Origin of the sequence: Aquimarina agarilytica ZC1 (assembly GCF_000255455.1) — a bacterium.
Classification (GTDB): Bacteria; Bacteroidota; Bacteroidia; order Flavobacteriales; family Flavobacteriaceae; genus Aquimarina; species Aquimarina agarilytica.
The window spans coordinates 1-54,422 of sequence record NZ_JH621273.1 but is presented as its reverse complement, the minus strand read 5'-3'; the positions used below and the strand labels follow the sequence as shown (position 1 = coordinate 54,422).

The window sequence follows — 54,422 nt, the reverse complement described above, 5'->3', positions numbered from 1 at the left end:
CAAAATAGTAATAATTAACGAGGCAAGCCTCGAGGTATTAAACCTGATAGCGAATAAAAAAGGCTACCAATAAAATGATAGCCTTTTAAAGGGTGAAATCTTACACGCGAAAGTTGAACTAACGCTCTTTACCGCCATCTAAATAATCTTGAAGGTCTTTAAGTTCTTGCCATTTTCCTTCAAAAGCTAAACCGGCTTGTTGTGGCCATGTGGTAGGTTTATGTATTTCAAAACGTTTCCCGCCAATATTTAAAATTTCTTGACAACGATCAACGCTAGCTTTGCTTAATTGATACCAAGTTTTAATTCCATTTTCATTAAATAAATCCGAAATTTTTGGACCAATTCCTTCTACAACTTTTAAATCGTCGGCAACTATTTTCTTACCAAAAATTGATTTAGCCAAATCACCATCAAAATTAAGACTAGGCTCAACTTCAATATCGCTAGTATCTATTGATCGAGCGGCAAAGGCACTTGTGGTAGTGTTTGCCAAAGGTTCATTGGATTGTAATGATATGGCTTTATCTTTTTCGGAGAGGCAGGCTTGTAAATCAGCTTCAAGTTTTCTATTTCTGTCTCTTAATTTTTCAATTTCTTTTAAATCGTCATCACAATTACAAGTAAGGTGACGTAAAAGCCATCCTAATAAAGCTCCGACTAATGCGGCTACTATCGGTATAATTATACATGGATTCATATGTTTGTATTTTTAAGTTTATTAATCGGTTTATTTGAGTGTTACTATTACGCGTCTGTTTTTAGCTCTACCTTCTGCAGTAGCGTTAGTGGTAATAGGCTCGTTTTGTCCTTTACTAAGGCTTTCTATTTTATTCGCTAAAATTTGATTACGAACTAAATAGTTTTTGATTGTATTGGCTCTATCAAGCCCCAGTTTCATATTAGCTGCAGCGTCACCGGTGTTATCGGTATGACCAACAACTAAGACTTTACCGTCGTTAACTTTATCGAGGTACTTGGCTATGTCGGCCATTTCTTGTCGTTGTTCTGGTGTAAGTCTAATGTTACTTGAATTTGTCGCAAAATGAAGTTCTAATGGATGCGCCATAATTTCTTTATGTAAAGCTTCTAGCTCTTCGGCAGCTTTTTTAGTTCCTTCATCACTTAAATCCATAGACTCGAAACCAAACTCAACTGGACCTTGGTAAATAGTTCCATTAGGAATCATAGAATCATCTAATTTTCCAAAAGTGTTAATTTGCTTGGATGAAATTCCCTTGGATACTAGGTAGTTTTTAACGGCATTAGCACGCGCCAGACCTAAATTCGGATAAGCTGAAGTGTTTTTTTCGGTACTTTTAAATAATCCAGTAATATCAATGACCTTACTTGGATTTGCCTCTAAGTAGTCTTTCAATTTAAGTACGCCTTCATCTACTTTGGCAGATACAGGCTTAAGGATTGAAAAATCAGCACCTTCAAAATTAAAATTATCATTAACAGCGTAATTAAATTTTGAATTGTCGTTAAAAGCCAAACCATATGAGGTTGGTGAGGGAGTGACAGGCTTTACTACTGGAGCAACTGCAGGTACTTTGGTTGTCGCTTTTCCTCCTGGAGGACAGCAAAACATCCAATTTAAATACGCACCTATAATTGCGGTTAGTAGTATGCCTAAAAGGTAAAGAAGTCTTTTTGACATGAGTTAGGTTATTAATTGATTAATTAGTATCAAGTTAACAATTAATCATTTATTTTTTTAACAACTTAGTCACTTTAAGGTTATTATTCGATAAAATGTTTATAAAAACATATGAAAGGCGTAAAAATCCGATGTAATTAAAAGGTTTTAATGGTCTAATATGGAATTTATAGGAATTTTTTTAATCAAAAAGTGTTAGTTTTCAATTGATTATGTTGAATTTTGCGCCTTTATTTGGTTAAATCCTCATGGAGTACTAAAAATCTATTCCGAATGGAAATTTCTGTAAAATCAAAGGCTTCGCTGTATTGCTGTATTTTATGATCTCAGCAAAACAGTGTGCTATGCTGAGATCAAGAAAATACTTTTTTTATTGAACTTTTAATACTCATTACGAAATTTTAGTACGTAATCAGGATTAAATGTTAAATTTAATCCCTTGGGCTAAAGGAAGTTCTGTGGAGTAGTTTATGGTGTTTGTCTGTCTGCGCATATAAGCCTTCCAGGCATCTGATCCCGATTCGCGACCGCCACCAGTTTCTTTTTCACCTCCAAAAGCACCGCCAATTTCGGCGCCCGATGTACCAATATTTACGTTAGCAATACCACAATCTGATCCTAGGGCAGAGAGAAATAATTCTGTTTCTCGTAAATTTTCGCTCATAATGCTTGATGATAAACCTTGGGGTACATTATTTTGAATGGCTATAGCATTATCAACATCTCCAGAATAAGGAATGATATACAGTAAAGGGGCAAAGGTTTCGGTTTGAACTATAGGGAATTCATTTTTTGCTACATAAATAGCAGGACTTACATAGCATCTGCTTTCGTAACCTTTACCAGTTAAAATCTTACCTTCGACTATTGGAGTGGCTCCTTGTTTTTTTGCTTCGGTTAATGTGCTTATGTAGTGATTGGCAGCTTCAGTATCAATTAAAGGTCCCATGTGGTTTTTTTCATTTAATGGAGAACCTATTTTTAGTTGTTGGTAAGCCAATGTTAGTTTATGTACAACATCATCTAAAATGCTTTCGTGAACAATAATTCTTCGGGTAGTTGTACAGCGTTGACCGGCAGTTCCTACAGCTCCAAAAACTAAGCCAGTAAGTGCTAATTGTAAGTTAGCATGGGGAGTTATAATCATAGCGTTATTACCGCCAAGTTCCAGTAATGATTTTCCTAAACGCGCTGCTACCGATGTAGCTACACTTTTTCCCATTCTAGTGGAACCTGTTGCCGAAACTAGTGCCACTCGAGTATCATTAGCTAATAATTTACCTAATTCGGCTCCTCCAGTTAGTAAGCATGAAATGGCCTTGGGTAAATTATTGTTGTCTAAAACTTGAGCAATAATTTTTTGGCAAGCTAAGGCACATAATGGTGTTTTTTCCGAAGGTTTCCAAATAGTAACATTTCCGCAAATCCAAGCCAATGCTGTATTCCATGCCCAAACAGCCACAGGAAAATTAAAGGCAGAAATAATACCGACTATCCCCAAAGGATGGTATTGTTCATACATGCGATGTTGTGGTCTTTCGGAATGCATGGTAAATCCATGTAGCTGACGCGAAAGTCCTACGGCAAAATCACAGATATCAATCATTTCTTGAACTTCACCCAATCCTTCTTGCAATGACTTTCCCATTTCATAAGCTACAAGTATGCCTAGGTCTTGCTTTTTTTCGCGCAAAGCCATGCCAAATTCACGTACTATATCGCCACGTTTGGGTGCAGGAATAGTGCGCCATTGTATGTGGGCTTCTTGAGCTTTTTGGATAATTTGATCATAGCTTTCGCTAGAAGTGCAACTAATAGTTCCTATTTGATTTCCGTCAACAGGCGAAAAGGAAGAGAGTGTTGTTTTTTCAGAGATAAAAGAACTTCCAAATGCAGTTCCGTGTTCCGAATCACTAATCCCTAGGTTACTTAGGTGTTTTTGTATTTGAGTATAGGTCATTGTTATTTTACAAATCGTTCGTCAACAGGCATAATTTCATTACAGTTTTTACAAGTACGTAATGTTTCATTGCCATAAAAATGTTTGAAGTGTTTTAAAAAATCAACTTCAATGTCTTCTAATTTAAAATATACTTCGTGTAGCTTGGTGTTGCAATTATCGCAAAACCAAAGTAAACCATCGTCCATTGGGAGTTCTTTGCGTTTACGTTCAATTACTAAACCAATAGATCCTTTGTGGCGTACAGGTGAATGTGGAACTTTTGCAGGGTGTAAATACATGTCTCCAGGTCCTAATTCCATGGTTCTTTTTTGACCATTTTCCTGTATGTGTACTTCAATAGTACCTTCTAACTGATAAAAAAGTTCCTCAGTTTCGTTAAAGTGATAGTCCTTTCGAGCATTAGGTCCAGCAACAATCATTACTATGTAATCACCAGCATCCTTATATAAATTCTTATTGCCTACAGGTGGTTTTAATAAATCCCTGTTTTCTTCAATCCACTTGTTGAGGTTAAATGGTGCTTGTATTTTCATAAGTCACTGTTTTACGTAATACAAAGTTACGTATAGTTGGGTGAATTAGAAATGTGAATTTATAACCTATTGATAGGTAAAATAAGTGTTAATTAAAATGGGCCTTCTTTATATTATTTACTGTGTTTTCTTTGATAAACTAGAATTGATATATACGCTAACTGTGAAAATGTTGAATATGTTGTTGTTGTTTTAAATAGTACCGAAATAGGTATTATAAATTGTGTAAGATGGGCGTAAAATCACAAATTTTAAGACGATTATTCTTACATGTTTTTGGGTTTTTAGGAGCAAAACTAGTATTTAGTAGGAATATTCTGCGTTATGTGTTTTAATTGTTGAATAATGCTGTTTTTTAGTGTATTATGCTTTAGGTCAACTGTTTTTTTTTGATAATTTTAAGACCAACAAATATTATAATTTAGTGAATAATAGAACTATTTTTTCATTTTATTTTTGGTTGTTATCTACCATCTTAAGTTTTGCTCAATCAGCGGAACCATCTATTCAAATAACTGATCAATTGAATAATGAAGAAGTACTAGTAGACTGTAGTTATCCTTTGGATGCCGACCGATGTTTTGAGTTAAAGGCAACATTTACCGAAATTAAGGAGACAACCTCTTATGAAGTAACAGCAATTCCTTATGCAAATCCGATATTGGGTATTGCTGGAGGAACACAGATTTTAATTGAGACCGATGATCGTTGGCAGGATACTCCCCAGGTGTTGCCATTTACATTTTGCTTTTATAATACATCTTTTACCAAGTTTATTACTGGCGATAATGGTTTACTAAGTTTTAAAACAGATGTGGCAAGTGGTGCGCAAACTATGGCATCGTTTAAATTACCGGATTCTCGTTTTGGTGACAATATTATTTTTGGAGCGTTACACGATATGGTGGTTCAGCAAGGACAAAATGGTTGTGTAAATAAAGATGATCCACTTACGCCTCTGAATGAGTGTGGCGAAATTATGTATTATACAACTGGTGTTGCTCCAGGCAGGAAGGCCATTATTTCCTTTGAAAATATGAGTCATTTTGATTGTTTCGATTCTAAGTCTACATTTCAAATAGTGCTTTATGAAACTTCCAATATTATAGATATTTATATTGAAAAAAAGCCCGAAAACTGTGAGGTAATTAGAGCAGGAGAAGATAATACAAGCATTATCAATCGTAAAAATGCATTAGTTGGTATACAGAAAGATGGTACCGAGGCCGTAGCTGCTCCCAACCGAAATAATGAAATATGGGAAACGACTAATGAGGCTTGGCGATTTATACCTAATGGGGCTGCATTAACGGAATTGGTATGGAAGGATGCTAGTGATCGTATTATTCAAAGAGGTGGTAGTTTAAAAGTATGTCCCGAAATGACTACCGAATACAAAGCAGAAGTAACTTATAATTTGTGTTTGGGAGGAACTGAGCTATTGGATGACGTGATACCGATTGTTATAGATACAGAATTTCCTGTGGCCACAGCTATTGAAAAAATTATTTGTGATCCTCCAGTTTTTAATGAAGAAACCGTAGATATTACAATTTATGAAAATGAAGTATCGGTTGGACAAACTGGGTTAACATATAGTTACTACAGGAATGAAGTAGATGCAAAAGCCGCTTTTAATGCAATTGATACGCCAGAGAATTTAAAACTTGAAACTAAAGTAACGGAGGTTTATGTTCGCTTGCAACGTGGAATTTCTTGTTTTGATGTAGGGAAAATTAAACTTACATTGGAGTCTACAGGGAAGTCAGCCATTTCAAAAATATCACTTTGTGATGTAGCTAATGATGATGAGGAAGATATAGCGTTAACAGATTTTACTAATGCTATTAGAGGTGGACAATCATCATTATTAAATATATCATATCATAAATCATTTAATGATGCCGATAACAACTTGGATCCAATCTTACTTTTTACTGAAGCAAAAGATGGAGATCCTATATTTATTCGTTTTACTATAGGGCCAGATGAGATTTGTAAAACCATTGAAGAAATTTCTATTGAATTAAAACCAGAACCTGTGGTAATGGATATTCCTGTTGAGGTGTGTGATGATGTTAAAATATATGATTTAACAACGAAAGAAGCTGAAATCACTAGCTTGAACCCCTTATTGAATCTTAATTTCACTTACTTTGAAAGTACTCGAGGCAGACGACCAATTAAGGAGGAAGATATTAAACAATACGTACTAAATAGAAGAGCTACGGTATATGTCCGCACTATAGATCCGTCTCAAAATTGTTTAAAAGAATACGAATTAAATTTTACGTACAAAAAAGGAATTCCAGCAACTGATGATACGCAAGCGCAAATTAACGATCCGAGTTTTAATTTAACCGAATCTATAGCAAATATGATTGCCGATGATACCAATATTAATGTTCGGTATTTTGATTGTGATACGGATGTTGCTATTGTTGATCCTGTGAATTATACACTAACAGGTAATGAAGGTATGGTTTGTGTGGAATTCGAAAATACGATTTCGGGCTGTAAAAGTAATGCCGAAATCAACCTTGAAAATGCCAGAGGAGGAGCATCTGGCGGAGGCGGAGGCGGAGGAGGTTGTGATCAGGATAATGATGGGACAGAAACCATAATTTTAGATGAATATTCGGATCAGATCATTGAAGATACCGTATTCGATTTTAAAAAATATTTGCAAATTTCTTACTTCCGAACAGAAGCTGAAGCCAATTCGGATACTGCTGAAATTACTGAAATTACCATCATAGCGACAACCACTGTTTTTGTACGCCGAAGAGTGATTTTTAAAGGGAAAGAAATTGATTTTGATGTGTTTCCTTTTGAAATTGAATTTAAACCAACCACACAATATAAAGATCAAAAAATAGGTATTTGTGATGTCCGTAATGATGGTTTTGAGCGTTATGATTTAACACAATTAGAAACCGATATATTAAATGGTATTCCGGGTACAATTACACGCTATGAAGACGAAAGTGAAAATGAAATTACTTCTCCCGAAAGGTATTTTTTTAGAGGGCCTTCAAAAGAGGTATTTGCCATAGTGGTATCTCCTAATGGGTGTGAGAATAAAACAAAAATTGAAATTTCATTTGATGATCCTATACCTTCAAACAATATTATTTATAGCTTATGTGATTTTAATAATGATAGGGAAGAGGTTTTTGATTTAGATTCTCAACTTCCAGATATTAATTCAGATTATACTAGTTTTACAGTTACTTATTACAACACTCAAAATGGAGCCGATAATGAATTGGCTATAGACCAAATCACTTCACCATTTACATACAGAGGGAGTAGTCGTTTTGTATATGTTCGGTTGGAAGGAGCAGAGGATTGTTTTACCACAGCTCAAATTCGTTTAACTGTAGAGCGTACTCCGGTAATACAATCCACAGAAATTACTATTTGTGATTTTGATAATAATGCTATTGAATTAGAGCAAACGGTATCAGATTTTAATCCAGAAATAATAGGAACACAACGGGGTGTTGAGGTGGTGTATTATGCTTCCGAAAAAGATGCTGAAGATGAAATAAATCCTATTACTGAATTTGATATAACACCAACGACAGAGTTATATGTAAGTGTGAAATTTAATAGAAGTGAGTGTATACAACGTTTTCCTATAACCTTTAATTTTGAAGAAACACCTAATTATAAAGATGTTGAAATTACAGTTTGTGATAATTTGGAGGTAGGTACAGAGCCTTTTGATTTGACTAGTTTAACTACAGAAATAACAACAGAAACAAGTTCAATAATTACCTATCATACGTCAATCGATGATGCGAATGCTAATTTAAGAGCGATTACCAAGCCTTCGGATTACAGTATGGATACGAGTACTCCGTTTTCTTTGTATGCTAGAGTTAATAGCGCTACAAATAGTTGTTACTCGGTTGCCAAAATGAGTTTTGATTTTGTGCTGCCTGCTGTAATTTCGGAAACAACATTAAATGTATGTGGATCAAACAATGTAGGTGTTTTTGATTTAACAGAGGCAATTCCAAAAATGACTACATCGCCAGGGGATTTTGATATTTCTTTTTATTTTAAGGACATTCAAAATGCGATAAATGAGGATGCTGCTTTTTTGGTTTCCGAAGCCGAAAAATATGATTCTAATCTTTCCGATTTGGTGTTTGCGCGTTTTAATAGCAAAGCCTCAAGTTGTTTTATGGTAAAAAAGATAACACTTTTAGTACGTGATAAGCCTAAATTGGTTCGTAGTGATTTTGATTTGTGTGACAGTGATTTTGATGGAGATTTTACCCTGTCTTTAAATGATTTAAATGCATTTACCAGTGCGCAAAGCGATGAATTTACATACACTTATTTCACCTCATTTGATAATGCCGAAAATGATACTAATCCAATACTTGGCATTGCAAATTTTAAAGTAACAGAGCCAGTAACTACTATCTATTTAAAAGCGTTGAATAAAGCAGGTTGTACGGATATTTCTTTTGTTAATATTATTATTGATGAACAAGTACAAGTAAATACAGTTGCAGAGGTTTTAGAATCTTGTGATGAAGACAGGGATGGGGTGGCTATGTTTGATTTAACCACATTTGAAAATAGATTAACGGATGAAGTTAGCCCTACATTTGATTATTATTTAACAAAAGAGGAAGCTGATAACGAAGAAAATAAGATAACCAACACAACAAATTGGTTAAATATAAATGAAACAGGTCAAACCCTATTTGTTCGAGTTAGTGTTAGTGGAAAGTGTGATAATATTACCAGTTTTAATTTAAAGCCGATTAGTGTAAATGCAGCACCTAAAAATGTTACTTTTTGTGCAGGTGATAAAGCAATACTTGATGCAGGGTTAGGCTTTAAAAGTTATTTATGGAATACTGGGGAAACAACGGCAACTATTGAAATTACTACACCTGGAATGTATACAGTTGAAATTACTGATGCTAAAGATTGTGCAAATACCTTTGAAATAGAAGCGACCGAATTAGCGTTGCCAACGGTTATACCCAAAGAGGTCACCGCCTGTGATGAAGATGGTACACTTGACGGTTTTTTTGAATTTAATCTTTCTGACTACGTTAATGAATTAAAAGCAGATGCCTTAGAAAGTGAAGTCAGTTTTTATACCTCGGAAGCGGACGCCTTATCTAAAAGGGATAATTTAGCTTTGGAATTTATTAACACAGTAAATCCACAAACACTATATGTGAGAGTCGAAAATACCCTAACAAAGTGTTTTAATACGACCACCTTGAAATTAACGGTAAGTGTATTAGACAGTGCTGCGGCAGCATTAAAAGTATGTGATGAGCAAGGTTCAGAAGATGGTTTATCGGAATTTACATTGAGTAATGCCGATGCAACAGTTTTAAATGGACAATCTTTTTCGGTGAGTTATTACAAAACAGCAACAGATGCTGAAAGAGAAACAAATGTATTGGCTGATAAGTACCGCAATGAAACGGCATATAATCAAACTATTTATTCGCGAATTGAAAACGCAAACGAATGTGTATCGATAAAAGAAGTGGATTTAATAGTAGAAAAACTACCTAACATTAAAGATGAAGAAGAAGTGCTGTATTGTATACATAGTTTTCCCGATACTATTGAGCTAGTAAGTGATATCCCAGAAAGTGAACAGACGGATTATACTTATTTATGGAATACTGGCGAAACTTCAGCTTCAATTAATGTAAATACAGCAGGTATTTATACTGTGGAAGTTATAAATATGGCAGATTGTTCAAAAACAAAAACCATTACAGTTAAGGAAATTGAAATAGCCATTGATAAAAATGTAACGGATATGTTATGTGATGATACAGATAATTCATCTGATGGTTTTTTAAGTATTCAATTGTCAAATTATATTGATCAAATAACTTTAAATAATGATAATTTGAAGGTTGAGTTTTTTGAAAGTTTAGAGGCTTTAAATACTGGAAGAACACTTAATGTTGATCGCTATAAAAATACTAGTAACCCACAAACTATTATAACTAAAGTAACAGATAAGCTAACCAATTGTTCGGATCAAGGAAGAATCACTTTAACGATTAGCACACTCAATATTAATAATGCATTATTAGAGCTTTGTGATGAGGTAGATGCTGAAGATGGTTTACATACATTTGATCTAACTTTAGCCGATGAACAGGTGTTAAGCGGGAAGTCATATGCTGTAACTTATTATGAAAGTTTTGATAATGCAGAGAAAGACACCAATCCATTGAATACTATTTATGATAATATTCAAGCTTATGACCAAGCTTTAGTAGCAAAGGTGATTAATGAAAATGGATGTGTAGCCTACAGTGTAGTTTCGTTAAGTGTTAATGAGTTACCTGCTATTGAAACTAAAGCGACGCGTATTTACTGTTTAGATACATTTCCTAATACAATTTCTTTGAATAGTGATACCGATGGTAGGGAATCTGAATTTACTTATTTGTGGAATACCGGAGCTACTACTGCTACACTTGATATTAATCAAGTAGGGGAGTACAATGTTATAGTTAAAGATAGAAAGGCTTGTGAAAGGCAACGATTCATCACGGTAATTTCATCAGAAAAACCAACAATTGATAAAATTGATATCGAAGATGGTGAAACCGTAAATACAGTTAGCGTTTTTGCTTCGGGCTCGGGTACATATCAATATGCTATTGATGGAGGAGGTTTTCAAGAGAGTAATGTGTTTACTGAAATAGATGGAGGCTTACATGAAATTACGGTAAGTGATACTTCCATATGTGGATCGGTTAGTCAAACTATAGCAGTGGTTTCATTTCCAAAGTCATTTACACCAAATGGTGATGGAATTAATGAAACATGGTTTCCTCAAGGGTTCTCTAGTCAATATCAAGAAATGCAAGATGTGTCCATTTTTGATAGATACGGAAAGCTTTTGTCCAAACTCGATTTAAATTCTGGAGGCTGGGATGGAACTCATAACGGAGCTCATATGCCAACGGATGCCTACTGGTATTTAGTTACTTATAAAGAATTGTTTAGTGGTAAAACACGCCAAGCAAAAGGTTATTTTGAGTTAAAAAGATAATTGTATCATACGCTCTCCAGATAAGTGGTTTGTTTTTTAATGTTAAGTAGGATTTACATTTAGTTACCTATTTCTATAAGTGTCTTTTTTAGTGATTTTCACGATAAGTTTAATATAGTGGTATTTTATCGTTCTTTTTTGCACTTAACGTTTTTTGTATTAAAAATGTATTTTATTGTTTTATTATACTGATTTACAGTAAATTAAGTGTTTTTAAAGGTTTTGTGTGTTTTTTATAAAGATTGTCAGTATTGATTTTATGTTAATATTAGTAGGAATATTTTGACAATATGATAAAAAATGTTATGTTTGCATAGTAATTAATTTAAAAACAGACGACTATGCCCCAGTTAACGTTTTCGGTAAATGCCTCTAGGAAGCTATTTACCTTACCCCTAGTTCTTATTCTTTTTTTATTTACCTACAATATAGCCAAAGCCGAAATTTGGTATATCAATAAAAACCAAGGAAGAAATACACTCCAGGCTTTAATTACAAATGCCAATGATGGAGATTTAATTTATTTTATTAATGGTGGAGTAGGAAATGATTATGATATGAGTGGTCCTCCTATTTTAGTAGACAAAGCAATTACCTTTTTAGGCTATACTCCTGTTGGTTATAATCAAACTACTCGAGGAGCTTCAGGGATCCAAACCAATTTAGTGAATGTAGTTTCTTTTCTAATTCGCTCAAATGGAGTAAAGTTTAAAAACATAAAAATTACTGCTATCAATAATGATGTAGTACTTATGGACGGTCGTTCGGAACTTTATAATACAAATTTTACAAATCCTGGATATACAGTAAATGACCAGTACGAAGGTATTGAGTTTACTAATGTGGAATTAAGAGGTGGTTTTTATAGCTGTTTTGCTGGTAATGGAATGCAAGCAGATTTTAAAAATGTATCCTTTTTAAATTTTGGAAGAATTGGATACATTAATGATCGTAGGACTCGTGTAAACGGGATGAAAAAAGTAACATTTAATAGATGTAAATTTGAACCTTTACCTCCAAGTGGTGATTTTGGATTTGATTCCAGAGGAATTTCATTGGATGCAGGGAATACATCTTATCCTGTAGTATGGAGTGGTAACGGAACATATATTAACGAATGTGATTTTGTTAATACTGGTGTAGCATTTTCAAGAATTAAAAATATCGTAGTATCAAACAATAAATTCACAGATGATACCGCTTTAGTTGATATGATTCATGCCGAAGAGTTTTCAAATGATTTTTTAATCACAGGAAACGAGTTTGTTTGTAACGCATCTCCAGCAGCACCAAGGAACTTTGAAAGAAGTAGAATAATTACTTTGGATAGCGAATTACAAGCAGTAACAGATTTTACAATAAGTAATAATGTAGTCACTGGTGAGTATAACTTTTTTGTAAATGGTTATGCGCCAACTAACATAACTATTAAGAACAATAATTTATCAAATGCCTACCCATATAATGCGAGTTATATTGATTTCAGGTATTATGAGAATAGATTTAAAACAGGTGAGGGTATTGATGCCAATCAGGAATTTGTTTCAAGAGCGATTACCATTACGGGTAATACAGGATTTAAAAATTGGAATAAAGAATGTAGACTTAATGTACCGAACAATGGAGGAGCTATTACTATAGATAATTCACAGTTTGGAAGCGGTAAAGTAGTTTTAAATGCAATTAATGAACCTGTTGCTTTAAGAAATAATGGAATTTATGAAATAGTAAATGCAGGAAACATCAATAAAAATCTGGCTTCAAATGGAGCAGGCTCTTATGGTTTAATAACAAAAGAAGGTGTAGGAAATAATTCAGTTAAATGGGAATTTGAGTGGGTACCACCATATTACTACCATATTAAAAATGTGGACACTGGGATGTATTTAGAAACACATAAAGGTTATACAGAGACTGAAATAAAGACCAATGCACAAGAAAGCGTTTATCCTTTTTTAAACTATGCATGGAACGATAAGCCAAAATGGATTTTACGTAAAACGGATTACAATGGATTGTTTAAAATATTACCAGCAGGTAATGAAAAACAATCAGTGCTTGCGCTAGAAAATGGTGCTTATCCAAAATTAATTATGCACAAAAAGTTTAATAATGATGGTACAAGATCTATTAAGGAGCCAAACAATTTTGGAAAATGGTGGATTAACCCTAGTTTTAGTTCAGGTTCATCGGGAGCAAAACAATTCGCTATTGAAGAAACGAAAACGTTTGAGGGAATAAATGTGTTTCCTAATCCTGCTAATGATATAGTTTCTCTTTATTATGAAGATGATACTCAACCCGTATTAAGTATTGAGATTTATAATGCTATAGGAGGTTTAGTTCAAACAGAAAAAATTAATTCACATACAAATACAGCATTGGATATTTCTGGTCTTACTACAGGAGTTTATTTTGTGAAAGCGTCAAATGGTATGGTGAAAAAGTTATTGGTTCAGTAATAATTACTATAGTTTAAATAACGTTAACCAACCAAAATTGAAAGATCGTCTAAATTTATATTTAGGCGATTTTTTGTTTTATAAACCCTTTTTTGCCGTACTAATTATGTGCATTTAATCTGATTTTATTGCGTATTGTGGTTTTTTAAGTTGAATTCATTAAAGGATTAATGATGTTTTGTTTTTTAATTTGACTGATTATCAGTAATATGTAATTTTTTGTAAGTATTTTGCAAATATTAATTTATTAGTAAGAATTGTATTACGTTTGATTTAAATGGCGTATGTTTGCACGATCAAATTCAAAAACAAATAACTATGCCCCAGTTTACGTTTTCGAAAAATAACCCAATGGGTTTATTTTCGCAATTAGTATTAATTGCTTTTATATGTGTTTTTAACCTTGTTAATGCCAAAACTTGGTATATCAATAAAAAGCAAGGAAGGGATATTCTTCAGACGCTTGTTAACAATGCCGACGATGGTGATTTGATATATTTTGTAGATGGAGGAGAAGGCAATGATTACGATATGAGTGGTTTGCCTATTTTGGTTGATAAAGCAATTACTTTTGAAGGTGCTTATTCTGGTGCTTATGATCCGAGTGTTCGAGGAACTTCTGGTATAAGTACCAATTTGACAAATGTGGTTTCTTTTCTAATTCGCTCAAACGGAGTGAAGTTTAAAAACATAAAAATCACCGCAGTAAATAATGAAGTAGTACTTATCGATGCGCGTTCAGAACGCTACAATACTAATTTTACAAACCCTGGATATACTGCTAACGATCAATACGAAGGTATTGAGTTTACTAATGTGGAATTAAGAGGTGGTTTTTATAGCTGTTTTGCAGGTAATGGAATGCAAGCAGATTTTAAAAATGTATCTTTTTTAGATTTTGGGAGAATTGGATATATCAATGATCGTAGGACTCGTGTAAACGGGATGAAAAAAGTAACATTTAATAGGTGTAAATTTGAACCATTACCTCCAAGTGGTGATTTTGGATTTGATTCCAGAGGAATTTCATTGGATGCAGGAAATACATCTTATCCTGTAGTTTGGAGTGGTAACGGAACATATATTAACGAATGTGATTTTGTAAACACTGGTGTAGCATTTTCGAGAATCAAAAATATCGTAGTGTCAAATAATAAATTCACAGATGATACCGCTTTAGTTGATATGATTCATGCCGAAGAGTTTTCAAATGACTTTTTAATCATAGGAAACGAGTTTGTTTGTAACGCATCTCCAGCGCCACCTAAGAATTTTGAAAGAAGTAGAATAATCACTTTGGATAGTGAATTGCAAGCAGTAACGGATTTTACAATAAGTAATAATGTAGTAACCGGTGAATATAACTTTTTTGTAAATGGGTATGCGCCAACTAATATTACTATTGCGAACAATAATTTGTCAAATGCTTATCCATATAATGCGAGTTATATTGATTTCAGATATTATGAAAATAGATTAAAAACAGGAGAGGGTATTGATGCCAATCAGGAATTTGTTTCAAGATCGATTACTATTACGGGTAATACAGGATTTAAAAATTGGAATAAAGAGTGCAGAATCAATGTGCCAAACAATGGAGGAGCTATTGCTATTGACCATTCACAGTTTGGAAGTGGGAAAGTACTTTTAAATGCAATTGATGAGCCTGTTGCTTTAAGGAATAATGGAGTTTATAAAATTGTAAACGCTGGAGACATCAATAAAAATTTGGCTTCAAAAGGAGCAGGTACTTATAGTTTGGTAACAAAAGAAGGCGTTGGAAATAATTCAGTTAAATGGGAATTTGAGTGGGTGCCACCATATTATTATCATATTAAAAATGTGGATACCGGCATGTATTTAGAAACACATAAAGGCTATACGGAAACTGAATTAAAGACCAATGCACAAGAAAGCGTTTATCCTTTTTTAAATTATGCAGGTAATGATAAGCCCAAATGGATTTTACGTAAAACAGATTACAATGGATTGTTTAAAATACTTCCAGCAGGTAATGAAAAGCAATCAGTACTAGCCTTAGAAAATGGAGAGTATCCAAAACTAATCATGCACAAAAAATTTAATGATGATGGAACAAGATCTATTAAGGAGCCAAACAACTTTGGAAAGTGGTGGATTAATCCTAGTTTTAGTTCAAGTTCATCTGGGGCAAAGCAACTAGTTGTTGAAGAGGCTACTGCGTTTGAAGGAATCAATGTGCTTCCCAACCCAGCTAAGGATATAGTTTCTCTTTATTACGAAGACGATACTCAGCCGGTATTAAGTATTGAGATTTATAATGCTTTGGGAGGTTTAGTTCAAACCGAAAAAATTAATTCACATACAAATACAGCACTAGATATTTCTGGTCTTACTGTGGGAGTTTATTTTGTAAAAGCGTCAAATGGTATGGTGAAAAAGTTATTGGTTCAATACTAATCTAAATACAAGGGTGTATGTAAATAAGTATTCACCAACAAAAAGAGGCTATACCATTTGGTATAGCCTCTTTTTGTTTATTGCTATGTGGTGTTACGCGTCCAATGCTGGAATACGTAATACTTGACCTGGATAAATTTTATCTGGGTGAGTTAGCATAGGCTTGTTAGCTTCAAAAATAACCGGATACTTCATTGCATTCCCATATACTTTTTTAGCAATTTTACTTAAAGTGTCTCCACTAACAACAGTATGGAAAATAGCTTCAGGCTCCTGAATTTCAACTTCCATTTGGTCATCAACTTGAGCAATACCAGCTGTATTACCCACTACTAAAACTACTTTTTCTTTAGTTGCTTGGTCAGCAGCTAAACCACTTACAATTGCGGTGTCATCATTAATAATAACTTGCATATTTTGAACTTCTAAACCAAGATCAGAAGCAGTTTGTACCATTTTAGCAGCGGCAGCTTCGTTAGCTGCTGCAATTGCTTCCGCTTTTTCGGCAGCTTCTTCAGCTGTTGATTTTCCAATTCCGATAGCTGCTCCGGCATTTTTAATAAATGAAAATAATCCCATAGTTATGTGTTTTGTACATTAAAATTATAAGCTCAAGTTATAAAAATTTGTTGATATTTTATACAAGTGTTAATTTTTAAATTCCAAAAAAAACAAAAAAGTTGAATTTAATATAGGGGTATATATTTTTATTGAAAAACTAGAAAAATGCACAATATACATATTGGGAGTCAGTTGCCTAACTACCAACTACCAACTACCAACTACCAACTACCAACTACCAACTACCAACTACCAACTACCAACTACCAACTACCAACTACCAACTACCAACTACCAACTACCAACTACCAACTACCAACTACCAACTACCAACTACCAACTACCAACTACCAACTACCAACTACCAACTACCAACTACCAACTACCAACTACCAACTACCAACTACCAACTACCAACTACCAACTACCAACTACCAACTACCAACTACCAACTACCAACTACCAACTACCAACTACCAACTACCAACTACCAACTACCAACTACCAACTACCAACTACCAACTACCAACTACCAACTACCAACTACCAACTACCAACTACCAACTACCAACTACCAACTACCAACTACCAACTACCAACTACCAACTACCAACTACCAACTACCAACTACCAACTACCAACTACCAACTACCAACTACCAACTACCAACTACCAACTACCAACTACCAACTACCAACTACCAACTACCAACTACCAACTACCAACTACCAACTACCAACTACCAACTACCAACTACCAACTACCAACTACCAACTACCAACTACCAACTACCAACTACCAACTAGCCTAGTTCCTGCCGCGTTCATCCGGGTAAAGCAGGTGTGCGGGATCACTTTGAAAAATCTCTTTGCTATCAATATCAATAGCCGTTAGTGGGCCTTTAAAAGCAGCGCCAGTATCTACATTCCAAACGCAAGCTGCATTAACGGGCGTTGTTTTGTTTATGCGTGTAACTGGTGTGTGGCCAATGTATACTTCGTCAAAAAGACTTAGACGTTTGGGGTATAAAAGATCATTTTTAGATAGTTTTGGGTCAACAGAAAGCGCTAATTCCCATAGGGTACGATCCCAATAATAAAGCTCTTCAAAGTATTCCTTATGTGGCCCGTGTAAATTGGTAAAGCCGGCATGTAAAAAAAGTTTACTTTCGTTTAAAATGACATAGTTTTCTAAGCCTTCAAAAAATTGAAACTGAGCTTTTATTTCATCTTGCGAAAATTTAGCATAACTATCCTTAGTGGCTTGTCCTCCATGAATAATCCATTGATCTGTATGAATACCTGTTTTTAGCCAATTATAACAAAGTGCATCGTGATTTCCTCTAATAAATGTGCATTTATGTTTGGTGGCTAATTCCATTAAAAAGAAAATAGTTTCGGCGCTCTGGCTCCAGCCGTCTACATAATCCCCTAAAAAAATAAGATGATCTTCAGGTACAAGTTTAAGTTTAAAAAGTAATTGTTCAAGGGCTTTAAGTCCTCCGTGGATATCGCCAATAGCAAAGGTTCGGTGTGTTAACATAAATTAGTTATAGCGTATTTTTCTAATGACACGCATGGTGTCTTTGTATAATTTATAAATTTCAGCAGAATGCTTTTTAAGTATGGGTTTTGCCTCATTTAGTTTGTCTAGTGCAGATGTTACACCATTTAAATAACAAATTAGATAAGTTGTGGGTAGTTCTTTTAGCCAATTTTTTTCTTTGTGAGCTAAAGTAATATTGTTATTTAGTTTAGTGAGTAGGGCTTCATTTTTTTTGATTAAAAAGTCGGTAACCGAAGGAGCAAACGTGGGTGGTTCAAACAACAGTTCATAGCCCATTTCGTAGGAAACGTTGTTTTTAAATTGGATCCGCATTTTTTCAAAGGGATAATATTTATGTGTACCATCATAACCTAAGCTGATAAATTCGGTAATTATAAATTCATTTTCGGTCATTTCAATGCTTACTTCGTCAAATTCCGAATAAAATAATCGGACTTGTTCATTAATAAGTTCAATGTCAACCCTAGAATAATAGGTGTTATTTTTAACCCGTTTTTCTTTTCCAGCCCAGCATACCACAAAATACTCCTGAAACACCTTGTAATTTGGCTTGTATTTTTTTCTCGCTTTCATAAAATCAAACACGCCATCTAGGGTATATTCCATGTTGTTTTGCGAATGACTTTCAATAGCCGCAACTAATTTTGAATTGTAATCTTTTAATTCAATAGTTTCATTTTTGGGCATGCTCATGCTGCCATCTCTTAAAAAAACCGCACTTTTGGGGTATTTCCAAATGTTTTTTTTGAGCATACACACCTCGGTATTTGTTGGGTGTATGGTGACTAAACCGACAACCTTATCCGGAGGGAGGTGAGGAAAAGCAATGTTTTCATAGGAAACCACCGGAGGATTTTTCAAATAGGCATTAATTAAATTTTGAATTTTACTATCATCAAAAAAATCAACACCCGTAATTTGATTGTCTTCATCTTTAACACCAATAACAATAAATGAGTTGTTTTTGGGGTTAGAATTAGAAAGTGCACAAACGTGTTTTAAAAATTTAGCTTTTCCTTCTTTTTCCGATAACTGAATGCGTAGTTTTTTATCGTAAAAACTGTTTTCGTTATTGTGGGCTAGTAAGTTTTTGATTAAAAGCCTTTTATTAATCATAAGGGAAAGAAATCAAAATTGTTAAATAAATTTATTTTAAAAAAATGCAACACGCATTTTGCACATTCGTTTACTATTAGGTGTTTACCGAATAGCAAAATAGTTGTTTTAAAAACAAGCTATAAGGTAAACCGGTAATTTTTTCTGTAAGGAAAAAACTCAATTAGGTTAAATATAGTATAAAATATAAAATTGACCCTTGTTTTAAATAAGTAATGTTTGTTAGCTTGTCTGCTACTTGCAGGGTTAAAATAGGAATAGTAAATTCACGACATTAAAATTAATCAATAATGGAACAAACCGCTACAGTTGATATTAGAATGATAAATGAACAGATTGAAAAAGAATCAGCATTTATCGATTTGCTAACCATAGAGCTAAATAAAGTAATTGTCGGACAAAAATATATGATTGAGCGTTTGCTAATCGGACTTTTGGGCGAAGGACATATTTTATTAGAAGGGGTGCCAGGATTAGCAAAAACCCTTGCCATAAATACACTATCTAAAGCAGTACAAGGAAGCTTTAGTCGTGTGCAATTTACTCCAGATTTATTACCCGCGGACGTGGTAGGTACGCTTATATATAATATGAAGGAGAATGATTTCCTTATTAAAAAAGGACCTATTTTTGCCAATTTTGTATTGGCCGATGAGATCAACCGTGCTCCTGCCAAAGTGCAGAGTGCTTTGTTGGAAGCCATGCAGGAAAAGCAGGTAACCATTGGTGATGAAACTTTTAAATTGGATAAGCCGTTTTTAGTAATGGCAACTCAAAACCCAGTAGATCAAGAGGGAACATACCCATTACCCGAAGCACAAATGGACCGTTTTATGCTTAAAGTGGTTATCGATTATCCTAAGTTAGAAGAGGAGCAATTGATTATGCGTGCAAACTTATCTGGTAGTTTTGAAACCGTAAATCCAGTAGTTAGTACAGAGCAGATTTTGAAAGCTCAAAAAGCAGTTCGTACAGTATATATGGACGAAAAAATTGAAAAATATATATTGGATATCGTTTTTGCAACTCGTTATCCAGAAAAATATAATCTTCCAGATTTAAAGCCATTAATCAATTTTGGATCTTCGCCACGTGGTAGTATTAGTTTAGCCACAGCGGCAAAATGTTATGCGTTTATCAAGCGTCGTGGTTATGTGATTCCCGAAGATGTTCGTGCCGTGGTAACCGATGTATTACGTCATCGTATAGGGATTACCTATGAGGCCGAAGCTGAAAATATCACCACTGAGGATATTATTAGCCAAATTGTAAATGAAATTGAAGTACCTTAAAAATAGTTGTCAGTTGTCAGTTGTTCGTTGGTAGTAAAATACAACCCTCACAACTCACAACTTTTAACTCGCAACTAAAAGATGGATACAAAAGAATTATTAAAAAAAGTACGAAAAATTGAGATCAAAACACGTCGTGTGAGTGATCATGTTTTTGGAGGAGAATATCATTCTACCTTTAAAGGTCGTGGTATGACATTTAGCGAGGTGCGCCAATACCAATTTGGCGATGATGTTCGCGCTATTGATTGGAATGTAACTGCCCGTTATAATGAACCTTATATAAAGGTATTCGAAGAAGAACGCGAGCTTACACTAATGCTTATGGTGGATGTTTCGGGATCCCAATTGTTTGGAACCGAAAATCAATTTAAAAAAGAAACCATAACCGAAATTGCGGCGACATTAGCTTTTTCGGCAACGCAGAATAATGATAAAGTGGGACTCATTTTGTTTACCGATGATATTGAGTTATTTATTCCTCCAAAAAAAGGACGTTCACATGTGTTGCGAATCATTAGAGAGCTGATCGAATTTAAGCCAAAGAGTAATAAAACCAACGTTTCTCAGGCATTAAAATACTTGAGTAATGTGCAAAAAAAGAAAGCCATTGTATTTGTGCTTTCCGATTTTATAGCCGATGATTACCTGCAAACTTTAAAAATTGTTTCGGGTAGGCATGACCTTACTGGTATTCGCGTATTTGATAAATCCGAAATTGAAATTCCTAATTTAGGTGTAGTACAAATGCATGATCAGGAAACGGGTCAAGTACAATTAGTCAACACATCTTCGCGGGCTATGCGTAAAAATTATGCAACTTATTATGCAGAAAAGGTAGCTTATTTTGAACAAGGTTTTAGTAAAAGTGGGTCGGGAACAGTAAGCTGTGGTACTAACGAAAATTACGTTAAAAAGCTATTAGGCTATTTTAAACGAAGAAATTAAAGATGCAATATAATTTCAGAACATATATTCAAAAAAAAATAGTGCTAAAAGTGCTATACTGTGTATTGTTTTTTGGGTTTTCAGTAATGAATGCTCAAAATCAATTTCAGGTTAGGAATGCCATTGATTCCACTTCTATAAAAATAGGCTCAATAGTAAATTATGCCATTCAAGTAGAAGGGAATAAAGGGAAGAATGTCGTATTCCCCGAAGGAGATAGTTTTAATCCTTTAGAGGTGTTGGAATCTTTTAAAATTGATACGTTAGACGAAGGAGGAAAATACCGTTTATTAAAGCAATATGCCTTAACACAATTCGATTCGGGACACTATTATATTCCAAGGCAAAAAGTAATTATAGGCGATAAAACATTTTATACAGATTCGCTTGCGCTAGAAGTAAGAGATGTAGTGGTGGATACCTCCAAGACAAAGTTGTATGATGTAAAAGGAATTATGGCTGTTGAGGATCATTCCGAAACGGACTGGATGCAAATTGTCTATTGGATTATTGGAGGACTTTTAGTAATTGGTCTAGTAATGTTTTTAGTATGGCGATTTGGTCAAAAAAAGGTAGATCCCGAATCCTTATTACCCATTTATGATAAAACATTATTAGCTTTAGAAAGAGTGCCGGTAGAAAGTTTGTTGAGTGAAAATAAATACAAAGAATATTATTCTCAATTAACAGATATTGCAAAAAAATATTTAGAAGAAGAGCTTACGGAGCATGCATTGGAGAGTACTACCGATGAGCTAATTACAGCCTTGAATTTAAAGGTAAAAATGGGTGATGTTTCTTTAAATAAAGAAGCTATTGCTGAATTTAAAAATACACTTCAAAATGCGGATTACGCAAAATTTGCCGCCATGAATCCTTCATTGGAAACAGCGCAATTTGATAAGCAAATAATCACAAGTTTTATTCAAAAAGTAAATGAAGGGAAACCGGAGTTAACAGAAGAGCAATTATTACTAAATGAAACTTACCGATTAGAACAAGAAGCGAAGCGTAAAAGAAAGCGACAAAATAGCATGATCATTGCTGGGGTTGTTGCATTAATTGCAGCCATACTCACCTTTTTTGCAGTGCAAAATTTTAATAAAATTACAGGCTTAGTTTTAGGAAAGGCAGGTAATGCGTTATTGGATCAAGAATGGATAACCAGTACTTACGGTGTACCAGGAGTATCCATAAGCACCCCCGAAATTTTAACAAGAAATCCGGTTAAAATCGAGGGACAACAGCAACAAGTGTTAAGCGGAAATCAAGTATATCTGTATGGAGAGCTTAAAAATAAGTTTAACATTATAGTAAACACGCTTTCCTTCCGTCAGGATATTGGTTATACGGTGGAACAAGGGGTAGAAAGTGTGTTTAAACAAATTGAACAACAAGGTGGAACCAACATTTTGGTTAAGGATGAGGATTTTGAAACCTTAAGCGGTACTGCAGGGAAAAAAGTATTTGGAAGTTTTGAGTATCCAATTCCTGAAACAGAAAAAACAATCAATTTTGAATATACCATTTTGATTTTTGCTGAAGGGCAAGGGGCACAACAAGTCTTTGTTTTTTACGAAAAAGGAGATAAGGCTTCAGAAAAAGTAAAAGAGCGAATTATAAATTCAGTTGAAATAAATAAAAGCGATAACTAATGTTTTCAAAATATACATTTGAAAGTCCTGCATTTTTTTGGTTGTTGCTGTGTATTCCGGCAGCCATTGTATGGTATTTGTGGCGGAAAAATAATCAGCAGGCATCATTAAAAATAGGAACAACGGAGGGCTTTAAAGTTACCTCAGATATCATATCACGTTTAAAACCCTTGCTTTTTGGATTGCAAATGCTAGCATTGGCATCATTAATTGTAGCGTTGGCACGACCTCAAAATGTAGATGTTTCTACACAAACCAAAACAACCAAAGGAATTGATATTGCTATGGCAATTGATATTTCGGGGAGTATGTTGGCAAAAGATTTAAAACCCAACAGGCTCGAGGCACTAAAAAGAGTGGCGGCAGATTTTATAAAAGGGCGTAAAAGTGACCGTATAGGTTTAGTGGTCTATGCCGGGGAAAGTTTTACCAAAACACCAGTGACCAGTGATAAAACTATCGTGTTAAGTGCGTTGAATTCTTTAAAATTCACGCAACAGCTCGAAGGGGGAACAGCAATAGGAATGGGATTGGCAACGGCAGTAAATCGCTTAAAGGATAGTAAAGCAAAGAGCAAAGTGATCATTTTGTTAACCGATGGAACAAATAATGCAGGTTTTATTGATCCTTCAATTGCAGCCGAATTGGCATTGGAATACGGGATAAAAGTGTATACTATCGGCGTAGGAACAAATGGTACAGCATTGTCACCTGTAGCTATACGTAGTGACGGCTCGCTGCAATACGGAAATGTGCAAGTTGAAATTGACGAAAAATTACTGAAGCAAATTGCAAAAACAACCGAAGGGAGGTATTTTAGAGCGACTAACAACAAAAAATTGAAGCAAATTTATGCCGAAATTGATAAGCTTGAAAAAACAGATGTAGAAGAAATCAAGTTTACCAAATACGAAGAAAAATACCGATTTTTTGCACTGTTAGCCTTTGGTCTTACTGCATTGGTATTTTTGTTGAAACAAACATTATTCAAAAGTTTTATATAACTATGGGAATTTATTTTTTAGAACATAAAATATACTTTTGGCTATTGGTAATTATACCTGTTTTAGTAGTAATTGCCATATTAAATTTTTGGTGGCGTAAGCGTACTCAAAAAAAGTTTGCTGGTACTGGTTTGTTAGATCGTTTAGCACCTAATCGATCTGTTTTTAAGCCCATATTAAAATTGATTTTTATCAGTTTGGCTTTGGCGTGTTTGGCTATAGCTTTGGTCAACCCCAAAATGGGAAATAAAATGGAAACGGTAAAACGAGAGGGAGTAGATTTGGTTTTTGCACTAGACGTATCTAAAAGTATGTTGGCCGAGGATATTGCACCAAACCGATTGGCAAAATCACAACGTTTAGTGTCACAAATTATTGATAATTTGGTAGGTGATCGTATTGGTATTATCGCTTACGCGGGAAGTGCCTTTCCTCAACTGCCTATTACTACAGATTATGCTTCGGGTAAAACTTTTTTACAAGCCTTAAATACGGATATGGTTTCTTCTCAGGGAACTGCTATAACCGATGCTATTGACTTAGCAAAAACCTATTATAATGATGCCGAGCAAACCAATCGAGTTTTAGTATTGATTAGTGATGGTGAGGATCATGATAGTGGTGATGTGGGTGATGTAGCCGAAGAGGCAGCAAAAGAGGGAATAAAAATTATTACCATTGGTGTGGGAACACCAAAAGGGGGACCAATTCCTTTAAAACGTAATGGAATTGTACAGAGTTATAAAAAGGATAAAAGTGGCGAAACGGTAATTACACGTTTAAATCCCGAAACCTTAAAAGACATTGCCTCCGAAGCCAATGGAGAATATATTGATGGTACTAATACCCAACAAGCCGTAACTAAAATTATTGGCTTGTTACAGAATATGGATAAAAAAGAGTTTGAAGCCAAACAATATGCAGATTTTAAAGATCAATTTCAATGGTTTTTAGGGGCAGCATTGCTCTTTTTATTATTGGATATTTTTGTATTAGATCGAAGAACATTGTGGGTTAAAAAAATGGATTTATTTAAAGAAAAGAAGGGCTAATGAAAACTACAATAAAATACTTAATAGCTGCCTTATTTTTTTGTAATGGGTTAGTTTGCTTAGCGCAGAAGAAAAAAGAATTGCCAAAGCACGAAAAAGAAGCACTTCAGTTTGTTTTTGATGGAAACGATAAGTTGTTAAAAGGAAACGTACTCGAAGGGGAAAAGTCATACCGAAAAGCGATAGCAAAAGATCCAAACAGCGGAAAGGCAAAGTACAATTTAGGTTACTCTTACTATAAAACAAAAAGTTTTCAGGAAGCGGTGCAACGAAATAAACAGGCTGCAGCATTAGCAAAAAACAAAGCAGAAAAGCATATAGCCTATCATAATTTAGGAAACTCGTATTTGCAAATGCAAAAGCCAGATGAGGCGATTGAGGCTTATAAAAATGCGTTGCGTAACAATCCTATGGATGATGAAACGCGTTATAATTTAGCCGTAGCCAAACAAGCTAAAAAACAACAAGATCAGCAAAACAAAGATCAAAATAAGGATCAAAAAAACAGCAAGGATAATAAAGACGGGAAGGATAAGGAAGACAAGAAAGATCAAGATAAAAAAGACGAGAACGAGAATAAAGATAACAAGGATAAAAAAGAAGACGAAAATAAGAAAGACGAAGCCGATAAGGATAAAGATAAAAAAGACGAAGACAAGGACGCCGACGAAAAGGATAAGGAGGATAAAGATGCCAAGGATAAAAAGGATAAGGATGGTGATAAAGGAGATGAAAAAGAGGAGAAAGAAAAACAGCCTAGACCTGGTAAAGGGAAATTGTCTCCAGATCAGGTAAAAAGCTTGTTAGAGGCCATGGAAAACCAAGAAAAGAAAGTGCAAGACAAAATAAATGCACAAAAAGTACGAGGGCCTAAAGTGAAATCGGATAAGGACTGGTAGATTTGTTAGTGTTAGTATGTAGTACGAGTATGAAGTGAAAAGTAATTAGTTTTCGTACTATATATTACTTTTGTTAAATTCAGATTATACGTTAGTATTTGCAGTTGATTATAGGCAGAATGGATTTTTAATGTATAATTCGAGTTAAAATGGACCGATAACTGACAACGAACAATAAAAAGAAAATGATATTGAAAAAACTACTTACTGGAATATTGCTTTTACTGTCAAGTGTATTGATGGCACAGGTAAATTTTGTAGCTAAAGTAAATAAGAAAAAGTTAGGAATGAACGAGCGCCTTAAAGTGGTGTTTGAAATGAATGCTGATGGGGATAATTTTTTGCAGCCTAATTTTAATGGTTTCCGTGTAAGCTCTGGTCCAAGTCAATCGGTGAGTCGTTCATGGATTAACGGGAAAAGTTCCTATAAAAAAACCTTTACTTATTTTTTAACGCCAACTAAAGTGGGTACTTTTAAAATAGGTCAGGCAAGTATTCAGGTAAAAGGAGAACGATACAAGACCTTACCGATAGCTATCCAAGTAACATCGGCTGTAGAAAACCCTTCGGAGGGTGAAAATCCCGATTTTGTAGCCGATCGTAGTCTGCATTTAGTAGCAAAAGTTTCTAACCCAAACCCCTATTTAAACGAAGCCGTAACTTTAGAATATCGGTTGTATTGGGATCCAGAGGTAACTATTAATATGCCACAAGAAGTGGATAGTCCAAAATTTCGTGATTTTTGGAGTCAAAATATTGAAATTAAGCAATTACGCGCCGAAAATGGAACTTACAAAGGAAGGCAAAGTGCGTTTGTAGTGCTAAAAAAAGTGGTGTTGTATCCCCAAAAAACAGGAAAGTTAAAGTTAACACCATTAACACTTTCGGTGCCTGTACAAGTGCCAACTAATCGTAGGGATATTTTTGGACGACGTTTAACAAATACGGTAAATAAAAACGTTTCTGCCGGTAATACTATTGTTAATGTAAAGCCATTGCCAGCAAATCCTCCTGCAGGTTTTGATGGAGCAGTAGGGAGTTTTAATTTCAGAGTTTCGCAAACAAAAAATAATTTAAAAGCATCAGAGTCATTACAGGTAAAGGTAGAGGTTCAAGGTAAGGGGAATTTAAAGCTATTTCAGTTACCTAAATTAAAGGCCCCTACCTCAATTGAAATGTATGACCCAGAACATAAAGAAAATGTGCGTACACGTTTGTCTGGTATGTCGGGGAGTATTTCTGATACGTATACATTAGTGCCTCAGTACAAAGGAAATTACCCAATACCTACTATTAAGTTTTCTTATTTTGATCCTAAAGCAGGTGTTTATAAAACAAAAGCCTCATCAAGTTTATCTGTAAATGTACTTGAAGGACCCACACCACAAAATGCAGGGGGGGTGCCACAACAAGCTCCTGGAGCAAATGATAATACGGATGCAGTCGCTCAGCAAAAAGTAGTAGCACCCGCAGCTCAATTTAGTTTTATAAAAACAGCAGCTAATTTAAAACCAATTAAGCAGATTACATTTTTTAAAACTACAGCATATTGGTTGTCGCTTTTATTGCCTTTGTTGGTAGTGCCTGTAGTAATTTTAATTACGAAAACATCGGCAGCTTATGCGAGTGATACCGATGGTAATAAAGCTAGGCAAGCAACTAAATTGGCAAAAAAATACCTGTCTTCCGCTAAAAAGAATTTAGGTGATGCTACCAATTTTTATGTGGCCTTAGAAAAGGCATTGCATAATTATTTAAAGGCAAAATTACGCATTGAGACTAGTGAAATGAATAAGGAACATATTCATGAGCTATTAGCGAGTAAATCGGTAGATGAAGAAGCAATTGAGGGCTATGTCCAATTATTAGGTACCTGTGATATGGCACGTTATACGCCAAGTACACAGCAGACTATGGAGCAGGATTATAAAAAGGCATCGCAAGTAATTGCAAAAATTGATAAACAGTTGTAGGATGAAAAAGTTAGTTTTTATTTTTTTGAGCGTGTTTTTACCGTTGTTTGTGATTGCTCAACAAAACGAAGTGCTATTCTCGCAAGCCAATGAAGCTTACAATAAAGGGGATTATGCCAAATCAGCGGAGTTGTATGAAGCTATTGTAAAAACAGGAAATGTATCGGCTAATTTATATTTTAATTTAGCGAATAGTTATTATAAGCAGCAAAAAGTAGGGCCAAGCATTTATAATTATGAAAAAGCACTAGCCTTAGCGCCTAATAATAATGATATTTTAACCAACTATACGTTTGCAAAAAACATGCGTATCGATAAAATTGATGTATTACCTCAGGGCTTTTTAAGTGAAGTTTATACAAAACTTGTCAATCTTTGGAGTGTAGATACTTGGGCTTGGTTGTCTGTGGTATTGGTATTTATTTTTGCTATTTGCTTTGTGGTGTTTTACAGGGCGGTAAGCTCACAACAACGAAAAATGTTTTTTGCGGGTTGGACGTTTTCATTACTATTAAGTATTTTTAGTGTATTGTTTGCTTTTTTAACAGCTTCAAACAAAGTAAATAATCGTTTTGGTGTGGTATATGTCGGTGAGATAAAGGTACAAAGTGAACCTAATTTACGTAGCGAAAAACTATTCACACTCCACGAAGGAACTAAAGTGCAACTGCTTGAAGAGGTAGATAGCTGGAAAAAAATAAAACTTACCGATGGTAAAACGGGTTGGTTGCCAAAAAAACAGGTGAAGGAGTTGTGAAAATGTGAATACCTAGAGTAATTAGAAATAAGTCATAATTCTTATGTCTGAAAGCCGCCATGTGATCTTAGATCTTTGGGTGTTACACACTTTGATCTTCTTGCTTTTCATCGTCTTTTTTAAATTCTTTCATTATTTTAGGAAGAATTAAAGGTGCAAAAGCAGCTACTTTTTCATAGAGTAAGGAGCTTTCAATCGTTTCTTTTTTAATAAGTTCTAACTTGTTGTTCAAAGGACCTAAAAACATAATTATGGCACTAGCAATAAATCCCATTTTTAAAAAACCAAAAGCAGCACCTAGTAATTTGTTCACGATACCTAAGGCGGCAAAATCAGCAATTTTGGTCAATATTTTTCCTAGGGCCGAAACCGCTAATATGATGACTACAAAAGTAATAGCAAAAGCGGCTAGTTTGGTGTATTGAGGTTCCCAGGTTACCGATTTTTCTAAAAAATTCCCGGCATAATCCGAAAAATGTGTGGCACCATATATTCCTGCAATAAGGGCTATAAGTGATGATAATTCTACAAAAAGCCCCTTCATTACACCCTTTACAAGGCCATATAAAAGTAAAATTCCTAAAATTATGTCAAGGTAATTCATGTGTTATTTTTAATAAATGTAGGGAAAAAAATGAAAATGTTAATAAAAAGTTAGTTTAAGGCATCTAATTGTAGATGTTTTTTTTGTGAAATGGATTTATATATTTAATGGCTGGTATGGGCTAATCCTAAATTCCGTAATTTTGGACCACTATGAGTAGAGATATACAATTAAAAGAACGTTGGGAGACGGTATTGCAAAAACTTTCAAATCAATTTGCCGATGGTGATCTATTGGATTTGGATGCTATTATATATTTAGTGGGGGTACAAGAGTTAGGGCAGCCCCATAGGTCATTTAAAAAAGATGAAAAATTAGACTTAATGCATATTGCTATTTGTCGTTTGTTGGAGCCTTATGGTTACTATGAGTTTGATTATATTGATGAGCAAGGTTGGCCACATTATAAAGTAAAGGAGGAATTACCTAATTTAAAAGCCGGTGAACAATCAGTGTTAATGAAAGAGGCTATAGTAGAGTACTTTTACGCCAATGAATATATTGATTAGCTATTTTTTAGTAAAGTTTAAGTGCTTGTTAGCCTTCAGAAAAATAATGTTTAATAAAGTAGTTTAACTAAAACAAGCATTTTTCAACTTTTTTAAAGGTATTTAATTACTAGATTAAAACACAGTAATTAACGACCAAATGCATTTTTTTGCCCTTTTTTTCCAAAAAAAACTGAAAAACAGGCTTCTGCTATTGATTTTCTTCCTATTTTAGTACGTTCATAAAAAGTTATTAAACATTTACTAACATAGCCCAAACTAGTTAGTGACCTACAAATCAGTGTTATGCACATTAAAAGTATCAAAATAGTAGTTAGATTTTGCGTTTTAGTTGTGGCGTTATTTGTTAATGTTTCAATTTTTTCTCAAAGAATTGAAAGGCCTTCATTGAGTGGGGCTACTAGATGCATAGATTTTAATGAGCCAAATGATTTGTCATTTGCGGTTGAAGCACAAATAACTGGAGGGACATTTCCCGAAGGCACCACATTTACATTGCAATTATCAAATAAAGAAGGGAATTTTGGAGCCAATGTTTTGGATTTGGTAACTGGTACTGCATCTAGTGGCAGTAGCATTTCCTTTGAAAATGTATTGCTTCCTGAATTTGATGGTTCGGGAGAGGTACTAGGGAGTGATGAGTATGTTGTGAGAGTAGTGGCTAACGTAACACCAATTGTAAGGGGAAGGTCTTCTAGTAATCTTGTGGCTTATTCTTTTCGTTTGCCGGAAGGAGAAAATAGGTTGAAAATATTACCAAGTGCAGATATTTGTGGTTTAGATTCAGATCCGAACTCTGCTAAAAACATTTTAAGAGTTAAAGACGATATATACGGAAATTACCAATGGTTTAGACGAGATTTTGGATCCGCGACAGTTACTATGGTAGGCGAAGGTGCTGAATTTAGACTTACCCAAACGGGGATATATTATTACCAAGTAGCTCTTGGTGGTTGTGATGGCTTTGTAGAATCTGCAAGGTCTGTTAATATTAATGTTTTTGATGGAGAAGCTATTGATATTACTATTTCTAGCAATGGAACGCCGACTTCAATTTGTGACCAAGACTCTGTAACCTTAACATCAAGTATAACAGATCCTACCTTAACATATAGTTGGGTTAAAAACGGGGAGACTATTAGTGGAGAAAACAGCACAAGTTTAACAGTTACAGGTATTGACGCAAAAGGGAGTTACCAAATACAAGTAGTTGATACAAAGTTGGGTTTAAGTGAAAGATGTGTCTCTCAATCCAATGCAATTGATATTGACTTACTAAACCCATCCATAAAAATAACTTCACCGTTAATGCAGGTAGATATTCCTGGGCAAGATGAAATTTTAACCGTTGAGGTTTCGGACGGAAGTCCAGTAATAACATGGTTTAAAGATGGTGTTGAGATAGAAAATAGTAATACTACAAGTTTGGTGTCAATAGGTCTGGGTACCTATAATGCAAAGGTGGTCGATGCTACTTCGCCATGTGATATTAAAGAAGTGTTTACCGAGAATGAAATTCAGGTATTACCGATTTCGAACCTAACTTTTTCTATTGAAGCCTCAGATGATCAAGTGAATGATTGTGCTCTTGCGTCTGTGGATTTAAGTATTGCAAATATTAGAGTATTCGGTGCAACAGATGCTATTCCGCTCGAAAGTATTTCAGGTTTAGATTTTACCTGGTTTAGAGATAATGAAGCTATAGATGGTGAAACTAATGAAGTGATTAGATTAAGTGAACTTGCGGCTAATGGAAATTATAGAGCTGAAATTGATGTGAATGGAACAGTTTTTGCTTCAGAAAATAATATCGATGTAAAGTTGAATTTGGATTCGCTTCGAATTACTCAGGATCCTGATGAATTAGTTATTGGAGAATCAGTGGAGCTAAGTTTAGAATTGCCTTTGGGTATACCGGTAAGTGATTTTGCTATTCAATGGATTCGAGGAGTAAATTTTGAAATACCTGGTGAGACTGGACAAACGCTTACAGTAGTTAATCCTGGAACTTATACAGCAAGAGTAAGTTTATCAGGTTGTGGGAGTTCAACCATAACGCCAATCTCAATACAATCGGGATCAGCGGTAATACCCAATGTATTGTCAAGGGATATCGATGCGCTAAATAACGATTGGATTATACCAACAACATTAAGCTTAGATCCTGAAATAAAAGTGGAGATTTACACCAATAGCGGTCAATTGGATTATACCTCAGAAGGGGATACCGAGGGCTATAGTGACCAATGGCCATCGGAGTCTAAATCGCAATTAAAGGAATCTATTTACTATTATGTAATTAGTAAAAATAATAATCCTGTTGAAAAAGGATCAATAACAATCATTAGGTAAATGCATAGGATGCGGAAATTATTTTTTTTAGCAGTAGTATGTATAAGCATACAAAGCATCATAGGGCAACAGGACCAAATTATTGGACCGCCAGATGAGACTACTCATACGGCGATGAAATACAATCGCTTTTTATTTAATCCTGGTTTTTCTTTTGATAAGGAAGCTGCAGATTCAGGAGATAAAAATGGATATATTTCATTTTTTGGTCGTGTAGAAAAAACAGGCTTTGAAGATGCACCTTCTAATTACAGATTAGCTTACAATAAAACCATTAAGGATAATATGGGTATTGGAGCAGCTTTGTTCCAGCGTAATATAGGGATTATCACAAATTTTGGAGCAGTACTTAATTATGCCTATAATGTTGAATTTACGAGAGATGTAAATATGACATTTGGAGCAAATTTAAGGTACCAAAAATCAGGCTTAAAATCTGAGGTGCGTACACAATCGCCGATTGCTTCTGATCCAATTTTAACAGATTTTGATAGCACATCATTAGTAAGGCTTTCTCCAGGAGTCAATGTAAGTTATAACGAGTTTGATTTTGGAGTAGCTGCGCGTAATATTCTTAATTTACAACTAGGTGGCGATAACCAAGTATATGATTCCAGTGTAATTGTGGTGCATGGGATGTATTCAAAACCTTTCAGGCGTCGTTCTCCTAATACATTCAGAGGAATGTTATACGTGGAGCAAGAAACAGGTGGAGCAGATATAGGATATGGTTTTAATGGCATGGTTGAAAATAACAAATATGGATTTGCACAATTAGGTTATAATGCTACTTACGGAGCTTCATTAGGTTTAGGTTTTAATATTGCTCCTTATGCAACTATAGGCTACACGGTTGAACGTGGTTTTGGGAATGCTGATATTTTTGGTTTAACACACGAGGTGACTTTAGCGTATAATTTTATCGAGCCTCAACGAAGACCAAAAAAGAGAAAACCAACTCACAAGCCATCGCGTAAATTACCAGAAAGAGAAGAGTTGTCTAAGGCAGAAAAAATTGCTGCTTTAAAAGAAGCGCGTGAAGCTCAGAAAGACAAGCAAGATGCTTTAGCTGAAATTAGAGCAAAAGCAGGTTTGTTAAGAACAACAGAAGAGCAAAAAATAAAAGACGAAGCTGTGGCTAGTGAGTTAATTCGTATAATGAATACGCAAATAGCCAATAATGATCTGGAAGGTGCTAAAGCTACTTTGATTAAAATAGAAAGCAATCAGTATATCACAGAGGAGCAAAAAAATAGTGTAATTACTCGTTTTACAGAAAAGGAAGAGTTAGCTGAAGATATTGAAAAGGAGACTACACGTATAGCAGCTGAAACAGAGGCTAAAAATAAGGCAAGAGCACTATTGACCAGAACGTCTACATTAATTGCTAATAAGGATATTGAAAGTGCGACAGCAACATTAGAGCGTATTCAAACCAATAAATACATTACCGAGGAGGAAAAGCAAAAAATTAGCAGCGATTTACAACGTATTATAAGTGAAAAAGAGGCAGCTGATTTGGCTGTTGCCGAAGAAGAGAAAGCTAAAAAAGAAGCAGCAGAATTGGTTCGAGTAACCAATACCTTAATTGATGCCAATAATATTGAGGAAGCGCAAGCAAAAGCAACATTAATTCGTCAGAGTAAGTTCATTCCAAATGAGCAAAAGGAAGAGATTTTAGGAAAATTGGATCGAGTAATTCTAGCTCAAGAAAGAGAAGCTGCTGATTTAGCTTTGGTTGAGGAGGAAAAATCTAAAAAAGAAGCGGCGGAGCTGGTTCGAGTAACTAATACATTATTAGATGCTAATAATGTAGAAGAGGCGAAGGCGAAAGCGACGTTGATTCGTCAAAGTAAATTTATTCCTAATGATCAGAAAGAAGCTATATTAAGTAGGTTGGCCCAAGTGGTTAAGGAAAAAGAGGCGGCGGATTTAGCTGTTGCTGAAGAGGAAAAATCAAGAAAAGCTGGAGCTGAATTGTTAAGGGTGACCAATACCTTGTTGGATTCAGATAATGTAGAAGAAGCTCAGGCAAAAGCACAATTGATTAGGGATAATGCTTTTATTCCTGAAGAAGAAAAGCAAAAGGTATTGAGTAGGCTGGAGCGTATTTTGGTAGCAAAAGAAGCGGAAGCTACAGCTGAGGAGACTAGGAAGAAGAGTGTCCTAGAAAGAGTAGTTACTACAGATACTTCGGAGCAAGAGCGTTTAGCGGAAGAAGCGCGATTAGCAGCCGAAGCAGCAGCAAAAGCAGAGCAAGAGCGTTTAGCAGAAGAAGCACGTTTGGCAGACGAAGCAGCAGCAAAAGCAGAGCAAGAGCGTTTAGCAGAAGAAGCACGTTTGGCAGCCGAAGCAGCAGCAAAAGCAGAGCAAGAGCGTTTAGCAGAAGAAGCACGTTTGGCAGCCGAAGCAGCAGCAAAAGCAGAGCAAGAGCGTTTAGCAGAAGAAGCACGTTTGGCAGCTGAGGCAGCAGCAAAAGCGGAGCAAGAACGTTTAGCAGAAGAAGCGCGATTAGCAGCTGAGGCAGCAGCAAAAGCAGAGCAAGAGCGTTTAGCGGAAGAAGCACGTTTGGCAGCCGAAGCAGCAGCAAAAGCGGAGCAAGAACGTTTAGCAGAAGAAGCACGTTTGGCAGCTGAAAACAAGAAAAAGAAATCGGAGTTATTGCGTGTGACTAATTCAGTTATTGATAGTGGTAATGCTACCGATGCAAAAGCAAGAATGGCTTTAATAAGGAAAAGTACTTTAATTACAGATACAGAGAAGCAAACTATATTAAGTAGTTTGGAAAAAGTGGTTAAAGCGGAAGAAGCTCGTATTGCTGAAAATGAAAAAAAGAAATCAGAATTATTGCGTGTGACCAATTCGGTTGTTGATAGCGGTAATGCTACTGACGCAAAAGCAAGAATGGCTTTAATTAGAAAAAGCACATTGATTAGCGATGCAGAAAAAACGCAAATATTAAGTAGTTTGCAACGAGTAATAGATAATGATGAAGCTAAGAAAGCAGAAGAGGCTCGTAAGGCAGAAGAAGCAAGAAAAGCAGAGGAAGCACGTAAAGCAGAGGAAGCTCGTGTAGCTGAGGAGGCACGTATAGCAGAGGAAGCACGTATAGCTGAGGAAGCAAGAAAAGCAGAAGAAGCACGTATAGCCGAGGAGGCACGTAAAGCAGAAGAGGCTCGTATAGCTGAGGAAGCAAGAAAAGCAGAAGAAGCACGTATAGCCGAGGAGGCACGTAAAGCAGAAGAGGCTCGTAAGGCAGAAGAAGCACGTATAGCTGAGGAGGCTCGTATAGCTGAAGCGAAACGTAAAGCAGAAGAAGCACGTATAGCTGAGGAGGCTCGTATAGCTGAAGCGAAACGTAAAGCAGAAGAAGCGGCTAAAAAAGCAGAAGAAGCACGTATAGCAGAAGAAAAAAGATTAGCAGAAGAAGCACGATTAGCAGCAGAGGCGCTTAAAAGAAAAGCAACTTTAAAGCAGGTAACTAAAACAGTTGAAGAGGATAAGAAGAGAAATACAGCTGAATTAAAACGTGTAACCAAGGTGCTTAAGGATGAAGATAAGAAGGAAGAAAGAAGAAAAGCCGTACAAGCTGCATTAAAACGTACTACGACTACTGTTAAAAAAGAGGATAGTGGAATTATAAGAAAAACAACAAAACAAGAGGGTTCTGGAGGTAGTGATTCGAACTCAAATGGTATGGGTTTTAATGAACTTACACCAGAAAAATCACAGGGTGATTACTTTCTTAAAGAGTTGTTTATCAGCCCTAAACTGCAAATATCTGATGCAGATATTTTGGATGTAATTAACTCCTTAGTGGTGTCTGATAATAGTGCTAGTGATCGACAAACGGAAAAATTGATCGATCTAAATAAAAAGAACAAAGCCTTGCTAAAAACCAAGCTGAAAGTTGTTAAAACTTCAGATCGAGAATAAATTCGTAAGATTTTTTTTACCATATTACAATTTTGTGTTGTAAATTGAAGTCCCCAAACTTTAAAAGTGTTGACCTATGGAAAAACATTTACTCAAATTAAATAGTAAATTAGTAAGTTTATTATTATGTCTAGTAGTATATAATTTATCATATAGCCAGGAATTTGTTCCGTTGAGCGAAAGAGCAAATGAAGTTCTTCGAGGAGATATGGCCATTATAGGAAATGGTGTTTTAGGAATTCGAGGTCAATTTGATGGTGCTATTTATAATCCAAATGATGCCTATAATGGTAATGAGAATAATGGGGTTAGCTCTTTTAATTTAGAGCAAGTAAGGAATGAGTTTGGTCAATTATTATATGTTAATGCTTTTAATTTTCTTACTACAGATGAGTTTGATTTTTTTGGGAGGCCACATAGGTTATATGTTCGCAATTCGGGTAGTACTTACAAACGAGCATACATTGATATAGATAGTGATCCCGCTTTTGCAAGTAATTTTAGTGCAGCATTTAGGGCAAATCCAAATAATTCAGAATATTCAGATGGTAATGCAGGGACTACAGATGTAGACGCTAACGGTACTCCTTTAGTAGCTGCAAACAATGGAACTTTTAGTTCTAGTGCTTCTTTATTAGATTTTAACGATTCCTGCTCTACCGTAAGAAAAGCGTTTATTTATTGGTCTGGAGTATATACAAATGAAACCTTTGACAATGGAGCTCAATCCTATGATCCGTTTACAAATACTTTTAGCACAGTTACAAGTGCTGTTCCAAGAAATCGATTTTGTGGTACCGATTGTGAGGATTACACCGAAATAAAAATATTACCTCCGGGGGGAGATCAATATTATGATATTAGTATAAATCCAGGAGCAACATCTAACCCTAATGGAATTCAATTGCAAACGGAGGTTATAGTTGATGGAAAAAATGGAGCTCCATTTAATATAGCTACTTTAGGTTCAGCCCAAGGTTTGCAAGATGAACCTTATGTATGTGTAGCCGATGTTACTGATTTATTTACTAGCGTACAAAATAATGGAGGTGATATTAATGGGTTTTGGACAGTAGGAAACGTAAGAGCTACTACTGGATATAGACGTTTTTCAGGTTTAACTGGGGGATGGACATTGGCAGTTATTTATGAGGATAATAGACCAAGTACCACTAACAAAGCTATTTATTTTTATGATGGGTATTCAGCCATTACTAACTCTGGAGATAGAGTTGAGTTTAATACTCCTACCTTTCAGACAATACCTCAAGGACCAATTAGAGCATGGATCGGTTCTACGGCATTAGAAGGAGATCGAAGTTTAACTAGAGATCAATTTTCAATCCAAACGGCAACCACGGAACAGCGATTAGGTGCGGATACTGTGATTAATTTATCTGATGCTCCATCAAATTCGGTTCCTTTAAGGGAGAATAACCCAATAGATAATACGGGTAATTTTTTCAATAGTACCATTACAAATCTAAATGGTTTTACCAACAAATTACCTAATTCAAGAAACTTGTTAGGATATGATACAGATCATTATGAATTGATAAATACCAATAATAGAATACTAAATAATGGGAACCCTATATCAAGTTCAGTAAATGATACTACAGCATCCTTATTTTTATCAACAGATCAGGATAGTTATTCAAATTCTTTTGTGGCTTTTGCAGTAGAGGTGATTGCTCCCGATGTAGTTGTATTAAAGCAGGCGTTTAATGCAGACACTGGAGCTTTATTAGCCAATAATGAGATTGTAGATTTTGGTCAGGAAATTATTTATGAAATGACCATTCGTAATTTAGGTAATGATATTGCTGAAAATATATTATTTGAAGATTTACTACCCGGGAATACCGAGTTGTTAGATAATCAATTCACAAATGCTAGTGATTTTTCAGGTTTTGATGTGCCTGTACCCAATGTTCAAATTACTGATGAAACTATAACGGATAGAGCAGGGATCACCTACAGTACAAAAAATGTTCGTATTGATATACCCGATTTAGGAGCTTTTGATTGTGCAAATCAACCAAGTGATACCACAACGGGAGAAACCATTACAGATCCTGCATGCGGACAAGAAGTAACGGTTCGCTTTAGAGTTAAGATAGTTGATGAATGTGCAGGAAATAGAAATGCCTGCGTCGAGCGTGTAGAGAATATTGCTTTTGCCTCATTTGATGGAAGGTTTAATGACAATAGAATAAATCAGAAGAATAGTGCTTTTGCTTTTGATAGTACTTGTGATGAAGCACCTATTGAAGGACCAACAGTTGAAATTACTCAAAAAAGAGAACGATGTGAATCTCAAGTAACCGAAATTTGTACAGGAGCACAAACATTAACAGCGGCTTTAGGTTTTGATACTTATGTATGGTATTTTATACCTGGACCCATAAGCGATCAAAATGCAAATGGAGTTATTGATGATGCGGATTTTGATATTACCGATGGAACGGAAGTGGGTAGATTTACTTCAACAGCTACTACAAGAGCCGATAATAGTTTTGAAGTAAATGACATAGGTTATTATATTGTTGATCAATTGAGAGAACCACTTTGTGCCAATTCACGTCAAACGTTTAATGTGGTGGATGGTTCTGAATTGATTGCTAATCCCTTTGAAGATGCTACATTAAATCCGTCACGCCAGGATGCATGTTCTGTAGATGGAGAGCAAATAACCAAATTTGTATTATGTAATACAGATCTTACGATAAATACAAATTACTCCGATGGGACTACGTTGGTTTGGGAGCGTTTTGATGTGGGGAGTTGTACTAGACCCGATGGAGACAATGACTGTCCGTTTATTGGGCCAGGCTGTACGTATACGGCTGTGCAAACATCAACTGTGAGCACAGCAAACCCAGCTACAAGCCAATTTGTAGTTGACGAAACAGCAAGTTTTAGACTTACGGTTACCGAAGGAGGTTGTACCAATATTTTCTATTTTAATACCACAAAAATAGATTCCAATTTAACACTATCAACACCTACTGGTACGTTGTGTGGGGCTAGTAATGGAACTGTAGTATTGAATGGATTAACAGCTGCAGGTATAGGTGTGGATTATGAATTAGAGTATTTGATTCAAGATCCTGCGAATGCTGCAAACTATATTTCACAGGATACGCAAGTAGCTACAGATACTGATTATGGCACATTTACTGTAAATAGACCTTCTCCATTTAGAGAGTTTGTAAATATTAGAGTTACGGCAACGCCAGATTTATCATCAGGAACTGATACTTCTGCATGTACATTTTCATTTGATAGAACGATTCGTTTTGGGAATCCAACTATTGAAGTTTTTGAATTTAGTAGAGAACCTTCGTGTGGGGTGGATCAACTTGTAACAGATACTTTTGATGATACGTTAGCAGATATTTTAGTAAGGGCAAATGATGACCTACCGAATTATTTTTTCCAATTAATTAATACGAATGGAACAGCTAGTTTGGCAGATGATGTGGTGGTGGCTACCGAGAATACAACAAATAGACAGTTTACGTTTGAAGATGTTGCCCCGGGAATTGAATATAAGGTGAGGGTATTTGCCAATAGCGAGGCTGCTTCATTACCTACGGTAGCTTTAAATACATCTCAATGTCAGGTTGAGGCAGGTCCGATCAGCACTAGTCCATTGCCAACATTCACAGCTAATTATTCCATACAAAAGCAAATTACGTGTACGCCAGGTGAAATTTTAATAACAATTGCATCATCCGATCCGACCTATGATTTGAATACTGTAAACTTCGAATTAAATGCCGTAAATACAACAACGAGTACAACAACTCGTATAATTGGCGGTACAGGTGCATCAACAACATTGCAAATAAATGATATTAGTCAGCAACCTACTCCGCCAACAGGGTCAGGAGATCCAGCTGATCCAGATCCTTTTCCTGATACAAATTATGTAGATATTGATTCATTTGATCAGTTTTCATTGGTTGTTTTTGTTTCAAATGCATGTACTAATGACCCAATACCACTAACGAATACTTTTACTGCCTATGAAGGCATTCAATTAGTAGAAGATGTAGTAGAGGATATTGATTGTGATGGGGATACCGATGGAAGTATTTCGGTAACACCACAACAAGCAGATGGTTCGGCTTATCCTTCGGGAACTAGTCTGGTGTATGAACTAATTTCTGGACCTGCATCACTAGATGCATCGCGTTTAAATGTAAGGCAAGCCGATCGTTTGTTTACTAATCTTTCTTCGGGAGACTATGAAATTATTGTGACCGATATTACCAATGCAACAGATGAGTGTCCGTCGGAACCAATAACAGTAACTATAGATGCGGCAAATCCATTAAGCGTTCCGGTAATTACGGCTACGCCTTATACATGTGAAAACCAAGCAACCACCCGAGGAACTATAAGTGTTACCGGTGGAGCAGCAGTTGATGTGGGTGGAGCTACTCCGTATGCGGAATTTAGATTGTTTAGAGATGATTTGGATGCAACTAACCCACCTAATCCTATACAAGTTGCTACAAGTACAGACCCAAGCTTGGCTTTTGAAAATTTAACAGAAGGATCGTACACTTTAATTGTTGAAGATGCGAATGGCTGTTTGTCAGAAGCATCATTAGCTGTCGAAATTGCACCATTATCTACAGTTACTTTTGGAACACCAACAAATCCAACTTTAACCTGTGATAAAGAAACAGCTACGGTACAAGTAATGGCTACTGCTGATAATGGCGATACTATTGAAGGTTATCGTATAAAAACATCGAACCCAACAGGAACTCCAACAACGCCCGTTCCAGTAACGGCAACATTTGATAATACAACGGGTGAGTTTGAATTGCCCGAAGGAAGTTATACCATTGAAGCAAGGAGTGCTACCTCACTTTGTGTGGAAGAAATAGATGTTACTATTGAAGCATTGGTTAGGATTACAAGCACGCAACCTGCTACAGTTAATACGACTTGTCAGGGAGCTACGGATGGTTCAGCAACAACTAGTGTGTCAGGTTTTGACACAAGTGTAGGCTATACTTATGTGCTTACCTTATTAGATAATACAGTTACACCTGCAGGCAGAACCGAGATAAGTAATGTAACAGCTGAAATGAGCGGTGCATTATCATTTACAGGTTTAGCCGTTGGGGATTATGAATTAGTGGTTACGGATACCCAAACAAATTGTGATGAAACGGAATTGTTTAGTATAGGTGAGCCAGCAACAAGGCCAGTAGTAACTTTCACACCTGGAAATTTCAATTGTGCTACTAAACAATTTAACATTAGGGTTTCAGGTTCTGGTGGAGCGCCAGGAGCTTATCAGTTTCAGTTAGATGACCCAGCAACAGCAGTTATCGAATTTCCTTTTCAAATAGATAGAAATTTTAATTCAATTCCAACTCCAACAACTACTTCGTTGACTTATTCATTAAGTATCAGAGATGTTAATGGATGTATAGGAGATCCAGTGGATGTTACTATTGATCCTGCAACAGATTTGGATGCTGAAATAAATATTAGTGAATCTAATTTTTGCTATACAGGGACAACTGATGCAAGTATTGTAATTGATATATTATCAGGGACACCTCCTTTTAGGTATAGAAGAGTAGGTGAAACAAGAGTTAATAATATAATAGGAACAAAGTTTACGGTTATTTATGATGCTCCTGGAACATATGAAATAGAAATTACAGACAGGGCTAATCAATTATGTCCACTACCTATAACTATAGAAATTAACGAGCCTTTAAGTGTAACAAACATTGTTCAGAATCAACCAGATTGTAGACCAGCAGGAGCAGTACCCAATACAGGAGCATCTATCAGTTTTGATGTTGCAGGTGGTGATGGTACATATGTTTATGTATTGCAAAATACTTCAGGAGGTACAGATCCTTCGGGAGTAACCAATTCAGGAACTGCCACTAGTCCAGTATTCGCTTTTAACGATAATTTTAATGGAGATACCATTGAAATTAATGTAATTGACGGAGAAAATTGTGCCATTGCAGCGCCAATTACATTTACACCCACCTATCCAGAAGCACCTGTAGTGTTAAGTGACAATGCTACCGCCGTAAATTGTAGTGGTGATGATTCTATTATTACATTAATACCCGCAGGTACGTTACCCGTTACTGCATACGAGTATAGTTTTGATGGAGGTACAACCTACCAAGACGGAAATAATGAAGCCGTTACTGTGGTAGGTACTGTTGCAGTTAACTATGTAATTAGAAATAGAGTGACGCAATGTACGGTGACTGGTACCACAAATATTACTGCACCAGATCCTATTGTTGAAACAAATAGAGTGATAACACCTGTAAATTGTGATCCAGTAACCTTAGGAAGTTTTGAGTTAACGATTTCTGGCGGAACGGCTAATTATAGCTATGAATTGTTTAATGACATGGGTACTAGTCTGGAAGTTCAATCAGGTTTAGGAACAACGGTAACCTTTAGTAATTTAGATATTGGGAGTTATTCTGTAAGAGTAACGGATGCCAATAATTGTACTAATGAAAATCCTATTCAATTTATAATCCCACCAACACCAAGGGTGGATATTACTAGAATTAGAACCTTAGCGAATTGTGTTGATGGAGTAACGGTGTTTTTCCAAATTGATGCTGTCATGGGCTTAGCAAATCCTGATTTATTCAGAATTTCTCCTTTTTCACTAGATGTGGCGAGTCATGTATTCCCATCAGCTCCTGGTGATAATATTGCCCGAAGTGGTGATCCAGATTTTCTTGCTACTGATATTCCTACTGAAGTAACTTCTGCTGTTGGATACGATCCTGCAGAATTTGTTTATAGAATTTCAAACTTAGATTTTGATATTTCATATTCAATTGGAGTAATAGATGATGCTACAGGATGTTCATCATCTTCGGCAACTGTTCCTGAACCTTCACCAAACGTAACTATAAATAGTGTAATACCTACACCAACTGGAGCTTGTGATCCTAATTCGGGGTCAGTAACGGTTAATTTTGATGTAAGTGATCCTACAAGTGTAGGTGAAGATTATAACATAGAGGTATTTAGAGTTTCTGATGGGGCTTTAGTAAGTCCCACACCAACAGTAGTTGTAACTTCTGCGACAGCAACAAATAATGAGGCTACTGTTACAGGTATCCCAGAAGGTATTTTAAGAATTAGAGTACAACAAGTTACTGGAGGTAGTGTGTGTAATGCGACGCAGGAATTTAATGTAGGTAGAGCAACACCACTAGAAGGACCTTTCATTGTAAATAATGTGAATGCGAACTGTACTACAGATGCACAAATTGAAGTACGAGCATCAGGTGGACAGCCTCCTTATGAATATAGAGTAATTGCGAATGGAGCTGCCGCACCAAATGCAGCAAGTAGTTTCCCGCTTTCAAGTAGTTTTAGTATTGCAATTAACGATCCACGTATTGTAGGTGGTGAAGTTGATGTATACGTTAAGGATGTTAATGGATGTGTGTCTGGTCCTTTAGATGTGCCGATTGATGAAGATCCAGCGCCAATATTAAATGTAGCTGCTTTTAGTGCCGATGAATGTAATGAGACAGGACCGTTTACAGTAAACTTTACTATTGAAAATTACGATCCTAATCCTAGATCGACAGTAACACAAACTTATGATTTAAGTGTTAATGGTTCGCCTGTAACATATACCACTACAGGAACTACAGCTACCGAATTAATGGGTACGTTCCAAGTAACTTCGAGACAGCCTTATACGGTTGAAGTTGCAGGAACCTTACACCCAACGTGTACCGATACGGATAGTTTTAGAATATTTGAACGTTTGGTAGTGGATGCAAATTTAGCAGAACCCGATTGTGCGAATGAAATAGCAACAATTACAACTAATATAAGTAATGGTTTTGCTGGTGTACCTACTCGAAGTTTAACTTATGAGTTGGTAGATGCGGCTAGTCCTACAACAATTTTAGCAACTCAAACTACAGCGAGTACTTCGGTAACATTTACTAGTGGTACGGGTAGCCCAGTATTAGCTTTACAAGCCGGAATTACTTATGAAGTTCGTGTAACGGATACATTTGATCCTTCTGCTGCAGCGCCAAGAGTATGTACAGTAAGTGATGATGATAGTAAAACAGTTATTACCAACCCAGTATTAGTAGCGCCAGATACACAACCGGTAAGTTGTGAAGGCACAGCGGATGGGGAGATAAAAATTAATATTGATGGCTCAGTACTTAGTGATACGCCTCCATTAACGTATCGTTTATATGAATTTGCGACACAAGCGGATGCCCAAGCTGCTATTACAGCTTCGAATGTGACTTCGGCTGGAATATTGGTAACTACGGTTGACGGTTCGGATGCTACTTTATTTACGCAATTAAAGGGAATGCCAGTGTATTATGTGCCAGTTTTAATTGCGACAAGTAGAAATTGTGAAATTACAGGTACAGAAATTGGTTTAGAAAACCCTGTAAACACTACTCCAGGTAATTTTACCATTGCAGGAGTAGATGGGAAATGTGATGACTTAGATGATGCGAATAATTTTAGTGCTAAAATTGAAATTACTGTAGCATCATTAGCGCAACCTACTTCATCATATGTGTACACTATTCCAGGAGTGGTAAATTCGGAAACGGCTTTACCAGCAGTAGGTACCATGATTGAAGTTTTAGTAGGGTCGGATGGTAATTTTCCAACTACCTATAATGTGTTAATTAGGGATACAAGTACAACTTGTGATCCAATTAGTATACCGGTTGAAATCGCTCCATGTCCGCCGCCAGTACCATTACCACCGCCATTAATAGTAGGGAATCCAGTGACAACGAATATTGATTGTACAGGGGATGCAGATGGGACAGTAAGTATAGCTATTTCAAGAGCAGATGGTGATCCTTTCATTTTTGATTATACTATAACTGGTGGAACGCCAAGTACTACAACAACGGTAACTGGACAAACTACTTCACCAATTAGTGAAACGGGATTAACTCCAGGAAGTTATACGATTAGTATTGTTGATAAATCGGATAGTCGAAGAGATGTTTTTGCGGGTACAGTAAACTTTACGATAACGGAACCAGATTCATTGCCAGACTTTACGTTTAGTCAAACAGCCTATGATTGTGTATCCAATACGGTAACTATTGTAGCCAATGCCGTTTCGGGTTCTGGTACACCAGATGCTATGGGGAATTATACCTTTAATTTGGATAATGCCGCAACAGCAGCTAATCCAGATTTTACCAATACAACAGGGGTGTTTGCTAACGTACCGGCACCAACAGTGCCTGGAGGTACGGCAATTACCTATCAATTAACCATGCTTGATGCGAACACATGTGATACGGTAAAAGATGTGATGGTTGATCCGCAACAGCAATTAGCAGCAACTTTAAATACAGGATCGGTTTGTTTGCCAAATGGTACGACTACCGCTGATGCAGAAGTACAAATTACCATTACCAGCGGAACAGCACCGTACCGATATAGAAGAGTAGACACAGCAGTAGGAGCAACACCTACCACACCTACATTTACCACTCTAGGAGCTGGAGAAACTATAATAACTGACGTAGTAACTGCAGCAGCAAATTATGAATATGAATTAGTAGATGCGAATAGTTGTCCTTTTGTAATTCCATTCTCGGTAAATGAGCCATTGTCATTAAATGGTCCAATTAGTAGAGTAGAACCAGATTGTATAGTACCGGCAGCTATGCCACAATTACGATCTAACGGAACCTATAATTTTGCCGTACAAGGGGGGACAGGAACAGGAACTTACCGTTTTGAAGTAGCGCAAGGTTCAAGCCCAACTACTTTAGGAGCGTTTATTCCTTACACAGGGAGCTTCCCATTTATGGTAGATAGTACTCAAGATGGCGTGTTTTTCCAATTCAGAGTATTTGATGGAAATGATTGTCCACTGAATTTAGATCCTTTTGTATTTGATTTCCCTGTGGCACCAACTGCTACCGCAACAGCAACAGATATTTTATGTGTAGGGGATTCGGGAGTAGCAACCATAACTCCTGCAGGAGGAATGCCTCCATACACCTATAGTTACGATAATGGTGTTAATTATATAAGTAGAAATACCTTAACCGAAGTGGGTGGTACTTATGATTATATAGTTCGTGATGCTAAAGGTTGTGAATTTAATGGTCAAGTAACTATCGAAGATAGATCGATTAGATTAAGTGGAACGCCAGTGATAACCGATATTACTTGTACTTCGGGTATGCCAAGTACCAATAATGGAGCTATAGAAGTGACTATTGTTGGAGGAGATAATTCTGGCCCTGGATTTACGTATACACTTAGAGATAATACGGGAGCAAATTTAGGAACACAAGTGATCCCGGATAGAACGGTTTCGTTCCCAATGTTAGAAGCGGGCACCTATAGTATTGAGGTTACTGATGCGAATCCGTGTGCGCCTGTGGTTATTGATAATTTAACTATTGAAACCATTACGCCATTAACCTTAACGGATGCTACGTTTGATATTGATTGTACCTCACCAACTGCTGGAACGCAAATGGTATTTTCAGTATTAGGAAATACAGGAACTATAACGATAACCGATCCAAAAAATACGGTAGCTGGTTTTATTAATCCAACTACTAACACCGCAGGCGGTGATAACATACACAGATTTGGTGATGCAGATTTTCCATCATTCTTTGTGTTAGTACCAGGAACACCAGCGGCAGTAACAGATACTTTTTATGCTATTACAGGTTTGGATGCCAATACGACTTATACCATTTCTGTATTTGATAGTGGGGGAAGTGGATGTATTGCACAAAGAGAATATACCACACCACCTTCGGGAGTACTAACTATTACCAATGTGAGTACGGTACCAGAATCGAGTTGTTTACCAAATTCTGGAAGTATTGAGGTTACCTTTGAAACCGATGCTGGTTCAACGGCGACAGATTTTGATATCGAAGTATTGGATGGTGCCAACATGGTAATTGCTACAGGTACGGGATCACCTATTAATGTGCCTGGAACCGGAGTGAGAACTGGAGTAGGTACAGTAACAGGGTTAGGAGCAGGTGTAAATTATAGCGTACGTGTTACCGAATCGGGTAATATTTGTGGTGACTCGCAAGCTTTTACGATTACTACGGCAGCACCATTGGGTATGCCAAGAGTAGATAGTCAGCAATCAGTAAATTGCGATAGACCAACTAATGTTGAAATTGAAGTGAGTGCTACGGGCGGAATTATGCCTTATAGGTATGCAGTAGTTGCTGGTACAGATACCACAACACCACCTGCGGTAGGAGCTTTTACTTTTGACGGGACCACACCTATAACTATTGATACAGTAACTGGAACTAGCTTGGATTGGGTACTTTGGGTATCAGATACCACTACATGTACTCCAACAGCAACTACCTTTACTATTGATAATGATCCAACACCGGACTTAACAATAGATCCAGAATTCAGTATAGATCAGTGCGAAGATGGGCCTAGTTTTACCGTAAATGTACGGGTTGATAATTACGACCCAGCTTTTGAGCCGTACACCTTTACTATTAATGATGGTGTTTCAGATAATATACAAACATTAAATAATAGAGCAATTACGGGTACGGCTATGCCAGGTATTCCAACAGGTGTATCGCTAACAGGAGAGTTAGAAGTTCCAAGAGGTACATTTACGATAACCGTAGCTAATAAAGATAATTGTAATAATAGTGATTCAATAACAGTATTTGATGCATTAGAAATTGTAGCTGAATTAGGCGAAGTACAATGTGATGATACCATTACTAATATAACAGCAGAAGTTACAGGAGGATTTACTGGAGTAAGAATGTTAACTTATGAGTTATTTGAAGCAGGAAATACAACGGCAATCAATAGTCAAACCATAGCAGTCGATAATGTTACCTTTACAGGAAGTGCTTCTGGAGCAGCTTTAGCTACCGATACTTTTTATACTGTAAAAGTAACTGATGATTATGGAGGAACAGTTGGAGCGCCAATGTGTATGGTGACATCGGATCCAGTACGTAAAGAAGCGATTAATAATTCAAGTTTAGCCCCACCAACAGTAAGTCAAATTACTTGTAATGGAGATACAGATGGAAGTATCACACTAAACTTAGTAACACCAGATGCGGGTGATGCGCCATTAGGCTATCGTTTATTCAGGTATCCAACACAAGCAGCAGCTGATGCAGCAGTGGCAGCAAATGCGCCAGGAGCAGGAGTGGTGCAAACAGCTTCGGCAACACCAAATGAAAATGTGTTTACTGGATTAGCAACTGGTTTTTATGTAGATTTTGTAGTGAATTTGGATGGAACATTAAATTGTTTAACGGCAAATACAGTTACTGAAATTACAGAACCAGAAGCATTCACTGGTGGAAATATTTCTCAAACCCCAACAGCAGGAACATGTGCACCAGATGTGAGAGGGCCATTTATTACGATTAGTATAAATGCCAACACAGGTGTAGGTACAGGTACACCTCCTTATTTCTACAGAATACCTGGAGTGATTAATGAATTCACAGAAATTGTGGGATCTGATATGCCAATAGCATCAGGAACAACTATTGATGTAGTTATTCCTGTGGATGCAAGTCCAACAGGAGATATTACGTATACGGTTGAATACCGAGATAGCGGAAATGCAGCATGTAATACCATACCAAGTAGAGATGTCATTATTACACCATTTACACAACCTGTGGTAAGTATTGACGAAACAGCTTCTTTTTACACCTGTTTGGATCAAGAAATTAAAGTAGATGTTACAGGACTAGCAACAGACCAATACGAGTTTGTTTTAGTGGAGCATACGGATACTTCTGGAACAGCAACAGCAGTAGGAACGGTAAGACCGACTACACTGGCACCAGGTATTTTAACGTATACATTTACACAAGCTGAATTATTAGGAGCTGGTATATATACTTTTGAGGTAAGAAATACGGTGAGTGGTTGTTCCGATGGAATTGATTATGTAGTAAGAGATTTAGAGCAGCTTTTAGTGTTAGGAACTGGAAATACTTTAGAATGCCCTGAAGATTTGCGTACGATTAGTTTTGATGTAGTGGACTATACAGGTTTCTTTACGTATACCATTACACAAGAGGCTTCTGGAGCTACTCCAGAAACTCTTATTGAAACGGCTACGGTTGATACACCAAGTGTAACTTCAACGGCAGCGAATCTAAGTTTAGGAACTTACCGAATTGATGTAACTGCAGTAGCAGATGCTACCGGAGCTCCTTTGAGTACCTTGCCATTATGTATGGCTACGGATAGGGTTCAAATTACTGGGCCAGATACACCAATCACCGTATCGGAGGATGAGGTAATTCAGCCTACCTGTGTAAATATGTTTGGAACTATTCGAGTTTCGGCAATGGGAGGTACGCCACCATTTACTTTTGAGTTGACTGAGGCAGGAGCGCCAACAACTATTGTAGCTACGAATACTAATGGATTCTTTGGATCGGCATTAAATTTAGGTGACGGAACCTATACGGTGACTATTCGTGATAGTAAAAATTGTGTGCCAGCTACACCATTGATACCTATCGAAATTACCACGCCAAATAACCCAACGGTAACATTAATGGCAGATGTAGTTGTGAGTTGTCCAGATGATTCAGCAACATTGACTGCAACAGCTATGATGGGAGCAGTTCCTGCTGCGCCATTAGCAAGTATTCAGTATACATTGACTAGGACCAATATGAGTGGTGGTGACCCAGTAGTGGTTCAAGGACCGCAGGCTACGGGAGTATTCAATAATGTACAAGCAGGTGAGGCTGGCGAACCAAACTACTATGTGGCTACCGTACGAGATGCCAATGGATGTATTGCGGCTTCAACACCAGTAGTTACTGTTGAAAAGCCAACAGCAATTAGTATCGAACGTGAGTTAATTATTGATATTACTTGTGATGATAGTCGAGCAACCAGAGGTGGTGTACCAGTGAGAACAGCGCAGTATGAAATTACAGCTTCAGGAGGAACAGGAACATCATACACAGTAGATTTATTGAGTAGTAACCCATTATTAACAACACCTACAGTAGTTGAAACTACTACAGTTGTTGGTGCAGCACCAGCTGTTTTTGAGTTGGAATCTGGTGCTAATTATATAAGAGTGACCAATAGTCCAAACGGATGTGAAGCATTTACAACCATAAATGTGGGTGAATCTCCAGAGGATATTGATTTTAGTATCATTGCAACAACAGAGTTGTTATGTCCAGGTGAAACAGGTTCGGTAGTATTGGAAGCGGTTAGCGGTGGATTACCAGAATATACGTATGAATTATTTGTAGTTACCCCTTCTGGCGGAAGCTTTACTGAAGTAGTTGGACCGCTTAATGGGGCAACAACTCCAGTAGCAAGAAGAGAAAATGATACGCAATTCTTTGATTTAGTTGACATCAATACACTAACAGGATTGCCTTCAAATGCTACCTATGCTTATAAAATTTCATCGGAGGGCATGTGTATTCCTGCATATCGCACCTTTGAAATTAATCAAAGAGCACCGCTTACATTTACATCAGAAGCTAGTGAAATATCATGTGCAGGTGAAGAAGATGGTAGTATTACGATAACTATTGATACCACAAATGGTGTTGGACCTTATACAGTAACTATCATTCCTGAAGAGGGTGTAAGTGGTAGTGAAATTTCTGATAATACAATTAATGCTACGTCAACATTTGATATTATTCAAGGAGTAGCACTTAATGTTCCTGTAGGTGAAAATGTAGCTGCGTTTATGAACTTAGCACCTGCTGATTATCGTGTATTAATTAGTGATTTAGGAACGGGCTGTAATGTAATGCCAGGTCTAGAAACTATTGAAAATAAACAAGAGCTTTTAGTTACAGAACTTACACGAATGGCGCCAGATTGTAGAGGGGATAACGATGGAATGATTACTTTCGAAATCCAATTCGGTACACCACCTTATTACTATGAAATTGTAGAAAATAGAGATAAGGATACCGATCCTGAGCCAGATCCAATTACGATCGTTGGAAATGCTAATATTGTGGATACACCTACAAGTACAGATATTAATGGAAATGATATTTATGCATTTGATTTAAGTGCATTAAGCAGCGAGGTTGATTATGAGGTGTTTGTAGTGGATTCAGGAAACAGACAAATGGGGGCTAATCTTATAGTTTGTGAAGCGAAGCTATTAGAATTTAGATTTGAAACACCAGACTTAAATCAATTCACCGCTGAAGCGATGCCTGATTGTCCTATTACAGGGGTGTCGGCGGGTACCTATACGATTACATTGGATAATGTGAATGAGAATTTAGATCCTTCATTAATAAGCTATACGGCTACCAGAACTAGTGATGGCGCTATATTTATATCAAATGCAGGAAGTGATCAAATTTTAGGAGTAGAAGAAGGTGTATATACCATTGTAATGAACTATGAGGTGAGACCGGGTGTAGTATGTACTTCTGAAGTAAACTCTACATTAGGTGAGTTGGTACCATTTACAAAAGTACAGTTTGATAGAGATCTTACTACTGATGCCGGAACATTTGCACCATATGTACCCTTAGCTACTAAAAATGTGAATGTATATCAATTAGTGGCTACTGGTGGTAGAATAGCAGATGGTGATTTAAGCCCTTATATATTTTCAGGTTCATTTATTAGGAATGCAACGGATGATACGAATTTTGCTCAAGAAATTGTGATTAATCCAGATGGGACATTTGAAATTACCGAAGGAGGATGGTATACCTTTACGGTAACTGACAAATTTAACACGGCCTGTTTTGATATAGCAGCGGGAATACCATTAGACTTTATGGATGTTGATATTCCTAACGTATTTAACCCAGATAGTGGAGATCCAGGAACAAGTACTTGGTACCCAGATGACATCACGGTAAATACTCCTGAAGGGGAAATTATTTCAACAACAGTCATTGTTACTACTGGAGGTACTACGGTTAATGGAGTTACTACTGGTGGAACTACAACCATAACAACAACAAGAGCGGGTATCACCGCAGTATCTGTAGCAACAAATACAACTATTGTAGGTGGAACAGTAAATACTGGAGGAGTAATAACGGGAGGTGTCATTTCTGGAGGAAGTGAGCCTGTGCCAACTTTTGCTGATGTTTCAGTCGAAGGCGGTGTAACTACCGTAACAATTATAACAGGAGGTGAGACTACTGGAGGAACAACTTCAGGGGGTATCACAACAACTGGCGGTACTACTACAGGAGGAACGGTAATTGATGAAACTATTGTTGGTGGTGAAACTACAGGCGGTACTACTACAGGTGGTACTACCACCGGAGGTGTATCAACAGGAGTAACGGTTTCTGTGATTACTATTGATAACTCTGGAGCAGTAACCGATGGTTCAAATAATAGTTCAGTGGTTGTTACTACTGGAGTAACTGTAACTGGAGGAACATTATTAGGTGGAACTACTTCTGGTGGAACCACAACTGGAGGAGTAACTAGCGGTGGTACAATGACAGGTACAGTAATTACAGATGGTACTACAACTGGTGGCGTGGTAACCGGAGGAACTACTTCGGGTGGTGTGATTTTTGGAGGAACTATAACGGGTGGTACAACTACTTCAACTATTAATACAGGTCAAACAACAGTCACCATGGGTGGAAGTGGCGAAGTTGTATTTGAGGAATTCTCAAATATGGAAGTAATGATATTTGACCGTTATGGACGTTTACTAGAAGAATTCAAAGGAATAAAGCAGCGAAGAAATGGTGAAGGTTGGAATGGTACATACAAGGGGACCAATATGCCTTCAGGTGATTATTGGTATCTGATCAAATTAAATGACGATCAGGGCAGAGAATTTACAGGGCACTTTACATTATACCGCAAACAATAAGAAACATGAAAAGACACATTCTATACATAACAGTAATGTTCTTGGGTTGGTTTGGTGCCTATGCACAAGAGTTTAATTTACCAATCATTAATCAGTACATAACAGATAATCCATTTTTAATTTCGGCATCTTATGCCGGTATTGGTGATTGTTGGCAAATACGAGGTACAGGTTTTGAGCAATGGGTCGGAATTGATGATGGCCCAAGTACACAAACCTTATCCATTGATGGGCGTATAGCTAATAGATCTGGTGTTGGTGCGGTATTGTTTAATGATAGTAATGGAGCTACGAGTCAAAAAGGTTTTCAGGGTTCCTTTGCACATCACTTAACTTTAAGTGAATATTCTAGGCAGTATTTGTCATTTGGAATTAGTTATAAATACACACAGTTTAATATAGACTCCTCAGGCTTTAATAGAGAGATATTTAGAGCTTCTGGAGATATTAACACTGTTGATCATAATTTTGATGCAAGTGTCTTATATCGCTTGAAAACCTTTTTTATCACCTTAAATGCGATTAATTTATTGAATAAGCCTTTGGAGGACTTTAGTGTTAACGAGCCAGGGAATTTGACAAGTTATTATGCCTATTCAGGTTTTACCTTTGAAAATGTATTTAAGAAACTGCAATTTGAGCCATCGGTGTTGTATAGACAATTTTCAAGCGATCAACGATCTACTTTAGATACCAACTTTAAAGTGAGAAAATTTTTTCAAGACAGCTATTTATGGGGAGGTATTTCCGTACGAAGTTTAGTTGATCAGGAATTTAAGCCCTTATTTGTATCTCCAATGATTGGGATAAAAAAAGCTAAATTCTATTTTGCATATGGGTATCAGGCTAATCTAAATGAGGTATCGGATACGCGTAATAGTGGCTCTCATTTAATTAGTTTAGGTATTGATTTTGGTTGTAAGAAGAGTACTTGTGGTTGTACGTATTAAATGAGGAAATTTATGCTTTAAACCCATAATATAGTATTTAATTAAGAATGAGGATAATAAATGAAGCTGTGATCGCCTTTTGGTGATCACAGCTTTTTTAGTTTTGTTGATTTGTACGTGTTTTGTTAAAGGAGTTTACTTTTTTTTAATAACCTGAGTTCGATTATTAGAACAGATAAATTTGGTTAGTATTTTGGGTTTCAAATT

Annotated in this window: 25 protein-coding genes; 17 read left to right on the top strand and 8 right to left on the bottom strand. The window is 36.3% G+C overall.

The genetic code is table 11. The features are described from left to right. Window positions 1-118: 118 nt before the first annotated feature. The 4 genes from KQA_RS0213690 to KQA_RS0213675 form a co-directional block, all read right to left on the bottom strand. A complete protein-coding gene (locus KQA_RS0213690; RefSeq protein ID WP_010181983.1) occupies window positions 119-700 on the bottom strand; it encodes a hypothetical protein in 582 nt (193 codons plus the stop codon). A gap of 30 nt (window positions 701-730) precedes the next feature. Next, the gene (locus tag KQA_RS0213685; protein WP_010181982.1) at window positions 731-1,663 is read right to left on the bottom strand and encodes an OmpA family protein; all 933 of its coding nucleotides are present in this window, start codon (window positions 1,661-1,663) and stop codon (window positions 731-733) included. A 418-nt stretch (window positions 1,664-2,081) separates the two neighbouring features. Beyond that, window positions 2,082-3,623: an L-piperidine-6-carboxylate dehydrogenase gene (amaB, locus tag KQA_RS0213680; RefSeq protein WP_010181981.1), complete on the bottom strand. Its 1,542-nt coding sequence runs from the start codon at window positions 3,621-3,623 to the stop codon at window positions 2,082-2,084. 2 nt (window positions 3,624-3,625) lie between these two features. Then, window positions 3,626-4,159 (bottom strand): 3-hydroxyanthranilate 3,4-dioxygenase, encoded by a 534-nt coding sequence (locus KQA_RS0213675; protein WP_010181980.1) that lies wholly within the window; start codon window positions 4,157-4,159, stop codon window positions 3,626-3,628. Window positions 4,160-4,583: 424 nt separating this feature from the next. On the opposite strand from KQA_RS0213675, the gene KQA_RS0213670 reads away from it, so the two are divergent. The 3 genes from KQA_RS0213670 (at window position 4,584) to KQA_RS0213660 (ending at window position 16,129) form a co-directional block, all read left to right on the top strand. Further along, window positions 4,584-11,228: a T9SS type B sorting domain-containing protein gene (locus KQA_RS0213670; protein WP_157366707.1), complete on the top strand. Its 6,645-nt coding sequence runs from the start codon at window positions 4,584-4,586 to the stop codon at window positions 11,226-11,228. A 341-nt stretch (window positions 11,229-11,569) separates the two neighbouring features. After that, window positions 11,570-13,690, top strand: coding sequence for a T9SS type A sorting domain-containing protein (locus KQA_RS0213665; RefSeq protein ID WP_010181978.1), 2,121 nt, complete (start codon window positions 11,570-11,572; stop codon window positions 13,688-13,690). Window positions 13,691-14,008: 318 nt separating this feature from the next. Next, on the top strand, window positions 14,009-16,129 hold the full coding sequence (locus KQA_RS0213660) for a T9SS type A sorting domain-containing protein (RefSeq protein ID WP_010181977.1): 2,121 nt from the start codon (window positions 14,009-14,011) through the stop codon (window positions 16,127-16,129). A 93-nt stretch (window positions 16,130-16,222) separates the two neighbouring features. On the opposite strand, the gene lysM is transcribed toward KQA_RS0213660, so the two are convergent. Next, on the bottom strand, window positions 16,223-16,708 hold the full coding sequence (gene lysM / locus KQA_RS0213655; protein ID WP_010181976.1) for a peptidoglycan-binding protein LysM: 486 nt from the start codon (window positions 16,706-16,708) through the stop codon (window positions 16,223-16,225). Window positions 16,709-16,871: 163 nt separating this feature from the next. On the opposite strand from lysM, the gene KQA_RS0213650 reads away from it, so the two are divergent. After that, complete coding sequence (locus KQA_RS0213650) at window positions 16,872-17,501, top strand: hypothetical protein (RefSeq protein WP_010181975.1); 630 nt, start codon at window positions 16,872-16,874, stop codon at window positions 17,499-17,501. On the opposite strand, the gene KQA_RS0213645 is transcribed toward KQA_RS0213650, so the two are convergent. Continuing rightward, the gene (locus KQA_RS0213645; RefSeq protein ID WP_010181974.1) at window positions 17,498-18,232 is read right to left on the bottom strand and encodes a metallophosphoesterase family protein; all 735 of its coding nucleotides are present in this window, start codon (window positions 18,230-18,232) and stop codon (window positions 17,498-17,500) included. The two genes, KQA_RS0213650 and KQA_RS0213645, sit on opposite strands and share 4 nt — an antisense overlap. A gap of 3 nt (window positions 18,233-18,235) precedes the next feature. Further along, a complete protein-coding gene (locus KQA_RS0213640; protein WP_010181973.1) occupies window positions 18,236-19,372 on the bottom strand; it encodes an ATP-binding protein in 1,137 nt (378 codons plus the stop codon). A 290-nt stretch (window positions 19,373-19,662) separates the two neighbouring features. On the opposite strand from KQA_RS0213640, the gene KQA_RS0213635 reads away from it, so the two are divergent. From KQA_RS0213635 to KQA_RS0213600, 8 genes are all read left to right on the top strand, one after another. Continuing rightward, on the top strand, window positions 19,663-20,664 hold the full coding sequence (locus KQA_RS0213635; protein ID WP_010181972.1) for an AAA family ATPase: 1,002 nt from the start codon (window positions 19,663-19,665) through the stop codon (window positions 20,662-20,664). Between the two features lie 81 nt (window positions 20,665-20,745). After that, window positions 20,746-21,612 carry a DUF58 domain-containing protein gene (locus tag KQA_RS0213630; protein ID WP_010181971.1) on the top strand — a complete coding sequence of 289 codons (867 nt, stop codon included), beginning with the start codon at window positions 20,746-20,748 and terminating at the stop codon, window positions 21,610-21,612. 2 nt (window positions 21,613-21,614) lie between these two features. Further along, a complete protein-coding gene (locus KQA_RS0213625) occupies window positions 21,615-23,267 on the top strand; it encodes a hypothetical protein (protein ID WP_010181970.1) in 1,653 nt (550 codons plus the stop codon). Continuing rightward, on the top strand, window positions 23,267-24,271 hold the full coding sequence (locus KQA_RS0213620) for a vWA domain-containing protein (protein ID WP_010181968.1): 1,005 nt from the start codon (window positions 23,267-23,269) through the stop codon (window positions 24,269-24,271). The genes KQA_RS0213625 and KQA_RS0213620 overlap by 1 nt, the downstream gene beginning before the upstream one ends. Window positions 24,272-24,273: 2 nt before the next feature. Beyond that, window positions 24,274-25,323, top strand: coding sequence for a vWA domain-containing protein (locus tag KQA_RS0213615; RefSeq protein WP_010181967.1), 1,050 nt, complete (start codon window positions 24,274-24,276; stop codon window positions 25,321-25,323). Next, the gene (locus tag KQA_RS0213610) at window positions 25,323-26,222 is read left to right on the top strand and encodes a tetratricopeptide repeat protein (RefSeq protein WP_010181966.1); all 900 of its coding nucleotides are present in this window, start codon (window positions 25,323-25,325) and stop codon (window positions 26,220-26,222) included. Before KQA_RS0213615 ends, KQA_RS0213610 begins: the two co-directional genes overlap by 1 nt. A 185-nt stretch (window positions 26,223-26,407) precedes the next feature. Continuing rightward, window positions 26,408-28,195, top strand: coding sequence for a BatD family protein (locus KQA_RS0213605; RefSeq protein ID WP_010181965.1), 1,788 nt, complete (start codon window positions 26,408-26,410; stop codon window positions 28,193-28,195). 1 nt (window position 28,196) lies between these two features. Beyond that, window positions 28,197-28,952, top strand: coding sequence for a tetratricopeptide repeat protein (locus tag KQA_RS0213600; protein ID WP_010181964.1), 756 nt, complete (start codon window positions 28,197-28,199; stop codon window positions 28,950-28,952). An 82-nt stretch (window positions 28,953-29,034) separates the two neighbouring features. Here KQA_RS0213600 and KQA_RS0213595 read toward each other — a convergent pair whose 3' ends face one another. Next, the gene (locus tag KQA_RS0213595; protein ID WP_010181963.1) at window positions 29,035-29,556 is read right to left on the bottom strand and encodes a CvpA family protein; all 522 of its coding nucleotides are present in this window, start codon (window positions 29,554-29,556) and stop codon (window positions 29,035-29,037) included. A 152-nt stretch (window positions 29,557-29,708) separates the two neighbouring features. On the opposite strand from KQA_RS0213595, the gene KQA_RS0213590 reads away from it, so the two are divergent. From KQA_RS0213590 to KQA_RS0213565, 5 genes are all read left to right on the top strand, one after another. Next, on the top strand, window positions 29,709-30,065 hold the full coding sequence (locus KQA_RS0213590; RefSeq protein WP_010181962.1) for a hypothetical protein: 357 nt from the start codon (window positions 29,709-29,711) through the stop codon (window positions 30,063-30,065). A 285-nt stretch (window positions 30,066-30,350) separates the two neighbouring features. Beyond that, a complete protein-coding gene (locus KQA_RS0213580) occupies window positions 30,351-32,417 on the top strand; it encodes a T9SS type B sorting domain-containing protein (RefSeq protein ID WP_010181961.1) in 2,067 nt (688 codons plus the stop codon). 9 nt (window positions 32,418-32,426) lie between these two features. Beyond that, a complete protein-coding gene (locus tag KQA_RS20345) occupies window positions 32,427-36,353 on the top strand; it encodes a PorP/SprF family type IX secretion system membrane protein (protein ID WP_198283124.1) in 3,927 nt (1,308 codons plus the stop codon). 76 nt (window positions 36,354-36,429) lie between these two features. Continuing rightward, entirely contained in the window at window positions 36,430-53,265 is a 16,836-nt protein-coding gene (locus KQA_RS0213570; RefSeq protein ID WP_010181959.1) for a T9SS type B sorting domain-containing protein, read from the top strand. Between the two features lie 5 nt (window positions 53,266-53,270). Next, the gene (locus KQA_RS0213565; protein WP_029209600.1) at window positions 53,271-54,215 is read left to right on the top strand and encodes a PorP/SprF family type IX secretion system membrane protein; all 945 of its coding nucleotides are present in this window, start codon (window positions 53,271-53,273) and stop codon (window positions 54,213-54,215) included. Window positions 54,216-54,422 lie beyond the last annotated feature (207 nt).

What these genes read in the sequence shown, in the direction of transcription:
- KQA_RS0213690 (WP_010181983.1), bottom strand. Translation starts at nt 700, where the DNA reads ATGAATCCATGTATAATTATACCGATAGTAGCCGCATTAGTCGGAGCT.
- KQA_RS0213685 (WP_010181982.1), bottom strand. Translation starts at nt 1,663, where the DNA reads ATGTCAAAAAGACTTCTTTACCTTTTAGGCATACTACTAACCGCAATT.
- amaB (WP_010181981.1), bottom strand. Translation starts at nt 3,623, where the DNA reads ATGACCTATACTCAAATACAAAAACACCTAAGTAACCTAGGGATTAGT.
- KQA_RS0213675 (WP_010181980.1), bottom strand. Translation starts at nt 4,159, where the DNA reads ATGAAAATACAAGCACCATTTAACCTCAACAAGTGGATTGAAGAAAAC.
- KQA_RS0213665 (WP_010181978.1), top strand. Translation starts at nt 11,570, where the DNA reads ATGCCCCAGTTAACGTTTTCGGTAAATGCCTCTAGGAAGCTATTTACC.
- KQA_RS0213660 (WP_010181977.1), top strand. Translation starts at nt 14,009, where the DNA reads ATGCCCCAGTTTACGTTTTCGAAAAATAACCCAATGGGTTTATTTTCG.
- lysM (WP_010181976.1), bottom strand. Translation starts at nt 16,708, where the DNA reads ATGGGATTATTTTCATTTATTAAAAATGCCGGAGCAGCTATCGGAATT.
- KQA_RS0213645 (WP_010181974.1), bottom strand. Translation starts at nt 18,232, where the DNA reads ATGTTAACACACCGAACCTTTGCTATTGGCGATATCCACGGAGGACTT.
- KQA_RS0213640 (WP_010181973.1), bottom strand. Translation starts at nt 19,372, where the DNA reads ATGATTAATAAAAGGCTTTTAATCAAAAACTTACTAGCCCACAATAAC.
- KQA_RS0213635 (WP_010181972.1), top strand. Translation starts at nt 19,663, where the DNA reads ATGGAACAAACCGCTACAGTTGATATTAGAATGATAAATGAACAGATT.
- KQA_RS0213630 (WP_010181971.1), top strand. Translation starts at nt 20,746, where the DNA reads ATGGATACAAAAGAATTATTAAAAAAAGTACGAAAAATTGAGATCAAA.
- KQA_RS0213625 (WP_010181970.1), top strand. Translation starts at nt 21,615, where the DNA reads ATGCAATATAATTTCAGAACATATATTCAAAAAAAAATAGTGCTAAAA.
- KQA_RS0213620 (WP_010181968.1), top strand. Translation starts at nt 23,267, where the DNA reads ATGTTTTCAAAATATACATTTGAAAGTCCTGCATTTTTTTGGTTGTTG.
- KQA_RS0213615 (WP_010181967.1), top strand. Translation starts at nt 24,274, where the DNA reads ATGGGAATTTATTTTTTAGAACATAAAATATACTTTTGGCTATTGGTA.
- KQA_RS0213610 (WP_010181966.1), top strand. Translation starts at nt 25,323, where the DNA reads ATGAAAACTACAATAAAATACTTAATAGCTGCCTTATTTTTTTGTAAT.
- KQA_RS0213605 (WP_010181965.1), top strand. Translation starts at nt 26,408, where the DNA reads ATGATATTGAAAAAACTACTTACTGGAATATTGCTTTTACTGTCAAGT.
- KQA_RS0213600 (WP_010181964.1), top strand. Translation starts at nt 28,197, where the DNA reads ATGAAAAAGTTAGTTTTTATTTTTTTGAGCGTGTTTTTACCGTTGTTT.
- KQA_RS0213595 (WP_010181963.1), bottom strand. Translation starts at nt 29,556, where the DNA reads ATGAATTACCTTGACATAATTTTAGGAATTTTACTTTTATATGGCCTT.
- KQA_RS0213590 (WP_010181962.1), top strand. Translation starts at nt 29,709, where the DNA reads ATGAGTAGAGATATACAATTAAAAGAACGTTGGGAGACGGTATTGCAA.
- KQA_RS0213580 (WP_010181961.1), top strand. Translation starts at nt 30,351, where the DNA reads ATGCACATTAAAAGTATCAAAATAGTAGTTAGATTTTGCGTTTTAGTT.
- KQA_RS20345 (WP_198283124.1), top strand. Translation starts at nt 32,427, where the DNA reads ATGCGGAAATTATTTTTTTTAGCAGTAGTATGTATAAGCATACAAAGC.
- KQA_RS0213570 (WP_010181959.1), top strand. Translation starts at nt 36,430, where the DNA reads ATGGAAAAACATTTACTCAAATTAAATAGTAAATTAGTAAGTTTATTA.
- KQA_RS0213565 (WP_029209600.1), top strand. Translation starts at nt 53,271, where the DNA reads ATGAAAAGACACATTCTATACATAACAGTAATGTTCTTGGGTTGGTTT.